Origin of the sequence: Rhodococcus maanshanensis NBRC 100610 (genome assembly GCF_001894865.1) — a bacterium.
Classification (GTDB): Bacteria; Actinomycetota; Actinomycetes; order Mycobacteriales; family Mycobacteriaceae; genus Rhodococcus_G; species Rhodococcus_G maanshanensis.
Genome location: NZ_BCXA01000040.1, coordinates 1 through 56331 on the forward strand (window position 1 = coordinate 1; position 56331 = coordinate 56331).

Annotated in this window: 54 protein-coding genes and 2 pseudogenes (1 of these 56 only partly in view); 36 read left to right on the forward strand and 20 right to left on the reverse strand. The window is 69.5% G+C overall.

Going from position 1 to position 56331, the window contains the following annotated elements:
• Window positions 1–355, forward strand: a pseudogene (locus RM1_RS19015) (PIG-L family deacetylase); the annotation flags it as partial.
• A gap of 64 nt (window positions 356–419) precedes the next feature.
• Here the strand turns inward: RM1_RS19015 and RM1_RS19020 are convergent.
• Both RM1_RS19020 and RM1_RS19025 read right to left on the reverse strand, forming a co-directional pair.
• Window positions 420–1304, reverse strand: a complete 885-nt coding sequence (locus RM1_RS19020; protein WP_072753291.1) for a diacylglycerol kinase — start codon at window positions 1302–1304, stop codon at window positions 420–422.
• The gene (locus tag RM1_RS19025; protein ID WP_245816476.1) at window positions 1301–2881 is read right to left on the reverse strand and encodes an FAD-binding oxidoreductase; all 1581 of its coding nucleotides are present in this window, start codon (window positions 2879–2881) and stop codon (window positions 1301–1303) included. The genes RM1_RS19020 and RM1_RS19025 overlap by 4 nt, the downstream gene beginning before the upstream one ends.
• An 86-nt stretch (window positions 2882–2967) precedes the next feature.
• Here RM1_RS19025 and RM1_RS19030 point away from each other — a divergent pair, with 86 nt between their 5' ends.
• The 5 genes from RM1_RS19030 to RM1_RS19045 all read left to right on the forward strand — a co-directional run bounded on the left by RM1_RS19030 (window position 2968) and on the right by RM1_RS19045 (window position 6878).
• Window positions 2968–3579 carry a TetR/AcrR family transcriptional regulator gene (locus RM1_RS19030; protein WP_072753293.1) on the forward strand — a complete coding sequence of 204 codons (612 nt, stop codon included), beginning with the start codon at window positions 2968–2970 and terminating at the stop codon, window positions 3577–3579.
• An 8-nt stretch (window positions 3580–3587) separates the two neighbouring features.
• Entirely contained in the window at window positions 3588–5093 is a 1506-nt protein-coding gene (locus RM1_RS19035; protein WP_072753294.1) for a glycerol-3-phosphate dehydrogenase/oxidase, read from the forward strand.
• Window positions 5094–5456: 363 nt separating this feature from the next.
• Window positions 5457–5927, forward strand: coding sequence for an Imm44 family immunity protein (locus RM1_RS19040; protein ID WP_072753295.1), 471 nt, complete (start codon window positions 5457–5459; stop codon window positions 5925–5927).
• 5 nt (window positions 5928–5932) lie between these two features.
• The gene (locus RM1_RS27080; RefSeq protein WP_281252185.1) at window positions 5933–6067 is read left to right on the forward strand and encodes a hypothetical protein; all 135 of its coding nucleotides are present in this window, start codon (window positions 5933–5935) and stop codon (window positions 6065–6067) included.
• A 256-nt stretch (window positions 6068–6323) separates the two neighbouring features.
• Window positions 6324–6878, forward strand: coding sequence for a DinB family protein (locus RM1_RS19045; protein WP_072753296.1), 555 nt, complete (start codon window positions 6324–6326; stop codon window positions 6876–6878).
• Here the strand turns inward: RM1_RS19045 and RM1_RS19050 are convergent.
• Window positions 6875–7495: a pyridoxamine 5'-phosphate oxidase family protein gene (locus tag RM1_RS19050; RefSeq protein ID WP_072753297.1), complete on the reverse strand. Its 621-nt coding sequence runs from the start codon at window positions 7493–7495 to the stop codon at window positions 6875–6877. The two genes, RM1_RS19045 and RM1_RS19050, sit on opposite strands and share 4 nt — an antisense overlap.
• 184 nt (window positions 7496–7679) lie before the next feature.
• Here RM1_RS19050 and RM1_RS19055 point away from each other — a divergent pair, with 184 nt between their 5' ends.
• The 6 genes from RM1_RS19055 to recX all read left to right on the forward strand — a co-directional run bounded on the left by RM1_RS19055 (window position 7680) and on the right by recX (window position 12314).
• Entirely contained in the window at window positions 7680–8663 is a 984-nt protein-coding gene (locus RM1_RS19055) for an LLM class F420-dependent oxidoreductase (RefSeq protein WP_174562974.1), read from the forward strand.
• 15 nt (window positions 8664–8678) lie between these two features.
• Window positions 8679–9077 (forward strand): low affinity iron permease family protein, encoded by a 399-nt coding sequence (locus tag RM1_RS19060; protein WP_072753299.1) that lies wholly within the window; start codon window positions 8679–8681, stop codon window positions 9075–9077.
• Window positions 9078–9114: 37 nt separating this feature from the next.
• Window positions 9115–10263: a glycosyltransferase gene (locus RM1_RS19065; protein WP_072753300.1), complete on the forward strand. Its 1149-nt coding sequence runs from the start codon at window positions 9115–9117 to the stop codon at window positions 10261–10263.
• 22 nt (window positions 10264–10285) lie between these two features.
• Entirely contained in the window at window positions 10286–10480 is a 195-nt protein-coding gene (locus RM1_RS19070) for a DUF3046 domain-containing protein (RefSeq protein WP_027499481.1), read from the forward strand.
• Window positions 10481–10714: 234 nt separating this feature from the next.
• Window positions 10715–11758: a recombinase RecA gene (recA, locus tag RM1_RS19075; RefSeq protein WP_027499482.1), complete on the forward strand. Its 1044-nt coding sequence runs from the start codon at window positions 10715–10717 to the stop codon at window positions 11756–11758.
• A gap of 7 nt (window positions 11759–11765) precedes the next feature.
• On the forward strand, window positions 11766–12314 hold the full coding sequence (recX, locus tag RM1_RS19080; protein ID WP_072753301.1) for a recombination regulator RecX: 549 nt from the start codon (window positions 11766–11768) through the stop codon (window positions 12312–12314).
• A gap of 266 nt (window positions 12315–12580) precedes the next feature.
• Here the strand turns inward: recX and RM1_RS19085 are convergent, their stop codons facing one another.
• Window positions 12581–13132 carry a helix-turn-helix domain-containing protein gene (locus tag RM1_RS19085; RefSeq protein ID WP_072753342.1) on the reverse strand — a complete coding sequence of 184 codons (552 nt, stop codon included), beginning with the start codon at window positions 13130–13132 and terminating at the stop codon, window positions 12581–12583.
• A gap of 59 nt (window positions 13133–13191) precedes the next feature.
• On the opposite strand from RM1_RS19085, the gene RM1_RS19090 reads away from it, so the two are divergent.
• From RM1_RS19090 to RM1_RS19105, 3 genes are all read left to right on the forward strand, one after another.
• A complete protein-coding gene (locus tag RM1_RS19090) occupies window positions 13192–14448 on the forward strand; it encodes an alpha/beta hydrolase family protein (protein WP_072753302.1) in 1257 nt (418 codons plus the stop codon).
• Window positions 14449–14609: 161 nt separating this feature from the next.
• Window positions 14610–15251, forward strand: a complete 642-nt coding sequence (locus RM1_RS19095) for a dihydrofolate reductase family protein (RefSeq protein ID WP_072753303.1) — start codon at window positions 14610–14612, stop codon at window positions 15249–15251.
• A gap of 1192 nt (window positions 15252–16443) precedes the next feature.
• Window positions 16444–17334 carry an alpha/beta fold hydrolase gene (locus RM1_RS19105; RefSeq protein WP_072753304.1) on the forward strand — a complete coding sequence of 297 codons (891 nt, stop codon included), beginning with the start codon at window positions 16444–16446 and terminating at the stop codon, window positions 17332–17334.
• A 9-nt stretch (window positions 17335–17343) separates the two neighbouring features.
• Here RM1_RS19105 and RM1_RS19110 read toward each other — a convergent pair whose 3' ends face one another.
• The 4 genes from RM1_RS19110 to RM1_RS19125 form a co-directional block, all read right to left on the reverse strand.
• On the reverse strand, window positions 17344–18234 hold the full coding sequence (locus tag RM1_RS19110; protein WP_072753305.1) for an amino acid ABC transporter permease: 891 nt from the start codon (window positions 18232–18234) through the stop codon (window positions 17344–17346).
• Window positions 18231–18911 carry an amino acid ABC transporter permease gene (locus RM1_RS19115; RefSeq protein ID WP_072753306.1) on the reverse strand — a complete coding sequence of 227 codons (681 nt, stop codon included), beginning with the start codon at window positions 18909–18911 and terminating at the stop codon, window positions 18231–18233. Before RM1_RS19115 ends, RM1_RS19110 begins: the two co-directional genes overlap by 4 nt.
• Before the next feature lie 82 nt (window positions 18912–18993).
• Window positions 18994–19827: a glutamate ABC transporter substrate-binding protein gene (locus tag RM1_RS19120; RefSeq protein WP_072753307.1), complete on the reverse strand. Its 834-nt coding sequence runs from the start codon at window positions 19825–19827 to the stop codon at window positions 18994–18996.
• 74 nt (window positions 19828–19901) lie between these two features.
• Window positions 19902–20630, reverse strand: coding sequence for an amino acid ABC transporter ATP-binding protein (locus RM1_RS19125; protein ID WP_092667709.1), 729 nt, complete (start codon window positions 20628–20630; stop codon window positions 19902–19904).
• Between the two features lie 166 nt (window positions 20631–20796).
• Here RM1_RS19125 and RM1_RS19130 point away from each other — a divergent pair, with 166 nt between their 5' ends.
• The 4 genes from RM1_RS19130 to RM1_RS19145 are packed head-to-tail and all read left to right on the forward strand — an operon-like array spanning window position 20797 to window position 24446.
• Window positions 20797–21228 carry a group III truncated hemoglobin gene (locus tag RM1_RS19130; RefSeq protein WP_072753309.1) on the forward strand — a complete coding sequence of 144 codons (432 nt, stop codon included), beginning with the start codon at window positions 20797–20799 and terminating at the stop codon, window positions 21226–21228.
• Window positions 21229–21285: 57 nt separating this feature from the next.
• A complete protein-coding gene (gene miaB, locus RM1_RS19135) occupies window positions 21286–22836 on the forward strand; it encodes a tRNA (N6-isopentenyl adenosine(37)-C2)-methylthiotransferase MiaB (RefSeq protein WP_072753310.1) in 1551 nt (516 codons plus the stop codon).
• Window positions 22833–23408 carry an Rv2732c family membrane protein gene (locus RM1_RS19140; RefSeq protein WP_092667699.1) on the forward strand — a complete coding sequence of 192 codons (576 nt, stop codon included), beginning with the start codon at window positions 22833–22835 and terminating at the stop codon, window positions 23406–23408. The genes miaB and RM1_RS19140 overlap by 4 nt, the downstream gene beginning before the upstream one ends.
• A gap of 54 nt (window positions 23409–23462) precedes the next feature.
• Entirely contained in the window at window positions 23463–24446 is a 984-nt protein-coding gene (locus RM1_RS19145) for a tellurite resistance/C4-dicarboxylate transporter family protein (RefSeq protein WP_072753312.1), read from the forward strand.
• Here the strand turns inward: RM1_RS19145 and RM1_RS19150 are convergent.
• The gene (locus tag RM1_RS19150; RefSeq protein WP_072753313.1) at window positions 24443–25798 is read right to left on the reverse strand and encodes a DUF349 domain-containing protein; all 1356 of its coding nucleotides are present in this window, start codon (window positions 25796–25798) and stop codon (window positions 24443–24445) included. The genes RM1_RS19145 and RM1_RS19150 overlap by 4 nt on opposite strands.
• Before the next feature lie 161 nt (window positions 25799–25959).
• Between RM1_RS19150 and RM1_RS19155 the strand changes: the two genes are divergently transcribed.
• The 8 genes from RM1_RS19155 to RM1_RS19190 all read left to right on the forward strand — a co-directional run bounded on the left by RM1_RS19155 (window position 25960) and on the right by RM1_RS19190 (window position 34238).
• Entirely contained in the window at window positions 25960–26673 is a 714-nt protein-coding gene (locus RM1_RS19155; RefSeq protein ID WP_072753314.1) for a class III extradiol ring-cleavage dioxygenase family protein, read from the forward strand.
• A gap of 2 nt (window positions 26674–26675) precedes the next feature.
• Window positions 26676–27587, forward strand: coding sequence for a tRNA (adenosine(37)-N6)-dimethylallyltransferase MiaA (gene miaA, locus RM1_RS19160; protein WP_037175383.1), 912 nt, complete (start codon window positions 26676–26678; stop codon window positions 27585–27587).
• The gene (locus RM1_RS19165; RefSeq protein ID WP_072753315.1) at window positions 27584–28429 is read left to right on the forward strand and encodes a TrmH family RNA methyltransferase; all 846 of its coding nucleotides are present in this window, start codon (window positions 27584–27586) and stop codon (window positions 28427–28429) included. Before miaA ends, RM1_RS19165 begins: the two co-directional genes overlap by 4 nt.
• A gap of 134 nt (window positions 28430–28563) precedes the next feature.
• Entirely contained in the window at window positions 28564–29433 is an 870-nt protein-coding gene (dapF, locus tag RM1_RS19170; RefSeq protein ID WP_072753344.1) for a diaminopimelate epimerase, read from the forward strand.
• 45 nt (window positions 29434–29478) lie between these two features.
• Entirely contained in the window at window positions 29479–30978 is a 1500-nt protein-coding gene (hflX, locus tag RM1_RS19175; RefSeq protein WP_083576842.1) for a GTPase HflX, read from the forward strand.
• A gap of 86 nt (window positions 30979–31064) precedes the next feature.
• Window positions 31065–32012 carry a hypothetical protein gene (locus RM1_RS19180; protein ID WP_245816474.1) on the forward strand — a complete coding sequence of 316 codons (948 nt, stop codon included), beginning with the start codon at window positions 31065–31067 and terminating at the stop codon, window positions 32010–32012.
• The gene (locus RM1_RS19185; protein ID WP_072753317.1) at window positions 32005–33060 is read left to right on the forward strand and encodes a hypothetical protein; all 1056 of its coding nucleotides are present in this window, start codon (window positions 32005–32007) and stop codon (window positions 33058–33060) included. Before RM1_RS19180 ends, RM1_RS19185 begins: the two co-directional genes overlap by 8 nt.
• 119 nt (window positions 33061–33179) lie before the next feature.
• The gene (locus tag RM1_RS19190; protein WP_072753318.1) at window positions 33180–34238 is read left to right on the forward strand and encodes a beta-ketoacyl-ACP synthase 3; all 1059 of its coding nucleotides are present in this window, start codon (window positions 33180–33182) and stop codon (window positions 34236–34238) included.
• Between the two features lie 32 nt (window positions 34239–34270).
• On the opposite strand, the gene RM1_RS19195 is transcribed toward RM1_RS19190, so the two are convergent.
• Genes RM1_RS19195 through RM1_RS19210 form a run of 4 tightly spaced genes read right to left on the reverse strand, consistent with a single transcriptional unit; the run spans window position 34271 to window position 38426 of the window.
• The gene (locus tag RM1_RS19195) at window positions 34271–34528 is read right to left on the reverse strand and encodes an HPr family phosphocarrier protein (protein WP_072753319.1); all 258 of its coding nucleotides are present in this window, start codon (window positions 34526–34528) and stop codon (window positions 34271–34273) included.
• Between the two features lie 35 nt (window positions 34529–34563).
• Window positions 34564–36603 (reverse strand): PTS fructose transporter subunit IIABC, encoded by a 2040-nt coding sequence (locus RM1_RS19200; RefSeq protein ID WP_072753320.1) that lies wholly within the window; start codon window positions 36601–36603, stop codon window positions 34564–34566.
• Window positions 36604–36612: 9 nt separating this feature from the next.
• The gene (locus tag RM1_RS19205) at window positions 36613–37668 is read right to left on the reverse strand and encodes a 1-phosphofructokinase family hexose kinase (RefSeq protein ID WP_083576838.1); all 1056 of its coding nucleotides are present in this window, start codon (window positions 37666–37668) and stop codon (window positions 36613–36615) included.
• Window positions 37665–38426 (reverse strand): DeoR/GlpR family DNA-binding transcription regulator, encoded by a 762-nt coding sequence (locus RM1_RS19210; RefSeq protein ID WP_072753321.1) that lies wholly within the window; start codon window positions 38424–38426, stop codon window positions 37665–37667. The genes RM1_RS19205 and RM1_RS19210 overlap by 4 nt, the downstream gene beginning before the upstream one ends.
• A gap of 207 nt (window positions 38427–38633) precedes the next feature.
• Between RM1_RS19210 and RM1_RS19215 the strand changes: the two genes are divergently transcribed.
• Together RM1_RS19215 and RM1_RS19220 are read left to right on the forward strand one after the other, a co-directional pair.
• Window positions 38634–40298 (forward strand): putative PEP-binding protein, encoded by a 1665-nt coding sequence (locus tag RM1_RS19215; RefSeq protein ID WP_072753322.1) that lies wholly within the window; start codon window positions 38634–38636, stop codon window positions 40296–40298.
• Between the two features lie 32 nt (window positions 40299–40330).
• Window positions 40331–41341, forward strand: coding sequence for a PHP domain-containing protein (locus RM1_RS19220; RefSeq protein WP_072753346.1), 1011 nt, complete (start codon window positions 40331–40333; stop codon window positions 41339–41341).
• 323 nt (window positions 41342–41664) lie between these two features.
• On the opposite strand, the pseudogene RM1_RS19225 reads toward RM1_RS19220, so the two are convergent.
• Window positions 41665–42264: pseudogene (locus RM1_RS19225) on the reverse strand (pyridoxamine 5'-phosphate oxidase family protein); the annotation flags it as partial.
• Between the two features lie 149 nt (window positions 42265–42413).
• Between RM1_RS19225 and RM1_RS19230 the strand changes: the two are divergent.
• Entirely contained in the window at window positions 42414–43691 is a 1278-nt protein-coding gene (locus RM1_RS19230; RefSeq protein WP_072753323.1) for a uracil-xanthine permease family protein, read from the forward strand.
• Window positions 43692–43813: 122 nt separating this feature from the next.
• Window positions 43814–44959 (forward strand): acyl-CoA dehydrogenase family protein, encoded by a 1146-nt coding sequence (locus tag RM1_RS19235; protein ID WP_072753324.1) that lies wholly within the window; start codon window positions 43814–43816, stop codon window positions 44957–44959.
• Window positions 44960–45037: 78 nt separating this feature from the next.
• Here the strand turns inward: RM1_RS19235 and lexA are convergent, their stop codons facing one another.
• The gene (lexA, locus tag RM1_RS19240; protein ID WP_027499504.1) at window positions 45038–45769 is read right to left on the reverse strand and encodes a transcriptional repressor LexA; all 732 of its coding nucleotides are present in this window, start codon (window positions 45767–45769) and stop codon (window positions 45038–45040) included.
• Between the two features lie 187 nt (window positions 45770–45956).
• Between lexA and RM1_RS19245 the strand changes: the two genes are divergently transcribed.
• Both RM1_RS19245 and nrdR read left to right on the forward strand, forming a co-directional pair.
• Entirely contained in the window at window positions 45957–46406 is a 450-nt protein-coding gene (locus RM1_RS19245) for a LysM peptidoglycan-binding domain-containing protein (RefSeq protein ID WP_072753325.1), read from the forward strand.
• A gap of 108 nt (window positions 46407–46514) precedes the next feature.
• On the forward strand, window positions 46515–46979 hold the full coding sequence (nrdR, locus tag RM1_RS19250; protein WP_027499505.1) for a transcriptional regulator NrdR: 465 nt from the start codon (window positions 46515–46517) through the stop codon (window positions 46977–46979).
• A 2-nt stretch (window positions 46980–46981) separates the two neighbouring features.
• Here the strand turns inward: nrdR and hrpA are convergent, their stop codons facing one another.
• Window positions 46982–50890 (reverse strand): ATP-dependent RNA helicase HrpA, encoded by a 3909-nt coding sequence (gene hrpA / locus RM1_RS19255; RefSeq protein WP_072753326.1) that lies wholly within the window; start codon window positions 50888–50890, stop codon window positions 46982–46984.
• Between the two features lie 73 nt (window positions 50891–50963).
• Here hrpA and RM1_RS19260 point away from each other — a divergent pair, with 73 nt between their 5' ends.
• Complete coding sequence (locus RM1_RS19260) at window positions 50964–51665, forward strand: Pr6Pr family membrane protein (RefSeq protein ID WP_072753327.1); 702 nt, start codon at window positions 50964–50966, stop codon at window positions 51663–51665.
• 35 nt (window positions 51666–51700) lie between these two features.
• Window positions 51701–52894: an aminotransferase family protein gene (locus RM1_RS19265; protein WP_083576845.1), complete on the forward strand. Its 1194-nt coding sequence runs from the start codon at window positions 51701–51703 to the stop codon at window positions 52892–52894.
• 25 nt (window positions 52895–52919) lie between these two features.
• Here RM1_RS19265 and RM1_RS19270 read toward each other — a convergent pair whose 3' ends face one another.
• From RM1_RS19270 to RM1_RS19280, 3 genes are all read right to left on the reverse strand, one after another.
• Window positions 52920–53897, reverse strand: a complete 978-nt coding sequence (locus RM1_RS19270; protein ID WP_072753329.1) for an Acg family FMN-binding oxidoreductase — start codon at window positions 53895–53897, stop codon at window positions 52920–52922.
• 137 nt (window positions 53898–54034) lie between these two features.
• The gene (locus RM1_RS19275) at window positions 54035–54997 is read right to left on the reverse strand and encodes a TauD/TfdA family dioxygenase (protein ID WP_072753330.1); all 963 of its coding nucleotides are present in this window, start codon (window positions 54995–54997) and stop codon (window positions 54035–54037) included.
• A 1-nt stretch (window position 54998) separates the two neighbouring features.
• Window positions 54999–55259, reverse strand: a complete 261-nt coding sequence (locus RM1_RS19280; RefSeq protein ID WP_425528666.1) for a hypothetical protein — start codon at window positions 55257–55259, stop codon at window positions 54999–55001.
• Window positions 55260–55282: 23 nt separating this feature from the next.
• On the opposite strand from RM1_RS19280, the gene RM1_RS19285 reads away from it, so the two are divergent.
• Window positions 55283–55981 carry a hypothetical protein gene (locus tag RM1_RS19285; protein WP_072753332.1) on the forward strand — a complete coding sequence of 233 codons (699 nt, stop codon included), beginning with the start codon at window positions 55283–55285 and terminating at the stop codon, window positions 55979–55981.
• A 22-nt stretch (window positions 55982–56003) separates the two neighbouring features.
• Here RM1_RS19285 and RM1_RS19290 read toward each other — a convergent pair whose 3' ends face one another.
• Window positions 56004–56331, reverse strand: the 3' portion of a protein-coding gene (locus RM1_RS19290; RefSeq protein ID WP_072753333.1) for a dihydrofolate reductase family protein. Its footprint extends 254 nt past the window's final position; 328 of the gene's 582 nt are visible here — the last part of the coding sequence; its start codon lies off the right edge, out of view; it ends in the stop codon at window positions 56004–56006.

Here is a 56331-nt window from a genome sequence, read left to right on the forward strand (position 1 = left end):
GACCTGGGGCCCGGGCTTCCTCAACAGCGCCGATCATCGGGCGCTCGGGCAGAGCGTGCTCGACGCGGTGTCCGACGCGGCCAACGAGTGGATCTTTCCCGAGCTCACCGAACCGCGGTGGACGGGCGTGCGATGGGTCGCGGTCAACGTCATGATCGGGGCAACCCATGCCGTCGACGTCACTGCCACGGTCGACACCGCGGTGGCCTCGCTCGCCGAACACAGCCGGTACCTACAGGCACTCAGCGACGTCCCGGTGCTGGACCAGGCGCGGGCGCAGATCGAGATGGCGACCGGTCCGAGGGACGGGTTCGCGGCCGATCGTGCCGTCGGTTTCGAGCTGTACCAGTTCTGACGTCCACGCGCCGAACGGGAGTGCATGGCGGCATGCGCCACGGCACTCCTGTTCGGCGCGCGGCTCAGCGCACGGGGGCGCCGACGATGACGGATCCCGCGCCGGGTACCGCCTCGATGTCGATCGGCAGCGGGTCGAACCGCTCGCCGTCGGCGTACGCGGTGATGCCCGCCGCTTCGAGCCGGACCCGGCGGGACCGGAAGGTCTGCACCTCGTCCAGGTCGACGTGGGTGCCCTTGTAGACCGTCGGGAACAGGCGCACCAGCCGCAGCCGGCTGCCGGCCACCACCACGGTGATGTCCAGCAGCCCGTCGGTGACCTCCGCGTTCGGGGTGATCAGCATCCCGCCGCCGTAGGAGGTGCCGTTGCCGACCGTGACCATCGCCGCGTCCAGTTCGATCGTCTGGTCGTCGAGCACGATCCGGTAGGGGATCGGACGCAGCTGCGCCAGCTCGACGAGCATCGCGACGTTGTAGCGCATCGGCCCGCGGGGCCACCGCAGCCGGTTCGCCCGGTCGGTGACCAGCGAGTCGAAGCCGCTGGACAGCACGGTGCCGAACCAGCGGTCGCCGACCTTGCCGAGATCGATCGTTTCGGTGGTGCCGCGGGCGATGACATCGGCTGCGGCGACCGGGTCGTCGACCGGGATGTGGAACAGCCGGGCGTGGTCGTTGCCGGTGCCGCCGGGGATGATGCCGAGCGGGATGCCGCTCTGGGCAAGGGCCTGCCAGGCGATGCTGATCAGCCCGTCGCCGCCTGCCGCGATCAGCGCGTCGGTGCCATCGGCCACCGCCTTCCGGGCCAGCTCGAGCGCCTCGGCCGCGGAATCCCCCTCGATCTCGGAGACCTCGACGCCGAGCTCACGGAGCCGGGCGATCGCGGCCGCTGCGGCCTCCGGGGCGTGGCCGTTGCCTGCGGCGGGGTTCGTCAGAACCGTGACTGATCTCATGGAATCAGCTTGCCAGGGTTGAGGATTCCGGTGGGGTCAACGGCGTCCTTGACCGCCTGCAGCACCCGTCCGCCCAGCTCGCCGACCTCGGCCGACATCCACGGGCGGTGATCGCGCCCGACGGCGTGGTGGTGGGTGATGGTGGCGCCGACGGAGACGATCGCGTCGCCCGCGGCCTTTTTCGCCGCGGCCCACTGGGTCAGCGGGTCGGCGGTCTGCGCGCAGACCACGGTGAAGTAGAGGGAGGCGCCGGTCGGGTAGGTGTGCGAGATGTGGCACATCACCAGCGCCGGGGTGCCCTGTGCCGTCAGCGATTCGGTGAGCGCGGTGGTGACGGCGGTGCGCAGGTTCGACAGGTTCGACCACGTGGTGGCCGTCTCCAGGGTCTCCACGATGGCGCCCGCGTTGAGCAGCGCATCGCGCAGGTACGGCGCGTCGTAGCGGCCGTGCTCCCATGACCTGGCGGGCTGCTCGCCCAGGTCGGTGCCGCCCGCGGCGGCGAGCAGCGCGCACGCCTCGGCATGCCGGGACTCCACGTGCGCCGCGGTGCCCTCGAAGGTGGTGATCGCCAGGCAGCCCGCCGTGGGGCTCTCGCCGCCGACGTCGCCGGCCAGTGCCAGGTTCAGGCCGGTCTCGGCCTCGTCGGACAGCCGCATCACGGTCGGGGTCGCGCCGGTCTGGATCACTGTGCGCAGGGCGGCCGCGCCGGTCTCGAAATCGGGGAACGACCAGGCCCGGTAGGCGGTGGTCTCGGGGATCGGGTGCACCCGGACGGCCACCTCGGTGATGATCCCGAATGCGCCCTCCGACCCGACGAACAGCTCGCGCAGGTCCGGTCCTGCGGCGGACGCGGGCGCCCTGCCGAGGTCGAGGTCTCCGGTGGGGGTCGCGACCCGGATCCGCTGGACCATGTCGTCGAAGCGGCCGTAGCCGGCGGAGGCCTGGCCGGAGGACCTGGTCGCGGCGAACCCGCCGATCGTGGCGAACTGGAAGCTCTGCGGGAAGTGGCCGAGCGAGAAGCCGTGCGTGCCGAGGAGCTGCTCGGCCTGCGGACCGGTGACGCCTGCCTGCAGGATCGCGATGCCGGAGACGGTGTCGAGGTCGAGCAGGGCGTCCAGGCGGCGCAGGTCGAGAGCGATCACCTCGTGGAAACCGCCCCGCGCGGGGTCGACGCCGCCGACGACGCTGGTGCCGCCGCCGAAGGGAACCACCGCGATCGCCTCGGCCGCGCAGTACCGCAGCAGGGCGAGCACCTCGTCGTGTGAGCCGGGCAGGACCACCGCGTCGGGGGCATCCTGCGGCTCGGTGTCCTTGCGGCGCAACAGGTCCGGCGTGCTCTTGCCGCCGGCATGGCGGAGCCGGGTCGCGTCGTCGGTGCGCACGTGCTCGGACCCGATCAGGTCGTCGAGTTCGGTCCGGTGGCCCTCGGTCAGGCCGGTCGGGCGCAGCACCGCGGCCGACTCCTCGGGCGGCGGCGACTGCTCGGCGCTGACGCCGAGTGCGGAACGGAGCAGGTTGAGCACCTGCGGCGAGAGTTGCTTGCGGAACTCGGCGACTCCCCAGGCGTCCCACTCCATGGTGGGTGCCGCGGTGTCGGGGAACTGCGGAGTGGGGGCTGATTGCGGAGCTGCGGTGTCGGACATGCGTTACAGTGTTACATACGATGTCTATCCGTAACGCAGATCCGCAGACTGCAGCCGCAGCGCCCACCGTCGACGACCTCATTCTCGACGCAACCCGAGCCTGCGTGCTCGAATTCGGCCTGAGGCGGACCACCCTTGCCGAGATCGCCCGCCGCGCGGGGGTGAGCCGACCCACCGTGTACCGCCGCTGGCCCGACACCAAGGCCGTCGTCGCTGACCTGCTGACCAGGGAGATCGAGCACGCGCTGCCGGTGATGTCCGGTTCGGGAACCGCGCGCGAGGAACTGGTGCGCGGCGTCGCGGAGACCGCCGAGACGGTGCGGGCCCACCCGCTGTTCGTCAAGATCCTGCGCTCGGACCCCGAACTGCTCATCACCTACATCGTCGACCGGCTCGGGGCGAGCCAGCGGGCGATCGTCGACACGCTCACCCCTGTCGTCCTGGTCGGGCAGCGCGATGGCTCGATCCGCGCGGGCGATGCCACCGGTATCGCCACCATGATCCTGCTGATGGCGCAGTCGGCCGTGCAGTCCGCAGGCATGGTCGCGGAGATCCTGCCCCCGAAGGCGCTGATCGCGGAGCTCGCGCTCGCCGTCGACGCCTACCTCAGTCCACGAGCACCCCTTACCTAGGAGCAACGGTGAACCAGCAATCGAACTCGGCGCTGAACGCGGACCGGCGCAGCCGGGAACTGTCCGCCCTCGGTGACGGGACCGCGGTGGACGTGCTCGTGATCGGCGGCGGCATCACCGGCGTCGGTACCGCCCTCGACGCCGCCTCGCGCGGCCTGAGGGTGGTGCTCGTCGACAAGCACGACCTGGCGTTCGGGACGAGCCGGTGGAGCTCCAAGCTCGCCCACGGCGGGTTGCGCTACCTGGCCTCGGGAAATGTCGGCATCGCGCGGGAGAGCGCCGTCGAGCGCGGGATCCTGATGACGAGCACCGCGCCGCATCTGGTCCGGGCGATGCCGCAGCTCGTGCCGCTGCTGCCGTCGGTCGGGGCCTTCGAGAAGACCCTGGTGCGTACGGGATTCCTGGCGGGCGACGTGCTGCGGGCCACGGCGAGGACGTCGACGAAGGTGTTGCCGCGCTCGCGCCGGGTGTCCGCCGACCGCGCCGCGGAGCTCGCGCCGGCGGTCCGGCGGGACGGCCTGCGCGGCGGGCTGCTCGCGTACGACGGCCAGCTGATCGACGATGCTCGGCTGGTGGTGGCCATCGCGCGCACCGCGGCGCAGCACGGAGCCACCGTGCTGACCCGCGTCGGCGCGTACGACGTGACCGGTTCCTCGGCGCGGCTGCGCGATGAGCAGACCGGTGAGGAACTGACGATCCGGGCGCGCGCAGTGGTGAACGCGGCGGGAGTGTGGGCCGGACAGGTCGATCCCGACATCCGCTTGAAGCCGAGCCGGGGCACCCACCTGGTGTTGCCCGCGCAGGCGCTGGGGAATCCCACCGCCGCGCTGACGGTGCCGATCCCGGGGGAGACCAATCGATTCGTGTTCGCGCTGCCCGCGCAGCTCGGACGGGTCTACCTCGGTCTGACCGACGAGGCGATCGAGGGCGAGATCCCCGACGTGCCGCAGGCCGCGGACTTCGAGATCGACTTCCTGCTCGACACGGTGAACACCGCGCTCGGTACGCCGCTGACCCGGGCGGACGTGCTCGCCACCTATTCGGGTCTGCGGCCGCTGCTCGACACCGGAGAGGGCGAGACCGCCGATCTCTCGCGCAACCACGCTGTGCTCCGCTCGTCGAACGGCGTCATCAGCGTGGTCGGCGGCAAGCTCACCACCTATCGCAAGATGGCCCAGGACGCGGTCGACGCGGCCGTCCGCGCCGGCGGTCTCACGGCGGGACCGTGTGTGACCACGAAGCTCCCCGTGGTCGGCGCGGGACCGGTCACGGGCGACCTGCCCGCCTCGCTCGTGGCCCGGTACGGCGGCGAGTCGGCCCAGGTGGCGGCGGCGGGCGAGCTCGCCCCGATCGCGGAGGGCATCGACGTCACGCACGCCGAGCTGGCCTTCGCGGTCAGCCACGAGGGCGCCCTCGACGTCGACGACCTGCTGGACCGCAGGACCCGGATCGGGCTGGTGCCCGCGGATCGCGAACGGGCGATGGCGGCCGCCGAGGCCGCGCTGGGCCGCTGACGGCAGGGATCCTCAGCTCTTTCTTCGGGGCTCCGTGTCGAGATGCAGCGAGGATTCGCAGGACACGCTGCTCCACTTTGACGGATTCCGGGCGTGTCGCGCTGTGTCGCTGATGTGGGTCGTGCGATGCCGTCCGGTGCAGTGTGGGACAGCGGCGTTTTCCTGTTGTGCTGTCGGCGCGAAGGACAGTGGCCGCCCACCTCGGTCGGGGTGAGCGGCCACTGCGCGTTGGGCGTCCGGTCTGTCGCGCGACACCCTAAGCGTCGTCGTGGATGCTGACGACGCGGTAGGGAAGTCAGACACGCTCGCACCGCGCAGGTGAACCGCAAAGAATAGTCGGCGACGAAGAAGGGCGATTTAATTATGGGAATCTTCTTGAAGATCACTTATGATTCACAAGGCGGGAAAACGGCAGAAAAGGCCACTATAAACCAGAACATCCTGGATGGCGTTCTCAACAGCCTGAATGACTACGCCTGGCAGGATCGAATTGCTCCCCAATTGCGGAACCTTGATTCCCAGTTCAGTCACATTGCACTCGGGCTGATCCTGCGGTTCTATCACAAGATCAATGTCGAGAAGGGCAACCTGAGGTCGCTTGCTCGGTATATCAAGAAGGACGACAAGCTTCTGGTCGATCAGATACTCGTCGTAGACGAGTATGAGGATCTATCGGAGAGGGGGACGAGGACACAGCTTTGCGACGATATCGTGAATCATCTCGAGCAAGCCCTCATGAGGTACAAAGACCGCTTCCAAGACTTTGATGCCGTTGCGTTCATTCCGTTGCTCAGAGAAAGATTTGAAGAAATCAAGCAGCAAGGGAATCGCTAGCCGCCGTGACCAACACCGCCCGTGGCGTGATGATCGAAGCCGCCGCCCGAGAAACGTACGAGGACGCCGCCGTCGACGCCTTGACCTGGCTCGACTGGGAAGGACTGGGGCAGGGCAGGAAGTGTGGCGCGAGGCTGTGATCACTGTCGTCGACGCGATCCTCGCCGCGCTCCCAATCGAGTGCCGGTGCATCCTGATAGTCGGCCATTGATCCCGAGTCTGGGCGCTGAACGGAGCGCAGCGTAGGACGTGGCCCCTTCGCGTCCTGCCTAGTTAATCCAGCGTCGCGTTTCGCTAATCTTCGCTGCATCTCGACACTCCGGCAATTGAGGACTGTTTCTGACCGCAATGGCTCGTAACGTCATCCCTACCAACAGACAAGGGAAGGCCGATCACATGAGCACCGTTCAGAACACCGCCGCACAGTCCACCGTCACCGGCGAGCACGCCGACATCCTGGCGATGCTGGCCGACCAGCGGCAGACGTTCCTCATCACGGTCCGCGGGCTCGACGACGCGCAGGCGCGAACGCGCTCCACGGCAAGCGAACTCACCCTGATGGCCCTCATCAAGCACGTCGCCGCCACGGAGCGACACTGGATCGAGACGATGATCGAGCCCGACGAGAACGCCGAGTTCGACATGGAGATCGCCACCGAGGCGTGGACCGTCGGCGAGGACGCCACGCTGGCCGCGCTGCTCGAGGACTACGCGGCCGTCGCACGCGCGACCGAGGCCGCGGTGGCGGGACTGCCGGACCTGGGCGCGCTGATCCCGATGCCGACCGCGCCGTGGGCCCCCGACCGCGAGTGGTGGACGGCCCGAAAGATCCTGCTGCACATCCTCCGGGAGACCGCGCAGCACTCGGGCCACGCGGACATCATCCGTGAGTCGCTCGACGGCGGGAACACCACCATGCAGATGGGGGCCGACGCGGGCATGGAGTTCTAACGGGGGAGGGTGCGCTCGGCGGCGACTCCGAAGTGGTCGCCGCCCTTGTGCTCCGGGTTGTGGGTGCCCCACGAGCGGACCCGGTCGACGGGCACCAATCGGGGGATGTGCTTGCGGCAGTGGATGTATGCCTCCTCGACGCGGACGAGGACCCAACGCTCCGCACGGCGGCCGCGTACCCGCTCGATCGGAAGGTCCGGGTACGTGTGCCGAATGTCGTCATCGGTGACGATCTGTGCCGCGCCGTTGACGTGCAGGCCGATCAGATCGGTGACGAAATCCGCCATGAACAGGCCGATGTGCGGATTCTCGATGATGTTGCCGAGGCTGGCCATCACCCCGTTGCCCTGGTACTCGGGATATCCGATGAGGTCAGGGGCGAAGACCTGGACGAATCCCGCTGGGCCCGCCCGCAGCGACACGTCGCACGATCCATCCGACGCGGACGTGCCGATGAACAGCAGGTCCATTCTTGCGATGAACTCGATCATCGCGGGGTTGAGGCGGGTGCGCATCTGGCGGGCGTAGAAGCGGTCGGCGCGGAACGAGGTCCCCAGCTCGTCCTGCATCACCCGCTCGCCGTCGGTGCCGTTGGTCGGGGGTTCGGCGCTGGACATCGTGGTTCTCCTGGAGCCGAGGCATGTGGTGCGAAGCCATCACCTTCATGCTCCGTCCGGCCCGTGCCCGCCACCAGCGACCCTCGGGTGAGAATCCGTCACCCTTGGTGTGGCCGGCCCCGGTCCGCCGAGGCGGCGTTCGATGCCGCGCGCGCCCGGCCCGCCGGGAGTAGCGTCGGGATTCGTGAGCATTCGACTCGGATATCAGATGCCCAACTTCAGCTACTCGCGGTCGGTACGGGAGCTGTTCCCCACCGTGATCGCGCAGGCCCGCGAGGCCGAGGCGGCCGGATTCGACACCGCCTTCGTGATGGACCACTTCTATCAGCTGCCCGGCATCGGGGAGCCCGACGAACCTATGCTCGAGGCCTATACGGCGCTGGCAGGCCTGGCAGCGTCGACCGAGAGCATTCAGCTCTCGGCGCTCGTCACCGGCAACACCTACCGGAACCCGGCTATGCTCGCGAAGACGGTGACCACCCTGGACGTGGTCAGCGGAGGTCGGGCCGTGCTCGGCATCGGCGCCGGCTGGTTCGAGCTCGAACACCAACAGTTCGGTTATGAATTCGGTACTTTCACCGATCGTTTCGAGCGGCTCGGTGAGGCGCTGGAGATCATCGTGCCGATGCTGCGTGGGCAGCGGCCGACCTTCGAGGGCAAGTGGTACCGGACCGAGGGCGCGATCAACGAGCCCCGCATCCGCGACGACCTGCCGGTGCTGCTCGGCGGCGGCGGTGAGAAGAAGACCTTCGGCTATGCGGCCCGCTATGCCGATCACCTGAACATCATCTGCAACGCAACCGAGTTGCCCCGCAAGCTGGATGCGCTCGCCGCGCGCTGCGCGGAGATCGGCCGCGACCGCGGCACGTTGGAGACGAGCTTCCTGGCGTTCGTGATCATCGACGAGGACGGCGATCGCGCCCGCAGGCTGCAACGTGACCTACTGCTCAGCCGGGGGCTCGACCTGGACGCACTCGGCGAGGATGAACGCGCCGCCGCCACGGACCGGCAGTTCGTCGGCGATCCCGACGACGTGGCCGAGCAGATCGCCTCGCGGGTCCTCGATCGCGGGATCGACGGCGTCGTCATCAATCTGGTCGCGAACGGCCACGAGCCGGGCATCGTCGAGCTGGCGGGCCGGACGCTCGGCGGGTTGGTGCGCAGCTAGGAGGAGGCGAGCGGGATGGAGCAAAGGAGTGATGCGGCGCAGACCAGGCGGCGCGGGGACCGGCGTTCCGTGTTCGAGCGGTTTGTCGAGCAGGCCCAGCTCCGGGCCAGCCAGGCACCCTTCTTCTTCGTGTGCGTCGGGGTGGTCGTGCTCTGGTTGGTCAGCATTCCGGTGTGGACCGATCTCAAGACGTGGCAGGTCGCCATCCATACCGTCGCAAGCGTCTTCACCCTGTTGCTGGTGGTGCTGCTGGAGAACGCGAGCCGCCGGGCCGACGAGGCCGCGCAGGAGAAGCTCAATGTCATCGCCGAGGCGTTGGCCGCGCTGATGGATTCGTCGGCGGTGCACGATCCGGCCCTTGGCGAGGCCGCGTCTCGGCTCCGCGACGCCGTCGGCCTCGAAGCGCGTCACTGACGTCGGGGAGCTCCGGCCGCTGTGGCACGCTGATCGGATGCGAGTCGCCGTCGTCGCCGGACCGGATCCGGGTCATGCCATTCCAGCCATCGCGCTCTGCCTGAGATTCATTGCGGCCGGCGACGATCCGGTTCTCTTCACCGGTGTCCGGTGGTTGGAGGCGGCGCGCGAGGCCGGCATCACGGCGCGCAAGCTCAAGGGCCTGGCGCCGCGGCCCGAGGACGACGACATGGACGCGGGCCAGCGGATCCACTCGCGGGCGGCGCACATCTCGACCGAGGTGCTGCCGGACCTGAGCGCCATGCTCCCGGACCTGGTCGTCTCCGACATCCTCACCGCGGGCGGCGGGATGGCGGCCGAACGCCTCGACGTGCCATGGGTGGAGTTGTCGCCGCACCCGCTGTACTCGGCCTCGAAGGGGTTGCCGCCCATCGGCAGCGGCCTCGCACCGGGGGAGGGCCTGCGTGGGAAGACCCGCGACGCGCTGATGCGGGCGGCGACCGGCCGGTCGATCAAGCAGGGCCTGCGACAGCGTTCCGAGGCAAGGGTCACGGTCGGGCTGCCCGCGACGGACCCCGGCCCGGTGGCCCGGCTGATCGCGACGCTGCCCGCGCTGGAGGTGCCGCGGCCGGACTGGCCGGAGAACGCGCACGTGGTCGGTCCGCTGCTGTGGGAGCCGACCGCGGACCTGCTGACGCCGCCGCCGGGCGACGAGCCGCTGGTGATGATCGCGCCCTCGACCGCGTTCACCGGTGCCGAGGGCATGCTGGAGACGGCGCTGCAGGCCCTCGACGGCGCGGGGGTTCGGGTGGTCGCCTCGATGCTCGACGAGCCGCCGACCGGGCTGCCGGACTGGGCTCGCGCGGGGCTGGGCAGGCAGGACGCGTTGCTCGCGCAGTCCGCCGCGGTCGTGTGCGGCGGCGGGCACGGGATGCTCGCCAAGACCCTGCTGGCCGGGGTCCCCGCTGTCACGGTGCCCGGGGGAGGAGACCAGTGGGAACTGGCGAACCGCGCGACCAGGCAGGGCAGCGCGGTGGTGGTGCGCCCACTCGGGGTGGACGCCCTGCGCGCTGCCGTCCTGAGAGTGCTCTCCGAACCCGGGTTCGGTGCGGCCGCGGCGAGCGCGGCGGCGGGCCTGACGGAGGTGACGGACCCGGTGGCGGTGTGCAGGGCGGCGGCCCGGTGACGATGCGCGCTACCGTTGCCGTGTGCGACTGACCGAGTTCAACGAGATGGTCCACGGCGAGTTCGGCCGGCTGTACGGCGACTCGCTGCTGGTGGACCACGTCCTGATCAGCCTCGGCGGCAAGACCGCGGCCGAGGCCATCGAGGCTGGTCGCGATCCCCGCGAGGTCTGGCGTGCGCTGTGTGCCGAGTTCGAGGTCCCGCGCGCCCGCTGGTGAACCGGGTCCGTCGATCGGACCGGCGCCACGCCGCCGCGGAGGTTGACTCGAACAGGTGTTCCCCTATGCTGGGGTTGTGTTCGGTGATCGAACGGATCGGCGACGTTGTTCCTGGACAAGTCGACTGATCACGAACTTGTCGGTACCCCGCTCTAACGTGACGGCATCGCTTGAAACAGATCGCTGATGAACCCCAGATCGCTGGACGAGTCGTTGACTTAAGGAGAACCGAAGATGGCACCACAGGCACACGATCGCGACAAGGCGCTCGAGCTCGCACTGGCGCAGATCGACAAGAACTTCGGCAAGGGTTCGGTGATGCGCCTCGGTGACGAGTCCCGTCAGCCCATCGCGGTGATCCCGACCGGGTCGATCGCGCTGGATGTCGCCCTCGGCATCGGCGGTCTGCCGCGTGGTCGCGTGATCGAGATCTACGGTCCGGAATCCTCGGGTAAGACCACGGTTGCCCTGCACGCGGTCGCCAACGCGCAGGCCAACGGCGGTATCGCGGCCTTCATCGACGCCGAGCACGCGCTCGATCCGGACTACGCCAAGAAGCTCGGCGTCGACACCGACGCGCTGCTGGTCTCCCAGCCGGACACCGGTGAGCAGGCGCTGGAGATCACGGACATGCTGATCCGCTCCGGCGCGCTCGACATCCTGGTCGTCGACTCGGTGGCGGCGCTGGTGCCCCGCGCCGAGATCGAGGGCGAGATGGGCGACAGCCACGTCGGTCTGCAGGCTCGCCTGATGAGCCAGGCGCTGCGCAAGATCACGGGCGCGATGAGCAATTCCGGCACCACCGTCATCTTCATCAACCAGCTGCGCGAGAAGATCGGCGTCATGTTCGGCTCGCCGGAGACCACCACCGGTGGTAAGGCGCTGAAGTTCTACGCGTCCGTCCGGATGGACATCCGGCGAATCGAGACGTTGAAGGACGGCTCCGATGCGGTCGGTAACCGCACCCGCATCAAGGTCGTCAAGAACAAGATGGCGCCGCCGTTCAAGCAGGCCGAGTTCGACATCCTCTACGGTCACGGAATCAGCAAGGAAGGCTCGCTGATCGACATGGGCGTCGAGCACGGCTTCATTCGGAAGTCGGGCTCCTGGTTCACCTATGAGGGCGACCAGTTGGGTCAGGGCAAGGAGAACGCCCGGAAGTTCCTGCTGGAGAACACCGACATCCGCGACGAGATCGAGAAGAAGATCAAGGAGAAGCTGGGCATCGGCGCCGACGTGACGGCGGACGAGGCGCCTGCTGCCCCCGTCGACTTCTAGGTCCACCGTGCGCTCCGGTGACGATGACACCCGGACGCCGGCCGCTCAGGAGGCGCAGGCAAAGGATCTGTGCCTGCGCCTCCTGACGGATCGGGCGCGTAGCCGGGCAGAACTGGCGAAGAAGCTCGCGGACAAGGGCTTCGACGAGGATGTCGCCGTGCGGGTGCTCGATCGACTCACCGTGGTCGGCCTGGTCGACGACGCGTCCTTCGCCGCCCAGTGGGTGCATTCGCGGCACACCTTCTCCGGCAAGGGCAAGCGCGCGCTGGCGATGGAACTGCGCACCAAGGGGGTCGCACCGGAGATCGCCGCGCAGGCGCTGGACCAGATCGACGGTGACGACGAGCGCGCCCGCGCCATCGAACTGGTGCAACGGAAACTGCGCACCATGTCCCTGGACTTCGAGGTGGACGGGCCGGGCGGGCGCAGCAGCGAACGCGACCGGGCCGTGCGCCGGCTGGTGTCCATGCTCGCCCGTCGCGGTTATCCGCAGTCGATGGCCTTCGACGTGGTGAAGAGTGAACTCGCGCAGGCGGGTTCGGAGCTCGACGGCTAGGGCGTCCGACTTACATAGCGGGTGCGGGGTCGCGTTCTAACCGACGGGCTTCGTAGTGTTCCGGAGGCGACCACAGGAGGGTCGGCGGCTTCCTGCCGACCGACCGGGGCGATCCCTGCCTCAGGGGCAAAGTGTCAGGTTTCCAGATTCCTCGCAGCCAGCAGGTCAGCGCCCCTGGGTGCGGGCCATTGCGGCGGCGGTCGCGACATCCACTTCCCCACGGTGGACGAGGGCCTGCGGGATCTGGACCGGGCCGACGGGAGCAGTTAGTTGGTGCCGGGGAGGCCAGCCGAGGGAGATTCCTCGGCGGGGAACAGGATGGGGCTGAGCAGGTAGCGATCGCGGTCGTCCGCGGGCAGGTTGTTCAGGCGCGGAATGAGGACGCGCTGGAGGTCGGCGATGAGTGCGACAAGCTCGTCCTCGCTCAGCCAGACGGCGTGCTGGCGGTAGCCGACGAGGTCGGCCGTCGGGTCGGGATCGCGGTCGAGGTAGGCGTTGAACTCGGCGAGGAGGGTGGCCATGGCGACGGCAAAGGTGCGCCGGTGGTCGTCGGCGGTGAGTGACGCGACGATGTCGGAGTCGATCACGACGGGGTCCTGGCGGAGCCGGTAATGGCGTTCCACAGCTCCTCTGACGCGTCGTTCGTCGGCCACCTCCAGGATCCCCGCGGCCGATAGGAGGTCGATGTGCCGATAGACCGTCGCTTTGGAGACGTCGGGGATGCGCTCGCACAGCTGGGCGGTCGTCAATGTCCGTCCGCGCATCACGTGGACGATGCGCAGCCGTACTGGATGTCCGAGGAGCTCAAGAGGGTCCACCACCAAACGGTCTCATGTCATGCTACCTTTCGCAAGAATCGAGAATGGTAGGAGATGCGATGGGGGACACGGATCCGAGTGCGGTGGTGCGCATGCTCTGCGAGGGGCGCTTCGGCGAGGTCGCTGATCTGTTCGCGGCGCCGCTGCGGTCACAGGTCTCCGCCACTGCGCTACGTGAGGCATGGGCAGGCCAGGTGGGACGAAGGGGAGTCGCCTCGGCCGTCGGCGAGGCTCTGGATGAGCCCAGCGAGGCGGAGTCCGGCAGTGTGCGCGTGCCCGTGGCGGGCGACCACGGCGAGTTCACGGTAATGCTGTCGCTGGACGGCGACGGGATGCTGACCGGCCTGCGGTTCGCGGTTGCGGACTGGGGGGCTCCGGCGTACGCCGACCCCGAACGGTTCGAGGAGCAGGAGGTCACGGTCGGTTCCGGGCCGCTGGCCGTGCCCGGGACGCTGAGCCTGCCGCGAGGCACCGGCCCGTGGCCCGGCGTCGTTCTGCTCAGCGGGGGAGGGCCATTCGACCGCGACGCCACCAGCGGCCCGAACAAACCACTCAAGGACCTGGCGTGGGGGCTGGCCTCCTCGGGGGTGGCGGTGCTGCGGTTCGACAAGATGACGTATGCGCACCCCGCCCGGGTGGCCGAACTCGAGAACTTCACGATGAGCGAGGAATACGTGCCGCACGCCGTCGCGGCGGTACGACTGCTCCAGGGCCGGCCGGAAGTTGACGTCGCCCGGGTCTTCGTGGCCGGGCACAGCATGGGGGGGAAGGTGGCGCCACGGGTCGTGGCGGCCGAGCCGTCGGTGGCCGGGATGGTGATCATGGCCGGGGATGCTGAGCCGATGCACCGAGCCGCCATACGCGTGGTCCGCCACCTCGCGGCGTTGACCGGTGACCCATCCATGGTGGACTTCCAGGAGACCATCACGCGCCAGGCCGCGCTTGTCGACAGCCCGGCCCTGTCCCTCGACACTCCTGCCGCGGACCTGCCTCTCGGTCAATGGCCGGGCTCCTACTGGCTGGACCTGCGCGGCTACGACCCCGTTGCCGCGTCGGCGGCGCTCGAGCGGCCGATGCTCATTCTCCAGGGTGGCCGCGACTATCAGGTGACCGTCGCGGACGATCTCGCACGGTGGCAGGCGGGGCTGGCGCACCGGCCGGATGTCATGATCCGCGTTTACGACGCCGACGACCATCTGTTCTTCGCCGGCACCGGCCCGTCGGTGCCCGCGGACTATGCGCGAGCCCAGCATGTCGACCCCGAGGTGGTCGAGGACGTCGCCAGGTGGCTGGCGGACCCGTCCGTCGAATACTGACCCGATGGCTCCTAGGGAATCCGGCCGTCCCCAAGCGACTGATACCGCTCGCGTGTCCATTTCGGCAGGTTGTGATGAGTCACCTTCCGGCGCGCGATGAGTTTCTCGGACGCGGGGAGTCTCAACTTAGGTATCCATCATCAAGAGTGTGGGAGAACTGAGTGAAACAGCTACTGAGAGTCCAGAATTTCAACGTCTCGAGTGACGGTATCGGTGCCGGTGAGCACCAAAGCCTGGAGTGTCCGTTCGGCCTCGACCCCGGTCGCATGTTCGCGTGGGCCGGCGCCACGGCCAGCTGGCCCATGCGCACCGACCCCGGCGGAAGCCGCGGGCTCGACGACTACTTCACTCGAGACTACGCACGCAACATCGGTGCCGAGATCATGGGCCGCAACAAATTCGGGCCCCACCGCGGGCCCTGGAGCGACCTCGAATGGCGTGGCTGGTGGGGGGACGAGCCTCCGTTCCGCACCCCAGTGTTCGTCATGACCCACCACGAGCGTCCCTCCTTCTCACTCTCCGACACCACGTTCCACTTCGTCGACAGTGACCCAGCCACCATCCTCGAGCAGGCGCGCGAGGCGGCTCAGGGCAAGGACGTCCGACTCGGCGGCGGGGTTGCCACCATCCGACAGTTCCTCGACGCAGACCTCGTCGACACCATGCACGTGGCGGTCTCACCGGTGAAACTCGGATCCGGACTACAACTCTGGGAGTCACCCGACGATCTACTCGACCGATTCCACCTCGAGGTCGTACCCAGCCCGAGCGGTGTGACCCACCACCTATTCTGGCGAAAGTGACCCTCCGGACTGCTCCGCACTCCGGAGCGGGCCCTCGATGCGAGGAGCTGGCGAATGCGTCGGCTCGTCCAAAGCGGACCGATCTCACTGCTCCACCGTGCTCTACCAACCACATGGGACCCACACCGGCGCGACCGGACGAAAGGCTCTGGCGATCCTTGAGATGGAGCGGGCCGACGCCCCCGTCGGCCCGCACCAAGTATCGTCCGTGTTCGAATGCCTAGGACCCTTGGGGAATACAGGGGATCCCTCCCGTGCCAGGCAGAGTTCCCGCTCTTCTGAGCTCGTCGAGCAGCGACGTGCGGGTCAGGTACGCGGCAATCAGCGGGATGGACCAGGTGGTGCTGGCGAGGCAATAGTGCTCTTCGTACCAACACTTCTCACAATCCGGGAATGCGGGGCAAACGCCTACAGGATGCGGAGCACGTAACGATGCTTAGGGCATGTCAATTTCATACAGAACTACCTCGGCCACAGTTACCGCGCTCATCGGCGCTGCGATGTTCGTTGCGGCGCCGGGCGTAGCCGGTGCCACCGACGTGGCCGATCCCTGCCAGCTCGGGTGGTCGAACGTCGGACCACGAACGTGCGCCCAGGCACCCGTCAACATGGCGCCGGTCTGGACGCTGGGAGATGGCATCTGTGCCGGCATGCTGACTGCCTCCGGGACCGCGTTCGACGGACCCCTGGGGAAGTACTCCGAGGTGCCGGGGGCCGTCCATTCGGTCGAACTGCGAATCACGCAGGGCTTCTCGCCGCTGGGCGAGTGGGGGTCGACCACCCTGGCCTGCAACGTAACTGCAGTCATCGATTGGCGGAACCTCGACACCGGTCAGAGTGGCACAGCGAGTCGGTACATACCCGCCTCCAAGACGAGTTCCTTCCCGACGGTCATGCAAGTCGGTACCGGCCCGGGACGGGTTCGGCTCACCATGCGGACCGATGGCCCGAGCATTCCCGTCTCGACTGACGTGGTCGTCCCCTGACGCGCGTCGCCGCGTAGCGCGACGGCCCGAACGGTTGTCGCCCGCGCGTCGATCCACGAACCGTCTCACGAATCGATGGCGGCGATATCCCTTTCAGCCGAGACAAGGTGTGGGTCATGCTTAGCATGGAGTCGATCGGAGTACCTGCAGTTTCGACGCCGGACCTACCCAGTTGTGGTGTCCGGCCCACACTGTGAGGAGTCCACGTGACAAGCGAGGGAAGTATCCGGGTCGGTGGCCGGACCATCACCTACCTCGAAGCCGGTGACCCGGGCGGTCCACTCGTGCTGCACAACCACGGGGGACCCTCGAGTCGGCTGGAGGCCGAGCTGTTCGATCGTGGTGCGAAGGCCAACGGGTTGAGGTTCGTGTGCCCGGATCGGCCGGGCATGGGCGGGTCAGATCCTCAGCCGGGCCGCACCTTCGAGGGCTGGACCGATGATCTCCTGCGGCTGGCCGACTCCATGGGCGCAGACCGATTCGCGGTGACCGGCTGGTCCGAGGGTGGGCCGTGGGCCCTCGCTGCCGCCGCTTACCTGGAGCCCGCGCGCCTCGCCCACGTCACGTGCATTGCCGGTGGCAACTACGGCACGTTCGGAGCGAACTGGGCAGCGAAGTACCTGAGCAGTGTGGACGCGCTGGGCGGTCGCCTTGCGCTTCACTTCCATCCCGGCTTCACGCTCATGTACGAGCTGCTCGGGATGAGCGCCACGCACTTCGAGGATCGCTACGCGAAGGCCATCACCAAGTCGGTCGGTGCCGCGGATCGAGAGGTGCTGGCGGGCGAGGAGGTCCTCGGGTTGTTCCTGGGAGCGAGTCGAGAGTGCTTCCGGCAGGGCGCAGGCGGACTAGTGGTCGACGCCACGATGCTCTACGTGGCATGGCCGTTCGACATGACCGACGTGGCGCGCCCGGTCCACTTCTGGCAGGGCAGCGCCGACACCCTCGTGCCCGAGGTGATCAACAAGACGGTGGCGGACAGGACGCCGGGAGCCATCTGGCACCCGATCAGCGGTGGTGGCCACTTCATCGCCCTCAGTCACGCGAACGACATCCTCGCACTGGTGGCGGACGATCTTGCGCCGGAGGCGAACTGAGCCCCCGGGTCAGTCGCCGGTGATGTCGATGCCCGGTGCGGCGGCGGCCGCACCGCCGACGGGAACCGCGCTCACCTTCCCACGCCTGCCCGTACGCAAACGCTTCTCGACCCGGGTGGCCAGCATCGTCAGCGCCGAGTTCAGCACGATCATGATCGCGGCCACCACCAGCAACGCCGGTAGGTAATTGCCGTAGAACGAGCCGAGTTGCTGCCCGGAACGGACCACCTCGATGTAGCCGATGAGGTAACCGAGCGCGGAGTCCTTCAGCGCGACCACCATCTGGGAGATGATCGCGGGCAACATCGCGGTCACCGCCTGCGGCAGAAGGATGGTCCGCATGATCATGCTCTTGCGCATGCCGAGCGCCTTCGCGGCCTCGGTCTGGCCCTTCGGGAGCGACCTGATGCCCGCGCGGACGATCTCGGCGATGACCGAGCCGTTGTAGAGCGTCAGTCCGGTGACAACCGCCGCGAGTGCCAGGTACTTCGCCTTGAAGACCTGGTAGTCGGCGAACAGCTGGTAGGCGAAGATCATCAGGATCAGCACCGGGATGGCGCGGAACAGTTCGACGATGAAGCCGGCCGTGCCCCGGATCACCCGATGATCGGACAGTCGGGCGATGCCGAGCACCGCGCCGAGGATCAGCGCGAGCACGATCGAGATGGCCGCGGCGATGAGCGTGCCCCGGATGCCGGGGAGCAGGTACGTCGTCCACGAGGTGGAGTCGGTGAAGGGGCTCCATTTCTCGGCGGTGAGCTGGCCCTTCGCGTCCAGTGCGCGGTAGACGAGGTATCCGACGACGCCGAGCGCCACCGCTACCGCCACCGACAGCAGTCGGTACAGATTGCGAGCCCTCGGGCCGGGGGCGTCGTAGAGGAGGGTCGGTTCGGCAGTCATCGGGCCACCTCCAGCCGCTTGCCCAGATAGCCGAACAGCAGGCCCATCGGCAGGGTCAGGATCACGAACCCGAGGGCGAAGATGCCGCCGACCACGAAGATCGCGGCCTCGCTCTCGATCATCGTCTTCATCAGCAGCGACGCTTCGGCGACTCCGATCACCGAGGCGATCGTCGAGTTCTTGGTCAGCGCGATCAGGACGCTGCCCAGGGGCGCGATCACGGACCGGAACGCCTGCGGCAGCACGATCAGTCGGAGGTTCTGCGCGAAGGTGAGGCCGAGGGAGCGTCCGGCCTCCGCCTGCCCGACGTGCACGGTGTTGATCCCGGCGCGCAGCGACTCGCAGACGAACGCGGCGGTGTACACGCTCAGGCCCAGGATCGCGAGCCGAATGTTGTTGTCCACCAGGAAGGTCGGTGAGTTCTCCGGGGCCAGGCTGACGCCCATCGTCTGGTACAGGCCGAACGAGCAGAAGATGATGATCAGCGTCAGGGGGGTGTTGCGGAAGATGGTCACGTAGGCGGTGCCGATCCACCGGGCCACCGGGATGGGGGAGACGCGCATGGCGGCCAGAATCGTGCCGAGGACGAGCGCGCCCACCGCGGACAGCGCGGTCAGCTTGATCGTCATCCAGAATGCGGAGATCAGTTGATCCCAATACTCACTGAGTATGTCCACGTGGCCTCTCCCCGGGGCAGATGGTGCGGTGACGGCCGCCGACGGGACCGGTCGGACCGGTCCCGTCGGCGGTGGTCGGCGACTAGTAGCGGTCGACGGTGGGCGGAGCCGGGATCGGGTAGCCGGACGGGCCGACGTTCTTCTCCAGCGAGGCCTTCCAGGAGCCGTCCGCGATCATCTCCTCGATCGCGTCGTTGATCTTGTTGCGGGTCTCGGTGTCGCCCTTGGCGAGACCGATGCCGTAGTTCTCGGTGGTGAACGGCTGCCCGACCACCTTGAGCTGGCCGGGGTACTGGGCGGCGTAGCCGGCCAGGATGACCGCGTCGGTCGTCACCGCGTCCACCGCCCCGTTGCGCAGCGCCTCGACGCAGGCCGAGTAGGTGTCGAACTCCTGCAGCTGGACTTCCTTGGCGTAGGTGTCCTTGACCTTCTGCGCGGGCGTCGACCCGGTCACCGAGCAGAGCTTCTTGCCGCCGTTGAGGGACTCGGGGCCGGTGATGTCGGTGTTGTCCGAGCGCACCAGCAGCGACTGGCCGGTGGTCAGGTAGGGGCCCGCGAAGTCGACCTTCTCCTTGCGGGCGTCGGTGATCGAGTACGTCGCGACGATGTAGTCGACCTCGCCGTTCTGGATCAGCGTCTCGCGCTGGGCGGAGGGAGATTCCTTGAACGTGATGCCGGAGGCGGGTACGCCCAGCTTGTCGGCCACGTAGGTGGCGACGTCGACGTCGAAGCCGCTGAACGTGCCGTCCGGATTGCGCAGGCCGAGGCCGGGCTGGTCGTACTTGATGCCGACGGTGAGCTTGCCGCTCTCGGCGCTCTCCGAGGCGCTCTTCTGCTCGTCGCCGCCGCACGCGGTGGCGACGACGGCGATCGCGACCATGCCGACGCCGAGTCGTAGTGCGCGATTGATCCTCATGGTGTTCCTCTCTGTGGTCAGAACAGTGGTGACGGGTGGTAGGTCAGGCCGTGAACCCGATGAGGGCCCCGGGCTCAGTGGCCCAGGATCTTGCCGAGGAAGTCCTTGGCGCGGTCGGTCGCCGGTGCGGTGAAGAAGGTCTCGGGATCGGTGTCCTCGACGATCAGGCCGTCGGCCATGAACAGGACGCGGTTGCCCGCGCGGCGCGCGAACCCCATCTCGTGGGTGACCACGAGCATCGTCATGCCCTCCTTGGCCAGCGAGATCATCACCTCGAGGACCTCACTGACCATCTCGGGATCCAGCGCGGAGGTGGGCTCGTCGAACAGCATCACCTTGGGGTTCATCGCGAGCGCTCGCGCGATGGCGACCCGCTGCTGCTGCCCGCCCGAGAGCTGCGCCGGATACTTGTCCGCCTGGTTGGCGATGCCGACCCGTTCGAGCAGTTCCGTCGCCCGCGCCTTGGCCTCGCCCTTGCTCTTCTTGCGCACCTTCATCGGCCCGAGCATCACATTCTCGAGAATCGTCTTGTGCGCGAACAGGTTGAAGGACTGGAACACCATCCCGACGTCGGCCCGGAGCGCGGCGAGCGCCCGGCCCTCGGCCGGCAACTCCTTGCCGTCGATCGCGATCGTTCCCGAGTCGATCGGCTCGAGCCGGTTGATCGTCCGGCACAGCGTGGACTTGCCGGACCCCGAGGGGCCGAGCACGATCACGACCTGGCCGGTGGGGACCTCGAGGTCGATGTCGCGAAGCACGTGCAGGTCACCGAAGTGTTTCTGGACCGACTTCATCGAGATCATGGTGGGGGAGTCGGCCACCGAGGTCGTAGCCCCCGATTCACCCGCGTTCGTCATAGCCCAAGACCCTAGGGGGTCGGGACGGCGCACCGCGACCTTTGCGCGCCGCGCCGCGCCGTGGCCCCGGTAGGTTGGCTGGGCCGAACGCGAGGGGAAGCAAGGAGAGCGCATGACCGGGGACCTGACCTGCCGGGCCGACGTGGAGGCCCTGCTCCGGCGTTTCTACGGCCGGGCCCTGGTCGACGAGCTGCTCGCGGAGCCGTTCACCGAGGTGCGCGAGCAGGGCCTCGAGTCCCACCTTCCGGTGATGTGCGACTTCTGGGAGACGGTGTTGTTCGGCACGGGCACCTACCGCGGCAGCGCGTTCCGGGTGCACCAGAGGGTCCGCTCGCAGCACCCCTTCGGGGCCGCGCACTTCGATCGCTGGCTCGAGCTGTGGCACCGGACCGTCGACGAGATGTATGCGGGTCCGCACGCGGACAGGGCGAAGGTCCAGGGCGCGGGGATCGCGACGTCGATGAACCGGCGGTTGTCGGGGCTGCCGAGCGTGGCGGCGGAGGCACTGCGGCTGGGTATACCTGGGCCTGCGCCGTCGGCGTGAGCCGGTCGGCAACGTGGGCGTGCGAGCGGCCCCTGACGGGGCCGTACCCTGGTTGACGTGGACACGATCGACCGAGAGACCTCCCCTGCGCACAGCGACATCGACAACGAGGCGACGCGTAGCTACGAGGTACGCACCTTCGGCTGCCAGATGAACGTGCACGACTCCGAGCGCCTGTCCGGCCTGCTCGAGGACGCCGGCTACACGAAGGCGGCGCCGGGGGCCGAGCCCGACCTGCTGGTGTTCAACACCTGCGCCGTCCGCGAGAACGCCGACAACAAGCTGTACGGCACCCTCGGCATGCTCCGGCCGACGAAGGCCTCGCATCCGGGCATGCAGATCGCGGTGGGCGGATGCCTGGCGCAGAAGGACCGCGAGACCGTGGTCAAGAAGGCGCCGTGGGTGGACGTGGTCTTCGGTACCCACAACATCGGCTCGCTGCCCACCCTGCTCGACCGTGCCCGCCACAACCAGCGGGCCGAGGTGGAGATCCTCGAGTCCCTCGAGGCCTTCCCGTCCACGTTGCCGGCCAAGCGTGAGTCTGCATACGCGGGCTGGGTGTCCATCTCGGTCGGCTGCAACAACACCTGCACGTTCTGCATCGTGCCCGCCCTGCGCGGCAAGGAGGTGGACCGGCGCCCCGGCGACATCCTCGCCGAGGTCCAGGCCCTGGTCGACGAGGGTGTCCTCGAGGTCACCCTGCTAGGGCAGAACGTCAACTCCTACGGCGTCTCCTTCGCCGACCCCGAGGTCCCCCGCGACCGGGGTGCCTTCGCCGCCCTGCTCAGCGCCTGCGGGAACATCGAGGGACTCGAGCGGGTCCGCTTCACCTCCCCGCATCCCGCCGAGTTCACCGATGACGTGATCGAGGCGATGGCCACCACCCCCAACGTGTGTCCGCAGCTGCACATGCCGCTGCAGTCGGGCTCCGACCGCGTGCTCAAGGCGATGCGCCGCTCGTACCGCAAGACCAAGTTCCTCGGCATCATCGAGAAGGTCCGCGCGGCCATGCCGCACGCGGCGATCACCACCGACATCATCGTCGGCTTCCCCGGGGAGACCGAGGAGGACTTCCAGGAGACCCTCGACGTGGTCCGGCAGGCCCGCTTCACCAGCGCCTTCACCTTCCAGTACTCCAAGCGGCCCGGTACCCCTGCCGCCGAGATGGAGGGCCAGCTGTCGAAGGCGGTCGTCCAGGAACGCTATGACCGGCTGATCGCGCTGCAGGAGCAGATCACCCTCGAGGAGAACCAGAAGCTGCTGGGTGCCGAGGTCGAGCTGCTCGTCGCCGCGGGCGAGGGCCGCAAGAACGAGGCGACCCAGAGGATGAGCGGCCGCGCCCGCGACGGCAGGCTCGTGCACTTCCGCCCGGAGGGCAGGCTCGACTGCGACGTCCGCCCCGGCGACGTGATCACCGCGACGATCACCGGCGCCGCCCCGCACCACCTGATCGCCGACGGCCCTGTGCTCAGCCACCGCCGCACCAGGGCGGGCGACTCGCACGAACGAGGCATCACCCCCGAGACGCCGCCCATCGGCGTGGGGCTTGGCCTACCGCAGATCGGCGCGCCCGCGCCGCTGCCAACCGCAACCGGATGTGGAGCATGAGCAAAGACGCGCACGAGGACCCCATCGAGCAGTACCGCAAGGACATCGACGCGGCCGAGCGGAAGGTGGCCGGGGAGATCGACCCCGGGATGCGCGCGGTCGTCGTCGCGGTGGCCGTGCTGGCGCTGCTGCTCTCGTTCATGCTGCCCCACGCCGGGTCCGCGAACGGGTGGGACGTGCTGGCGGGCGACGACACCGCCATCGCGGAGTCGATCGCGCTGCCTTCCCGCGTGTTCGTGTGGCTGGCCATGGTGTTCGGTGTCGGAGTGAGCGTGTTGGCGTTGGTCACCCGGCGCTGGGCGCTGGCCTGGGTCGCGTCGGCGGGCTGCGCGGTGGCCTTCGTGTTCGGCATGCTGGCCATCTGGTCGCGGCAGACGCTGCCCGCGACCGACCCGGGCGGCGGGCCGGGCATCGGCCTGATCCTCGGCTGGATCGCGGTGCTGGTCCTGACCTTCCACTGGCTGAAGGTGGTCTGGAGCCGCACCTCCCTGCAGCTCGCCGCGGAGCAGGAACGTAGGCAGCGCACGGCGGAGGCCGAGCAGCGGACGATCTGGGGCGACCAGAAGGACTGAGTGTCGCGACCGGATCGTCCGGCGCGGCGCCGTCCTTGCCGTCATGCTGGGTCCGTGCCCAGTCGCCATCAGGAGATAGTCGCCGCGGACCGCGCTCTGAGTGCGGTGCCGCCGGGCGCCGGTGCCGCCGCCATGGCCACCGGGATCGTCTCGGTCGCGCTCCATCTGGCGGGTATCGAGTGGTTCTCCAGGATCTGGCTGGTCATCGGGATCGGCATCTGGGCGGTGCTCGTCGGCATCTTCCTCTGGCGGCTCGTCGGCGATCGGGCCCGCTGGGAGTCGGAGGCCGACACCCCGGCCGCCCTCACCGCGGTCGCGGCGACCACGGTCCTCGGGACCAGGGTCGCCCTGCTCGGCTGGGAGGCAATCGCGGTGCTCGCGCTGTGCCTGGCCGTCCTGGTGTGGGTGTCGCTGATGCCCGCGGTGATCGGTCACTGGACCGGACCGACCGTCGGGGCGCACTTCCTGCTGTGCGTGGCGACGCAGGGACTGGTGGTCCTCGGCGCAACCCTCGCGGTCGCGCTGCACAAGCCTTCCCTGACCGCGGTCTCGGGGGCGGTGTTCGTCCTCGGGCTCATCGCCTACGCGGTGGTCTTCGCCCGCTTCTCGTTCGTGCAGTTCAGGGTCGGGGCGGGTGACCACTGGGTGTGCGCGGGCGGGCTGGCCATCAGCGCTCTCGCTGCGGGCAAGCTCGTCGTCGCGATGGACGCGGCAGGCTGGAACGGCTGGCCGCACACCGTCATCCGGGTCGGCGCCGTGGTGATCCTGGCCCTTGACCTCGCCGGGTACGTGGCGCTGGTGATCTGCGAGATGCGGTGGCCCCGGCTCGGATTCGACGTCCGGCGCTGGTCGACCGCGTTCCCGATGGGGATGACCGCCGCGGCAACGATCACGGTCGCCGCCGCGATCGGAGCGCCCTGGCTCCGATGGATCGGGCTGGTGCTGATCTGGCCTGCGGTGGCGGTGTGCGTGATCCTGCTGGTGGCCTCGGCCCGGCACCTGGTGTCCGCGGGAGCCGCGGACACCAGGGCAGGCTAGCGACCGTTGACCGCGCCCTCGGCGGCCTCGGCCCACTCGCGCCACTGCTGAGCCTGGGCCAGTGCCTTCTCCGCGTCCTTGGTCTTGCCCGCGGCGGTCGCCTTCGCGGCCTGGTCCTCGAACTGGGCGACCCGCTCGCGGAACTGGGCGGCCCTGGCCATCGCCTCGGGATCGGTCCGGCGCCACTGGGAATCGACGGCGTCGCGCACCTGCTTCTCGATCGCGCGCAGCTTGCCCTCGAGATCGTGCATGCGCTCGCGCGGCACCTTCCCGATGGCGTCCCACTTGTCCTGCAGCTCGCGCAGGGCGGTGCGTGCGGACTCGAGGTCCTTGTCGGGATCGATGTCCGCGTACTCGCGCAGCAACGCCTCCTTCGCGGTGGCGTTCTCGTCGAACTCGGCATCGCGCTCCGATGCGGCGGCGTTGCGGGCCGCGAAGAACACGTCCTGGGCGCCCTTGAACCGCTTCCACAGGGCGTCGTCGGCATCGCGTGGCGCCCGCCCAGCTGCCTTCCATTCGGTCAGCAGGTCGCGGAAGGCCCCCGCGGTCGGGCCCCAATCGGTGGAGTCCGACAGGGCCTCCGCACGGACGACGAGCTCCTCCTTGACGACCTTCGCGGAGGCGCGGTCGCGGTCGAGTTCCGCGAAATGCGCGCCACGACGCCGGTTGAACGCCTCCCTGGCCTTCGAGTACCGCTTCCAGAGCGCGTCGTCGACCTTGCGGTCCACCCCGCGGATCGTCTTCCACTCCTCGAGGATCTCGCGCAGCCGATCGCCCGCGGCCTTCCACTGGGTGGACTCGGCGCCGATCTGCTCGGCCTCGGCGGCGAGCTCCTCCTTGCGGTGGGTGTGCTCCTCCCGCTCGTGCTCGCGTTCGACCTTCGCGGCCGCGGCGGCCTGGTCGGACTCCGCGACGATCACGTCCAGCCTGCGCGCGAGTGCGTCGACGTCGCCGATGACCGCGGCCGTCGGCAGCGACTCCGCGAGCGCGACGGCGGCGGCCTTGGTCTTCTTCGCATCGCCTGCACCCGAGGCGAGCCGGGCCTCCAGCAAGGCGACCTCGGTGGCCAGGTCGTCGTAACGGCGACCGAAGTGGGCCAGGCCCTCGGCCGCGTCACCGGCCTGCCAGGAACCGATCTGGCGCTCGCCCTCGGCGGTCTTGACCCAGGCGGTGCCGTCCTCGTCCACCCGGCCGAAGAGGCTGGGGTCGCTCGGCGGTGCCAGGGTCGGCGGATGCGTCACGGCGGGGGCGGGTCCTGCGGCCGACGGCTTGATCGCGCCGGGCTTCGGTGCTCCGGGCTTGGGTGCTCCGGGCTTGGGGGCGCCTGGCTTGGGTGCGCTGCTGTCGGTCATGACTCCTCATCTCTGCCGCGCGTCACGGCTGCCGGTGCGTCGTAGGTCTCGGTGCCACTCGTACGTGTGGGTTCCATTCAACCCGCTGCAAGTGGCCAGGACTATTGAAACAGGTCAGACCCCGAAGTCGGGGATTCCGCCGTCGACTACCGTTGCCCAGTGTGTTCACCGCCGCGGCTCTCGTCCCCTCGCCACCCCTGCTGATACCCGAGTTGGCGGGCGGCGCGGCGGCGGAGACGGACGAGCTGCGGGTGGCTTCGAGGGGCGTGGCCGCCCGGCTCGGCGCGTTGGCGACGCGCTGGACCGCGATCGGCGTCGGACGCACGGAATGCGAGATCCCGGCGACCGCGGCGGGGACCTTCCGCGGCTACGGGGCGGACGTGCGGGTCGCGCTGTCGCCTGCCGCTTCGGGTCCGGACCCGGAGCTTCCGCTGGCCGCGCTGATCGCCGGCTGGCTGCGCGCCGCGGCCCCGACCGAGACCGTGGTGGACGCGATCATCGTGGCCGAGGACACCTCGCCTGTGTACTGCGCCGAGCTCGGCACCCGGCTGCGTGATCGCCTCGAGGCCGACCCGCAGCCCCACGGCGTGCTGGTGATCGCCGACGGTGCCAGGACGTTGACGGCCAAGGCGCCGGGCTCGTTCGACGAGCGGGCACCCGAGGCCCAGGCCGAACTGGACCGGGCACTGGATTCGGGAGACGCCGAGTACCTGGCGGAACTCGATCCGGTGGCCTGCCTCGACATCGGGATCGAGGGGCGTGCGGCCTGGCAGGTGCTCGCGGGGCTGTTCGGTGGCGAACCGAGCGAGTGCCGGACCTACTACCGTGGCGCGCCCTACGGCGTCGGCTACCACGTCGGCATGTGGTTGCCGTGACCGTGCGTACGCCCGTACCGATCGCGGTGGTCGGCCCGACCGCGACCGGCAAGTCGGACCTCGGGCTCGACCTCGCGGAGCGGCTCGGCGGCGAGATCGTCAACATCGACGCCATGCAGCAGTACCGCGGCATGGACATCGGCACCGCCAAGCTGCCACCGGACCAGCGCCGCGGCATCCCGCACCACCAGCTCGACGTGCTCGATGTCACCGAGACGGCCACCGTCGCGAACTATCAGAGTTCGGCCAGGGCGGACGTCGAGGCGATCGCAGGCCGCGGCGCGGTGCCGATCATCGTCGGCGGTTCGATGATGTACGTGCAGTCGTTGCTCGACGACTGGTCGTTCCCCGCAACCGATGCAACGGTTCGGGCGCGCTGGGAGGCGGTGCTCGCGGAGCGCGGTGTTGCGGGGGTGCACGCGGAACTCCTCAAGGCGGACCCCGAGGCGGCCGCCACGATCCTGCCGACCGACGGCAGGCGGATGGTGCGGGCCCTCGAGGTCGTCGAGCTCACCGGCAGGCCGTTCGCCGCATCCGCCCCCGCGATCGGCGAACCGCGTTGGGGGACCGTTATTCTCGGTGTGGATCGCGACACCGCGGAGCTCGATGAACGAATCGGGCTGCGCACCCGGTTGATGTTCGAGGGCGGGCTCGTCGAGGAGGTGCTCGGCCTGATCGAGGTGGGGCTGCGCGAGGGTGTGACGGCCCCGCGGGCCATCGGCTACGCCCAGGTGCTGGCCGCGCTCGACGGTGAGTACGACATGGAGCAGGCCAGGGAGCGGACCCTGATCGGGACCAGGCGATACGTCCGCAGGCAGCGTTCCTGGTTCCGTCGCGATCAGCGGGTGCACTGGCTAGACGGCGGCGACCGCGATGTGATCTCTAGAGCAATGACGATTGTGGGGAGCCAGTGAGCAAGAAGCCGGTGAGCAGACTCGCGGCCCGCGACGCGCGGGTCACGGTGCGCAATGCGCGCTTTCAGCAGTGGGAGTCGTACCTGAACACCCGCGCCAAGCGGACGAAGTCGGCGCGGTTCCTGATCCAGGGTGTGCGACCGCTGACGCTCGCGATCGAGCACGACTGGCCGTTGGAGGCGCTGCTCTACCGCATCGACGGACCTCAGCTCTCGTCATGGGCCCGCGGGGTGCTCGACGGTTGGCAGCACGAGAAGGTCGGCGTCAGTGGCGAACTCATGGCGGAGCTGGGGGAGAAGGACGCCTCGCCCGAGCTGATCGCGGTCGCGAAGCAGCGACACCGCGGGCTGGGTTCGCTCGCCCTCAGCGGTGCGTCGCCCCTGCTCGTGGTGTTCGACCGGCCGTCCTCGCCTGGCAACCTGGGCACCCTCATCCGGTCGGCCAACGCCTTCGGTGCTGACGCGGTGATCGTCGCAGGCCACGCGGCCGATCCCTACGACCCGCAGTGCGTGCGCGCCTCGACGGGTTCGCTGTTCGCGGTGCCCGTGCTGACGGTCGCCGATGCGGACGAGGTACTGGCCTACCGGGCGCGGGTCCGTGACGGCGGCACCGACCTGCGGATCGTCGGCACCGACGAGGCAGGCGACGTGGCGATCTTCGAGCACGACTTCACCGGGGGCACGATCCTGGTCATCGGGAACGAGACCCGCGGGATGAGCGCATCCTGGCGCACGGCATGCGATGTCACCGTGAACATTCCGATCGGCGGCGCGGCCAGCTCACTCGGTGCACCGAGCGCGGGCGCGGTCTGCCTCTACGAGATTGCGAGGCAGCGTCGATGAGCGACGAGTGGGATTCGGACTGGACGTCGCGTCCGGATGGGTCGGCGGCAGCCCTCGCGGGCCGGCTCGCCGCGCGGATGGCGCTGTTCGCCGGGGTCGGCGAACCGTACCCGCCGCTCGGTAGCATGATCGGCATGGAATTCAGCAAGGGCCACGGCACGGAGAACGACTTCGTGGTGCTGCCGGATCTCGACGCGCGGCTGGACCTGCGCGCCGATCGGGTGGCCGCGCTGTGCGACCGTCGTCGTGGACTCGGCGCCGACGGCGTCCTGCGGGTCGCCAGGGCGGGTGCCCTGCGCGCGGCAGGCGTCCTCGACGCGCTGCCCGAGGGCGTCGGAGACGACGACTGGTTCATGGACTACCGCAACGGCGACGGTTCGATCGCCGAGATGTGCGGCAACGGGGTCCGGGTGTTCGCGCACTATCTCCGGGCCACCGGCCTCGAGGGAGCGGCCGAGTTCGTGGTCGGCAGCCGCGCCGGCGCCAGGCCCGTCGTCGTGCACAGCTGCGACGGATGGACGGCCGACGTGAGCGTCGGGATGGGCACGGTCACCGAGCTCGGGACCTCCAGTGCAACCGTTGGCGGTCAGACGTTCACCGGGCTCGGCATCGACGTGGGCAATCCGCACCTGGCCTGCGTCGAGGACTCGCTCACCGCCGACAAGCTCGCCGCGCTCGACCTGACCGCGGCGCCTCAGTTTGCGGCGGACTTCTTCCCGCACGGGGTGAACATCGAGATCCTCACCCCGCTGGTCGACGGCGTCGTCGACATGCGCGTTTACGAGCGGGGGGTCGGCGAGACACGATCCTGCGGCACCGGCACCGTCGCGGCCGCCGCTGCGGCGCTGCGGGCCGACGGGCGCGAGGAGGGCGAGGTCCGGGTGCGGGTGCCGGGTGGCGAGGTCCTGGTCGCGGTGCGCGACGGCGCGGCCGAACTGCGGGGTCCGTCGGTACTGGTCGGTTCCGGGCGCATCGACGACGACTGGTGGAACGCGCTCGCCTAAATGCACGTGCACCAGGAGGGTCGGTCGTGGGACCATGGGTCCTGTATGACGAAATCACCGCGTATCACCAAGACACCGATCCTCGATCACCTCGACGCCGATCAGCACGGCGCCGATGACCACGACGCCGGCGACCACGACACGGGCTGGACGGGCCACGACCCGTCGGTCGGCGAGATGCAGTTGGACGAGCGCGCTGCGCTGCGCAGGGTCGCCGGACTGTCCACCGAGCTCACCGACATCACCGAGGTCGAGTACCGACAGCTCCGCCTCGAAAGGGTGGTGCTGGTCGGCGTCTGGACCCAGGGCACCGTCGCTCAGGCCGAGGCCAGCATGGCCGAGCTGGCAGCGCTCGCCGAGACCGCGGGTTCGGAGGTGCTGGAGGGGCTCGTGCAGCGGCGCGACAAGCCCGACGCGGCCACCTACATCGGCTCGGGCAAGGCCAACGAGCTGCGCGAGGTGGTGCTCGCAACGGGAGCCGACACGGTCATCGCCGACGGTGAGCTGACCCCGGCCCAGCTCACCGCGCTGGAGAAGGTCGTCAAGGTCAAGGTCATCGACCGGACCGCGCTGATCCTCGACATCTTCGCCCAGCACGCCACCTCCAGCGAGGGCAAGGCGCAGGTCGCGCTCGCGCAGATGCAGTACATGCTGCCGCGGCTGCGCGGCTGGGGTGAGTCGATGTCCCGGCAGGCAGGCGGCCGTGCGGGCAAGGACGGCGGTGTGGGAACGCGAGGACCCGGCGAGACCAAGATCGAGACCGACCGTCGCCGGATCCGCGAGCGGATGGCGAAGCTGCGTCGCGAGATCAAGGAGATGAAGGGCGCCCGTGACACCAAGCGCACCAGGCGGCTGCGCAACGAGGTGCCCTCGGTCGCGATCATCGGATACACCAACGCAGGCAAGTCCAGCCTGCTCAATTCGCTCACCGGCGCCGGCGTGCTGGTGCAGAACGCACTCTTCGCCACCCTCGATCCGACCACCCGCAAGGCCGAGTTCGAGGACGGTCGCCAGTACGTGCTGACCGACACCGTCGGGTTCGTGCGGCACCTGCCGACGCAGCTGGTCGAGGCCTTCCGGTCGACGCTGGAGGAGGTCGCCGACGCCGACCTGCTGCTGCACGTCGTCGACGGATCCGATCCGTTGCCGACCGACCAGATCAAGGCGGTTCGCGAGGTGGTCACCGAGGTGCTCCGCGAGACCGACTCGCCCGCGCCGCCGGAATTGTTGGTGGTCAACAAGATCGATGCCGCAGACCCGGTGACGCTCACCCAGTTGCGGGGGCTCCTGCCCGGGGCGGTGTTCGTCTCCGCGCGGACCGGCGAGGGGATCGCCGAGCTGCGGGAGCGGCTCGCGGAGATCGTGAAGGCGCCGGAGGTGGAGGTCACCGTGCTGGTGCCGTACACCCGCGGCGACCTGGTGGCCCGCATCCACGCGGATGGACGAATTCTCGGGTCCTCGCACGAGGCGGAAGGCACACTGGTGCGCGCGAAGGTGCCGGAGGCGCTGGCCTCCGCACTCCGGGAGTACCGACACAGCGCCTGACCGGACGGGAATGGACATGATGGAACGGGGCGCTGCTGCCTGTCTCGATGTCGCGGGCACCGCGGCCGGATCTGCCGGGCGCGCCCGTGCGTAGCCGGCTGGCGGGCCTCGCGCTGGCTGTGGTCGGGTCGGCGGTTGTCGCCGCGGCCCCTGCTGGGGCCGCGCCGGGGCCGAGCGGGCCCACCGGCTCCGCAGGGTCCTCATCGGGTTCCGTCGCGTCGGACGCGCGCTTCGAGACGCTCTGCACCCCAATCGATCCCGGGCTCGCGGAGATCTCCGGACTGGTCTCCACCGGCGACAAGATCTACGCGATCGGGGACAGCGGCACCGACGACGAGGTGTGGGTGCTCGACGACGACTGCCGGGTGACCGGCACGGTGGCCGTGCCGCCGACCCCGGTCGATGTCGAGGACATGGCGATGGCGGGCGGCCGGCTCTGGCTCTCGGACACCGGCGACAACAACAGGGTCCGCCAGCAGGTGTCGCTGACCGATCTGGATCCCGTCACCGGGGCCGGCTCGATGCACCGGCTCACCTACCCGGACGGCCCGCACGATGCGGAGACGCTGCTGGTCGGCAGCGACGGGCGGCCGGTGATCGTCACCAAGGAGATCCTCGCGGCCAGCGGCATCTACCGCCCGGCAGGCGGCGCGACCCTCGACCAGCTCGGCCCGGGCCCGGCGCCGATGGAGCGCATCGGGCAGATCGCCTACGCGCCCAGCGACACCCCCGGCAGCCCCATGCCCGTCGCGGGGTCGATCCTGGTGACCGGCGGCGCGGTCAGTGCCGACGGCCGGGTCGTCGCGGTGCGCACCTACACGGACGTCTACCTCTACCCGGCGCCCGACGGCGACATCGCCGCTGCGCTGACCCGCACGCCGGTGCGGGTCCCGATGCCGAACCAGCCGCAGGGGGAGGCCATCGCCTTCACCCCGGACGGCGACCTGCTCAGCGCGTCCGAGGCGAACGGCGGTCCGCTGGCGCCGATCCAGGTGCTCCGCGGCGCCACCGCACTGGTCGACCTCGGTGCGTAGCCGCCTCGCGGCGGTGGCCGTCACCGTCCTGGCTTCTGCCGCCCTCACCGCGGCGCCCGCGTCGGCCCAGCCGAGCTCGGCCCCCGGTTCGATCGAGGTGGTCGAAGCCGAGTTCGAGAACCTCTGCACTCCAACGGATTCTGCGCTGGAGGAGTTGTCCGGTCTGGCGGCAACCGATGACGGGATCTACGCGGCCGCCGACAGCGGGACGGACGATTCGGTCCGGGTTCTCGACGATCAGTGTCGGGTGATCGGCACGTTGCCCCTGCCCGTCGACCCCTTCGACGTGGAGGACCTCGCGCAGGCCGACGGGCGGCTGTGGCTCTCGGACACCGGCGACAACGCCGGTGCGCGGACCACCGTCGCGCTGACCGACATGGACACCGTCACCGGCGCGGGCACGTTGCGCCGGCTCACCTACCCGGACGGCGCCCACGACGCCGAGGCGATCCTCCTGGGCAGGGACGGGGTCCCGGTGCTGGTGACGAAGGAGCTGTTCGGAGCGAGCGGCATCTATCGGCCAGCAGGCGCACTGCGCGCCGAGCAGTTGCCGAGCCCGGGACCGACCGCGTTGGAGCGGTTGGGGCAGATCGCATTCGAGCCAACCGAGACGCCGGGCGGCCCGGTCCCGTTCGCGGGTTCGACCATGATCACCGGCGGCGCGGTCAGCGAGGACGGCACGGTGGTGGCGCTGCGCACCTACACCGACGTGTACTTGTACCCGGCGCCGGACGGCGACATCGTGGCGGCGCTGACCGGCGCCGAACCGATCCGGGTGCCGATGCCGGACCAGCCACAGGGCGAGGCCATCGCCTTCACCCCGGCAGGGGACCTGCTCAGTGCGTCCGAGGCGAACGGCGGACCGCTGCCACCGATACGGGTCCTGTACGGGGCGACGGGTCTGGTCACCCCAACGGACGGGGAGGTCGGGATCGCACTGCAGGTGGACCAAGGGGCGTTGATCGCTGCGGGCGTCGGCGCGGGGCTCGTGGTCGGTGTCGGCGGCGCGCTGTGGTGGTGGGCCCGCTCGCGGCGTCGGCGGAACTGAACAGCTGTCGGGTTCTCATCGGTAGGCTCCATGCGGTTCACGTACCCGCCGGAGGGCGGGCAGTTTCTCACGCCCGCCGAAGGTGGGCACATGTCACAGCGGCGAAGGGCAAGCACCAGATGTTCAACATTGCGGTCAAGAAGGGGCACGAGAACGTGTCACTGCTCGGGATCGGCGCCTACCGGCCCGAGCGGATCGTCAGCAACGCCGAGGTGTGCGAGGTCCTCGATTCGTCGGACGAGTGGATCTACGAGCGCAGCGGCATCCGCAACCGCCGTTGGATCAGCGGGGACGAGACCGCGAAGTCGATGGCCGTGGCCGCGGCGGAGCGCGCGATCAAGAACAGCGGCATCGACAAGGAGCAGATCGGCGCGCTGATCCTCGCCACCGGGAGCTGGAAGACGAAGATCCCGCACGGTGCCCCGCAGGTGGCACACGAGCTGGGGATCAACGGCATCGCGGCATTCGACCTGGCCTCCGGCTGCGGCGGCTTCGGCTACGGGCTCGGCGTGGCCACCGACATGATCCGGTCCGGGTCCGCCGAGTACGTCCTGGTCATCGGTGTCGAGACCATGTCCGTGGTGATGGAACCGACCGACCGCAACACCGCCTTCATCTTCGGTGACGGCGCTGGCGCGGTTGTGGTCGGCCCAAGCGAGCGGAACGGCATCTCGCCGACGGTGTGGGGTAGCGACGGCGAGAACTCCGCCGCCATCAGCCAGAACTACGACATCCCCGCGTACATGGACCGTGCGCAGTCCCTGCAGGCGGAGGGCCCGGACGGCGAGCAGGTCGGCCGCATGGTGGTGTCGATGGAGGGGCCGCGCGTGTTCCGGTGGGCGGCGATCACCCTGCCCAAGGCGCTCGGCAGCATCCTGTCGGAGTCCGGTGTCGCGATCGAGGACATCGAGGTCTTCGTCCCGCACCAGGCCAATGCCCGGATCAACGACCTGATGAAGAAGAACCTGGGCCTCGGGGACGACGTGCCGGTCGCCAACGACATCGAGAACACCGGCAACACCTCCGCCGCGTCGATTCCGCTCGCGATGGAGGAGATGCTGGTGGCGGGCAAGGCGAAGGGCGGCCAGCTCGCACTGCTGCTCGGCTTCGGCGCCGGACTGAGCTACGCGGGCCAGGTCGTCACGTTGCCGCCCGTGCCCGTCGAAACGAGCTTCTGACTCACACGGACGCGCTGAACCGGTGACGACGCTCAGGCGTCGAGGTCTGCGGCGACCAGCTTCGCGACGATCGCAACGGAATCGGCGTCGTCACTGGTCACGATCACCTCGACGCCTTGCGTTGCGCCGAGCGTCATGATCATCAGGGCGGATCCGGCATCGACCGGTTCACCACCCGCCACCGCGAGCGTGACGGGGATTCCCCCGGAACTGACCGCGTCGGCGATCACGGCGGCGGGGCGGGCGTGCAGTCCGATCGACGATCCGACGGCGACGGTGGTGCTGGGCATGGTGTGTCCTTTCGGTGGATGTGAGTGTGATGGCGTCACGCTGGTGCGGTGACGAGCTCGGGTTCGGCTGGGGCGGCCGTACGCGGACGGATGAACTGTTTTGCCAGGACCACGGCGGTGGCGGCGACGACCGTGCCCGCGGCGATCGAGATCAGGAACCAGGCGATGTTGCCGATCGCGAACAGCACGAACAGTCCGCCGTGTGGTGCGCCGAGGGTGACATCGGTGGCCATCACCAGGGCCCCGGTCGCCGCGCCCCCGGCCATCATGGACGGGATCACCCGTAGCGGGTCCGCGGCGGCGAACGGGATGGCGCCCTCGGAGATGAATGCGGCGCCGAGGAACCAGGCGGCTTTGCCGTTCTCCCGCTCGGCCTCGCTGAACAGGCCGGGACGCACGGTGGATGCCAGTGCCATCGCCAGTGGCGGCACCATGCCTGCGGCCATCACCGCGGCCATGATCCGCAGGGTGGCCGGGTCGGTGACGCTGAGCCCGGCGACCGCGAACGCGTAGGCCGCCTTGTTGACCGGGCCACCGAGGTCGAAGCACATCATCAGGCCGAGGATGATGCCCAGCGCCACGGCGGAGCTGCCGGAGAGACCGTTCAGCCAGTTGGTCAGGCCGCTCGTGATCGCGGCCAACGGCCGGCCGAGCACCATGAACATCAACGCGCCGACGGCCAGGGTGGCGAACAGCGGGATGACAACCACCGGCATCAGGCCGCGCAGCACCTGCGGTGCCCGGAGCCGGCCGATCCACAGTGCCGCGAAGCCTGCGATCAGGCCGCCGACCAGGCCGCCGATGAAGCCGGCGCCGACGAACACCGCGACCGCGCCCGCGGTGAAGCCCGGTGCGAGGCCGGGCCGGTCGGCGATGGCGAAGGCGATGTACCCGGCAAGAGCCGGGACGAGGAAGTTGAAGGCCAGCGACCCGAGCTGGAACAGGACGGCGCCGAGATATGTGCCGAGCCCACCGTCGGGCAGGTCCCACAGCGAGTTGCCGAGGACGATGTCCTTCGCGCTGTCGGAGATCTCGTACCCGCCGAACAGGAAGCCGAGCGCGATCAGCAGGCCGCCCGCGGCGACGAACGGGATCATGTAGCTCACGCCGGTCAGCAGGATCTGCCGCAGCCGGGTGCCCCAGCCGACGTCCGCTGACGCCCCGGCGGTGTCCGTGCCAACGGCGCTGCCGGCGACCCGGGCCGCGGACGGGTCATCGGCGGCTCGGATCGCCTCGGCGAGCATGGCGTCGGGCTCGTTGATGGCGCGCTTGACGCCGGACGCGACGACGGGTTTGCCCGCGAAACGTTCGCGGCCCTTGACCCCGACGTCGGTCGCGAAGATCACGGCGGAGGCGCCGGCGATCACCTCGGGGTTCAGCGACGTGCCGCCGCTCGAGCCCTGTGTCTCCACCTGCACCGGTACCGACGCCCGCTCGCCCGCCGCGACCAGGGAGTCGGCGGCCATGTATGTGTGCGCGATGCCGGTCGGGCAGGCGGTGACCGCGACCACGTAGCGCTCGGCGGCCGTCGACTCGGAGTCGGCAGCGGAAGCCGGTGCGGCAGGGGCGGAGTCGGCGGTCGGAGCGTCCTGCCCCGGCACTTCGAGGCCGAGCGCCTCGTGCACCAGCGTCACGACGGCGCCGGCGTCCGGGGCCGAGCGCAGTGACGCGACGAACTCGGGCCGCACCAGCGCGCGGGCCAGGCCGGATAGTAGTTTCATGTGCTCGGCGCCCGCGCCCTCGGGAGCGGCGATGAGGAAGACCAGGTCGGCGGGACCGTCCGGCGCGCCGAAGTCGACCTTTGGGTCCAGGCGTGCGAACCCGAGGGAGGCGGTGGTGACGGCCGCGGATCGGCAGTGCGGGATGGCGATGCCGCCGGGCAGCCCGGTCGCGGACTGCGCTTCGCGGGCCAGTGCCGCATCACGCAGGGCGGCGGCCCCGGTGGCGCGGCCTGCGTCGGCGAGCAGGGTCGCGAGCGATTCGATGACGGCCCCGGTGTCGGCGCCCAGGTCGGCGTCGAGCGCGATCAGCTCGGTGGTGATGATCGCCGGGGAATCGGTGGTGGGAGTGGACATGTCGGGTCCTCAGTACTCGGCGGCCGGGACGGCGACCGTGGTGGATGGCGAGGCGGTGTCGGGACGGGGGTTGTCGGTGTCCGGGTGCCGCGGACTGGGGTTCGAGACATCCAGCGCGGTGACGGTGACGGCGTCGCGGTCGATCTGGTCGGGCCGGGGGAGCGCGGTGCCGGGCAGGCCGGCGGCCGCGGTGCCGTAGGCCACCGCGAGCTGCAGGGCCCGTGCCGGGTCGTCACCGGCGACGGTTGCGAGCAGGTAGCCGGCGAGCGAGGCGTCGCCCGCGCCGACGGTGCTGCGGGGCGTGATGCGCGGGGCCCGGGCGAACCACGCGCCCGCGGTGGTCACCAGGACCGCACCCCCGGATCCGAGGGTGGCCAGCACCGCGCCGACCCCCAGGTCCAGCAGGGTCAGTGCGGCCCGGACGGTCGGGCTCGGGTCCCCGGCTGCTGCGGCGGCCTCGAGCGCGGCGGCGTCGCAGCCGGTCAGCTGGGCCAGCTCCTCGGCATTCGGCTTCACCAGGTCGGGAGCGGTGTCGGGGAAACCCGCGGCGAGGGCGCGCAACGGAACGTCGGAGGTGTCCACGGCGATCGCACAGGGCATCGACCGCAGCGACCGCACCAGCTGGCCGTACCAGTCGTCCGGGGCGCCGGGTGGGAGCGAGCCGCACAGTGCGATCCACCGGGCGTGATCGGCGTGCTCGGTGAGCAGTCGCGTGAGCGCACCGAGCATGGCGGCGTCGAGTGGATGGCCCGGCTCGTTGAGCTTGGTTGTGGTGCCGTCCGGCTCCGTGATCGTCAGGTTGCCGCGGACCGGGCCGGCGGTGGGCACCACGCAGTTCGCGATGCCCTGGTCGGCGAGCGCAGCGACCAGCGGGTCGTCGACACGGGCGGGCAGGATCGCGACGGTCGGGGAGTGCGCCGCGGCGACCACCCGGGCGACGTTGACGCCTTTACCGCCAGGGTCTGTGCTGGTGGCCGTGGCGCGGTGTACCGCGCCACGCTCGAGGCGGGTGGCCAGCTCGACGGTGCTGTCGAGGCTGGGGTTGGCCGTCAGGGTGACAATCATGCGAGTACCACCTCGATGCCGTGAGCCTCGAGTTCGGTGCGGGCGCTCGGGTCGAGGTCGGTGTCCGTGACCAGCACGTCGACGGCGTCGACGGGGGCGAACCTCACCAGGTCCTCCCGACCGATCTTGCTCGAGTCGGCGACCACCACCACGAGGTTGGCGCAGCGCACCAGGGCCCGCTTGACGGCGGCCTCGTCCAGGTCCGGCGTCGACAACCCGTGGTCCACGGTCAGGGCGTTCGTCCCGACGAAGGCGACGTCGACGCGCAGGTCGGTGAGGGTGGCGACGGCCTGGTCCCCGACCACCGCCTGGGTGATCCCGCGGACCCGGCCGCCGAGCACCTGCAGGCTCTGCTGCCCCGCACACCGAGTGGCGACGGGAATCGAGTTGGTGACCACCGTCAGCTCGCGCTCGGCAGGGAGCAGCGGTGCGATCCGGGCCGTAGTGGTGCCCGCGTCCAGGACGACGCTGCCACCCTGAGGCGGCAGGTAGGCCAGGGCGGCGGCGGCGATCCGGTTCTTCGCCTGCGCGTGGCTGTGCTCGCGCTCGGTCAGGCCGGTCTCGCCGAGAGTGATGGCGGAGGCGGACACGGCGCCGCCGTGCACCCGGCGGATCAGGCCGAGCCGGTCGAGTGCCGCGAGGTCGCGGCGGACGGTCTCCGTGGTCACCTCGTAGGCGTCAGCGAGGTCGGCGACCGAGACCCGACCGCGTTGGCCGATGAGCCCCGCGATCGCCTGCTGTCGCTCTTCCGCGTACATGTGGCCTCCTGCCCGAAACAATGTTTGTTTATGTTGTTTTACGCCTGTATGTGTTGACATGTCAATGCTCTGGAGTAATCCTCATCACAGTGCTTGTGTCGAGGGGCACGAGCGTCATAAACGAATTCGAGCCGAGGAGTGAACATGAGCGGGACCGGGGTAGGAAGCGTCCCGTCGCAGGTGGGCGGCGGCGTAGATGCGCCGGGTATGCCGGCGGCGGCCCTGGTCGGGACGCCGGTGGTGCCGGGTGTCGGCTACGGCCCGGTGATCAGGCCCGGCGCCCGGCCCGCGATTCCGGTCCGCGGCGCCGACCTGCCCGAAGCCGACCGGCTGGCCGAGAAGCAGCGGTTCCTCAGGGCTGTCGAGGTGGTGTCGGCGCGGCTGCTGGCCCGGGCCGACGCCGCAGCGGGCGCGGGCGCGGAGGTGTTGCGGGCGACGGCCACGCTGGCGACCGACCGCGGCTGGCTCGGCGCCGCCGGGACGCTCGTCGACGCAGGCGCGGGCGCCGAGGCCGCCGCGGCCGCCGCCACCGAGCAGTTCGCTGCCGTCTTCACCAAGCTGGGCGGGCTGATGGCCGAACGGGTGACCGACCTGCTCGACGTGCGGGACCGGGTGGTCGCCGAACTGCTCGGCGCCCCCGAACCTGGCATTCCGACTCCGGCGGTGCCGTCGATCTTGCTGGCCCGGGACCTGGCCCCGGCGGACACCGCCATCCTCGATCCGACCCTGGTCCTGGGAATCGCGACCACTCTCGGCGGCCCTACCAGCCACACCGCGATCATCGCCCGGCAGCTCGGTATCGCCTGCGTCGTCGGGGTGGCAGCGCTCGACGAGGTGGGTGTCGGAACCCCGGTCCTGGTGGACGGTGGCAACGGGAGGGTGACGATCGAGCCTGCGCCCGACCAGGCCGCGGCCGAGGTCGCCCGCGCCGCAGAGGTCCGGCGCCGCACCGAGTCGTGGACGGGTCCCGGGCGCACCCGTGACGGCCACCCGGTGGCGGTGCTGGCGAACGTGCAGGACGGCGCCGGTGCCCGGTCCGCCGCGGCGTCGGCGGCCGAGGGCGTCGGCCTGTTCCGCACGGAACTCGCGTTCCTGGACCGCGACACCGAGCCCGCCGTGGAGGACCAGGCAGCGATCTACCGCGAGGTGCTCGACGCGTTCGCCGGCTGCAAGGTCGTGATCCGCACCCTCGACGCCGGTTCCGACAAGCCACTGAAATTCGCCGGTCCGACGGATGAACCCAACCCGGCGCTCGGCGTACGCGGTTACCGGATCGCCGCGGAGAATCCCGGGATCCTGGACCGGCAACTGGATGCGATTGCCGTGGCGGCGCGGCAGTGCACGGCGTCGGTGCTGGTGATGGCCCCGATGATCGCGACCGTCGCCGAGGCTGCGGAGTTCGCTGCGGCCGTCCGGGACCGCGACCTGGTGCCCGGGGTGATGGTCGAGGTGCCCGCGGCGGCGCTGCTCGCCGACCGGATGCTCGAGCACGTCGACTTCCTCTCGCTCGGCACCAACGACCTGACCCAGTACACGATGGCCGCGGACCGGCTGTCCGCGCCGTTGGCCGCGCTGAGCGACCCTTGGCAGCCCGCGGTGCTGGCTCTGGTGGCCCGGACCGCCGCCGACGGCGCGAGGGTCGGCAAGCCGGTCGGGGTGTGCGGTGAGGCGGCCGCCGACCCATTGCTCGCCTGCGTGTTGGCCGGATTCGGCATCACCTCGCTGTCGATGGCGGCGTCGGCGGTCGCGGCGACGGGGTCCGCGCTGTCCGAGGTGGACCTCGCGCGGTGCCGTGACGCGGCGGAGGCGGCGCTCGGTGCGACCGACCCGCAGTCCGCACGGGCGCGGGCGACGGAGATCCTGAGGGGGTAGCCGAGGAGGGGGAGATGGCCCAGGATGAGGTGATGGACCCGGTCGAGGCATTGCGTGAGATCGCATACTGGCTCGAGCGTTCCCGGGCCGAGACGCACCGCGTCAAGGCGTATCGCCGGGCCGCCGACATCGTCGAGGCGCTGACACCGGAGCAGCGAGACCGGTTGGGCCGCACCGGCACCTGGGCCGCGCTGAGCGGGATCGGGCCGAAGACGTCCGCGGTGATCTCGGAGGCGTACGCAGGTGGAGTGCCCGCCTACCTGGTGGAGGTGAGGTCGAAGGCGGTCCAGATCGGGGAGGGTGGGCGGGCGCTGCTCGCGGCGCTACGCGGCGACCTGCACACGCACTCGGACTGGTCCGACGGCGGCAGCCCCATCGGGGAGATGATGCGCCGCGCCGCCATGGTCGGGCACGAGTACTGCGCGCTGACCGACCATTCGCCGCGGCTGACGGTGGCGAACGGACTCTCCGCGGACCGGTTGCGCCGTCAGCTCGAGGTGATCGCGGAGCTGAACTCGGAACTCGCGCCGTTCCGAATCCTGGCCGGGATCGAGGTGGACATCCTCGAGGACGGTTCCCTTGACCAGGAGGAGGAGCTGCTCGCCGAGCTCGACATCGTGGTCGCGAGCGTGCACTCGAAGCTCGCGATGGAGCCCGATGCGATGACCAGGCGGATGGTGCGGGCCGTCGCGAGCCCGCACGTGGACGTGCTCGGGCACTGCACCGGCAGGCTGGTCGAGGGCGCCCGGGGGACCAGGCCGGAGTCGAAGTTCAACGCGGAGGTCGTGTTCGAGGCCTGCCGCCAGTTCGGCACGGCGGTCGAGATCAACAGCAGGCCCGAGCGTCGTGATCCGCCCGCGCGCCTGATCGAGCTGGCGCTCGAACGAGACTGCCTGTTCGCGATCGACACCGACGCGCACGCGCCCGGCCAGCTCGATTTCCAGGGTTACGGCTGCGAGCGCGCTCAGGCGGCCGGGGTCGAGGCCGACCGGGTGATAAACACCTGGACCGCCGACGACCTGATCGCCTGGACCCGACAGTAGTTCCTCGGTCACTCCTCGACGGTCGGCTCCGAAGCGGCGGCCCGTTTGGCCGGAGTGCGTGCGGCAGTGGTCTTCTGGGCGACGCTCTTCTTCACCGGGGTCCGTGAGGTGGCCGATGTCGCGGCGACCGCCTTGCGCGGAGCGGCCTTTCGTGCGGCGGCCTTCTTGGCTGGTGTCTTGGCCGCCGGCGTCTTCTTGGCCGGAGACTTGGTGGCCGGGGTCTTGGTGGCCGCCGCCTTCTTCGCTGTCCGCTTCCGCGCGGGCGCCTTCGCCGGCTCGACCGGGATTTCCGCGGCGGGTGCGACCGGCTCCGGTAGTTCGTGCGGGGTGTCCTTCGCGTCGAAGTAGTCGCCGCCCTTGCGGCGAACATCGTCGGTGCCCCAGGAGCGATCCCGGTCGACGGGCTCCATCCGTGGAATGTGCTTGCGGCAGTGGATGTATGCCTCTTCGACGTCCACGACCACCCAGCGCTCGGGGGTGCGGCCCTTGGCGTGCGCATCGGGCAGGTCGGCCAGCTGGGCGCGCAAGTCGACATCCTCGACGATGCGAGCCGAGCCGTTGACATGGAGACCGATCAGATCTCGGACGAAATCCATCATCAGGATCCCGACATGTGGGTTCTCCCTGATGTTGCCGAGGCTGGCCATCACCCCATTTCCGCGATACTCCGGATACGCGATGGTCCGCGGGTCGATGACGTGGATGAAACCCGGTTCACCCGCCCTGAATGTGGAATCGCATTCTCCGTGTGAATCGGCGGTCGCGACGAACGCCATTTCCTGCCGGGCCACGAACTCGATCATTGTCGGGTTCAGGTGATTGAGCATCTGATCGGAATAGAACCGCTCGGCACGTTCTGTGGTGCCGAATTCGTTCTGCAGTTCATGTTCGCCAACACTCCCCAAAGTGGGACGAATAGACATGGAACTCCTCGGGAACGGAAGTCACGGACCAGCTGGCCCGTTCATGCGCGGTAACGCTAGCCGAGGGGCCGATCGATCGCACCGTTTCGTCCCCGTGGGCGCGAATGCGGTGTCGCGACCTAGAATTGGCCCCCGTGGCTGAACAGGAGATGACGACGGGCGCCGGTGGATCTCGATTCGGCTGGCAGATGCACGGCGACGGCAAGAGGATCGCGGACGGTGCCGTCGTTGCACCCGACGAGCGGCTGTCGTGGCCCCGCACGGTCGGGATCGGCATGCAGCACGTGATCGCGATGTTCGGCGCGACATTGCTCGTGCCGACGATCACCGGATTCCCGGTGACGACCACGCTCTTGTTCTCGGGCATCGGCACGGTGTTGTTCCTCGTCATCACCAGGGGTCGGATTCCGAGCTACCTGGGTTCGTCGTTCGCCTTCATCGCTCCGCTCACCGCCTCCGCGGCCGACGGACCTGCGGCGCAGCTCGGCGCGGTGCTGGCCGTCGGTGTCGTGCTGATGTTGGTGGGAATCGTGGTCAAGCTCGCGGGCGCCAGGGTGCTCGACGCCGTGATGCCGCCGGTGGTGACCGGTGCCGTTGTCATGCTGATCGGATTGAACCTCGCGCCTGCAGCGGTCGGCTCCTTCCAGGCCCAGCCGCTGATCGCGGCCGTCACCCTCGTCGCGATCCTGGTCGTCACCGCGGCCGGACCGGGCCTGCTCGGCCGGCTGGGAATCCTCGTCGGCGTCGTGATCGGGTGGGTGTTCGCCGCGGCGACCGGTGGCCTGTCGACCGAGCGGGTGGACGCGCTGCGTGAGGCGGCCTGGGTCGGCTTGCCGCACCTGCGCGGGCCGAGTTTCCAATGGTCGGCGATCGCGCTGGCGCTCCCGGTGGTGATCGTGCTGATCGCGGAGAACGTCGGTCACGTCAAGGCGGTCGCGGCGATGACCGGCCGGTCGCTCGACGACGTCGCGGGCGACGCGCTCTTCGCGGACGGGCTTGCCACCACCCTCGCAGGCGCGGGCGGCGGGTCGGGCACCACCACGTATGCGGAGAACATCGGCGTGATGGCGGCGACCAGGGTGTACTCCACGGCCGCCTACTGGGTGGCGGCGGCGACAGCGATCGTGCTCGCGTTCTCGCCGAAGTTCGGTGCCCTCGTGTTCACCGTGCCCGACGGTGTGATCGGCGGTGCAACCCTGGTGCTGTACGGGCTCATCGGGATCCTCGGCGTGCGGATCTGGATGGAGGCCAAGGTCGACTTCACGGATCCGGTGAATCTCACGGTGGTCGCCGCGGCGCTGGTGGCGGGCATCGGAAACCTCACCCTCATGGTCGGCTCGGTCGAGCTCGGCGGCATCGCGTGGGGCTCGGTCGGAATCCTCGTCGGATACCCGCTGATGCGGGCGTTGGCGCGGCTGCGGCGGTGACCTGCTCGCCGCCGCCGGCCTGGTTCGCTGTTGGTCACAGAATGCGCTCGCTAGGGTCATCGACCGCCGAGTCGGCCGACGCCTAGCCTGGCAGGCAGCTACGTCGACACACAGGAGCCTTGATGGAACGCACGCTTTTCGAGCCCGAGCACCTTCTCTTCCGGGAGTCCTACCAGAAGTTTCTCGAGCAGGAGGTCGCTCCCAACCACGACAAGTGGGAAGAGCAGAACATCGTCGATCGCGAGGTCTGGAAGAAGGCGGGCGAGCAGGGCTTCCTCGGCATGGACGTGCCCGAGGAGTACGGCGGCGGTGGCGTCGAGGACTTCCGCTACAACGCCATCATCACCGAGGAGACCACCCGCGGTGGTTTCAGCGGCGTCGGCTTCATGCTGCACAACGACGTGGTGGCGCCGTACCTGCTCAAGCTGGCCAACGAGGAGCAGAAGAAGCGCTGGCTGCCCGGCTTCTGTTCCGGTGAGATCATCACCGCGATCGCGATGACCGAGCCCGGCACCGGCAGCGACCTGCAGAACATCAAGACCCGCGCCGTCCGCGACGGTGACCACTGGGTCCTCAACGGCTCGAAGACCTTCATCACCAACGGGATCAACGCCGACCTGGTGGTCGTTGTCGCGTGCACGGACCCGGACAAGGGCGCCCAGGGCTTCTCGCTCCTCGTCGTCGAGCGCGGCATGGAGGGCTTCGAGCGCGGTCGCAACCTGGACAAGATCGGGCTCAAGGCGCAGGACACCGCCGAGCTCAGCTTCACCGACGTGCGGGTCCCCGCGGCCAACCTCCTCGGCGAGGAGGGCATGGGCTTCATCTACCTGATGCAGAACCTCCCGCAGGAGCGCATGTCGATCGCCGTCGTCGCCGCCGCCGCGATGGAATCCTGCCTCGAGATGACGATGCAGTACGTCCGTGACCGCAAGGCATTCGGCAAGCCGATCGGCAGCTTCCAGAACACCCGCTTCGTGCTGGCCGAGCTCGCCACCGAGACCACCGCCGTGCGGATCCTCGTGGACAAGTTCATCGAGCAGCTCAACGACGGCAAGCTCACCGTCCAGGAGGCCGCGATGGCCAAGTGGTGGACCACCGAGGCGCAGGTCAAGCTGATCGATCGCTGCCTGCAGCTGCACGGCGGCTACGGCTACATGCGCGAGTACCCGATCGCCAAGGCGTACATGGACTCTCGCGTGCAGACCATCTACGGCGGCACCACCGAGATCATGAAGGAGATCATCGGCAGGGGACTGAACCTGTCCTGATCGGATGGAGACGACAAAGGCCGCGGCACTTCGGTGCCGCGGCCTTTCTCGTGCGCGCTCGGGTTCAGCCGCGTCGGATCAGATCTTGCGCATCACGGTCACGACCTTGCCGAGAATGGCCGCGTCGTTGCCGGGGATCGGTTCGAACAGCGGGTTGTGGGGCATCAGCCACACCTCGCCCTTGGTCCGCTTGAACGTCTTGACCGTGGCCTCGCCGTCGATCATCGCAGCCACGATGTCGCCGTTGTCGGCCACGCTCTGCTGCCGGACGACCACCCAGTCGCCGTCGCAGATCGCCGCCTCGATCATCGACTCGCCGACCACCTTGAGCAGGAACAACGATCCCTGGCCGACGAGCTCGCGGGGGAGGGGGAACACGTCCTCGACGGCCTCCTCGGCGAGGATCGGGCCACCGGCGGCGATTCGTCCGAGCACGGGGACGAAAGTCGGCTTCGGCAGCTGGGTCTCGGTGCCCTCGCCCGTCGGCTGCGCCGCGTTCTCGAAGCCGGCCTCGGTGTCGGAGGCCGCCACACCGTCGTCCAGCCCACGGACGTCGACGGCACGCGGGCGGTTGGGATCGCGGCGCAGGAAGCCCTTGCGTTCGAGGGTGCGCAGCTGGTGCGCGACCGAGGAGGTCGAGGTGAGGCCGACCGCATCGCCGATCTCGCGGATGCTCGGCGGGTAGCCGCGTTCGCTGACCGAGGCGCGGATCACCTCCAGGACCCGGCGCTGTCGATCCGTGAGCCCCGCCGCGAGGTCGGATCCGCCTGGGGTGGCGGCCGAGCCGTCGTTGGAGCTGTCGTCCTTCATGGAGGGCCTCCCGTGTCGATGTGGGTTCTGACACGAATCTAGACCGGAATCCAGCATGTTTCAAACATCTGTTCGAGATGTGTCGCGTCAAATCGGGACTTTGTCGGACCGCCGTGGTAGAAATCGAACATGCGTTCACTCGAACGTGTGAACGAATGCAGCGATCCGATCACTGGCGGAGGTTCCGATGAGCATGGCAGTCCCCATGAACAAGGCGGTCCCGAAGAACACGGTCCCGAATGGCGCGAGGTCGCGACAGGTCGTCGGGCGCCGACCCCGGGTGGACGGCTTCGTCGAGTACGGCCGGGCGCCGATGGCTGTGTCCATGGCGGTCCACGGCAAGCGTGGGCGGGAGGGCGGGATCGGCGCGCTGCTCGTCGGGATGCTGCTGTCGGCGGTCGCCGTTGCCGGCCTGCTCGGGATCGCCCAGGCCCGGTCGAACCCGCAGTTCGCCCTCGGTGAGACCGCGGTGGTGCAGGTGCAGGGCGGGGAGACGCTCAGCGACGTCGCGACCCGCGTCGCGCCGGGGAGTCGTGTCGAGCAGGTCGTGGCGCGGATTCTCGACCTGAACGCCATGTCAGGAGCCTCGGTGCAGGCGGGTCAATCGCTGGTGGTGCCCGTCGGACCGGCGGACTGAACCCCGATGCGCGCCCTCGGGCGCCCCGCGGCGGTATCCTCGAACCCTGTCAGCCCCACCACATCCAGTGGTAGTACCGGGCTCCTCGGTTCCGACGAAGGATTCGCCATGCATTGCCCGTTCTGTAGGCATCCCGACTCGCGCGTGGTCGACTCTCGTGAAGCCGACGAGGGCAACGCCATTCGCAGGCGGCGGTCGTGCCCGGAATGCGGTCGGCGGTTCACCACTGTCGAGACCGCGGTGCTCTCGGTGGTCAAGCGCAGCGGCGTCACCGAGCCGTTCAGTCGCGAGAAGGTGGTCCGCGGCGTTCGGCGGGCCTGCCAGGGCCGGGCGGTCGACGAGGACGCGCTCTACAAGCTCGCCCAGAAGGTCGAGGAGGCCGTGCGCGCGGCCGGATCGGCCGAGATCCCCAGCAACGAGGTCGGGTTGGCGATCCTCGGGCCGCTACGGGACCTCGACGAGGTGGCGTACCTGAGATTCGCCTCGGTGTACCGCTCGTTCAGCTCCGCCGAGGACTTCGAACGCGAGATCAAGGACCTGCGGGTGCATCGCGAGGAATCCGCGAGCGACTGACCTCAGCGGGTGATCGCGGCGATCGCCTTTCGGATCCGCTTCTCGGACACGGGGTACGGGGTCCCGAGCGACTGCGCGAACAGGCCGACCCTCAGTTCCTCGATCATCCAGCGGACCGCATCCACGTCCGGGTCGTGATGTCGGCGTTCGTCCAGGCGCGCGAGCAGGCGGCCGTAGTCCTCATACACCGCGTCCAGCACCACCAAACCCTGACTGTCGCGCCCCGCGCTCGCCGGGAGCGCCTCGAGGCGCCGAACGGCGCCCTCCAGGTACCGGGGCAGCTCGCGCAGCCGCTCGGTGCCGGTGTCGGTGACGAATCCCGGGTACATCAGCGTTTCGAGCTGCTCGCGCACATCGTCGGCGGCCTCTCCCGTGGCGCGATCGAGGATCACGCGCAGCTCCTGGGCGCGGGTCAGTGTGGGGACCACCAGCCGGACCAGTACCGCCACCCGATTGGCGAGCTGGGCGCGCACGGCGGCCTGCAACTTCTCGAAGGCCTCCGGGGTCCGGGTCGGTCCGCCGTTCGCGTCCATCAGTTCGTTCACCGCGCAGGCCCGGCAATCCTCGACCAGCGCCTCCACGCTGCCGTGCGGGTTCTGACTCAGCGCCAGTCGATCCCTGGTGCCGAGGCCGGAGATCGCGGTCTTGGTAGGGGTGACGATGGCGCTGAGCAGCAGGGCCCTCGTGCCCTCCCGCATGGCCTGGCGTTGCGCGAGTGGGGTGCTCAGGACCCGGACCGCGACACCCTCCTTCTCGGGGACGAGCGCCGGGTAGCCGACGACCTTCTGGCCCGCGACGGTGCGGGTCACGCTGTCGGGCAGGGTGCCGAGAGTCTCCGACGTCCAGACCGCGGCGGCCGGACGCTCGGTACTCGAGGCGGCCTTGGCCACCTCGACGTCGACGCGGGGTGAGAGCGACGCGGAGAGCCCGGTCAGGCTCTTGCTCCTGCCGAGCACCTTCCCGGAACCGTCGACCGCCGCGAAGGTCATCCGGAGGTGGTCCGGGACCGCGCTCGGGTCGAAGTCGCGGGGCGAGATCGGGGTGCCCGCCATCCGGGACAGCTCGCGGGCGATCGCCACGGTCAACGTCTCGGATCGCGGTTTGACGGCCGACAGTGCCGCCCTGGCGTAGTCGGGTGCGGGGACCACGGTGCGGCGCAACTGTTTCGGCAATGTCTTGATGAGCGCGGTGACCAGGTCCTCGCGCATGCCGGGAACCAGCCAGTCGAAGCCGACCGGACGGACCTGGGCGAGCAGCGCGACGGGGATGCGGGCGGTGACGCCGTCGTCCTCGGTGCCGGGTTCGAACTGGTAGGTCAGCGGGAACGAGATCTCGCCCTGGCGCCAGGTGTTCGGATAGTCGCCGCCGAGCACTCCGGCCGCATCGGCGTTCACCACGGTCGATGCCGTGAAGTTCAGCAGGTCCGGAGTGCTGCGACGGGCGCGCTTCCACCAGGTGTCGAAATGCCTGGCGGACACGGCTTCCTGGCCGACGCGCTGATCGTAGAACTCGTAGAGGGCCTCGTCGTCGACCAGGATGTCGCGCCTGCGCGCCCTGGTCTCCATCTCCTCGACGTCCTCGAGCAGGGCCCGGTTCTGATGGAAGAACTTGTGCTGGGTCTGCCATTCTCCCTGCACCAGCGCGTGCCGGATGAACAGCTCCCGCGACGCCTCGGGGTCGATCGAGCTGTAGGTGACCGCCCGCTTGGCGACCAGCGGGATGCCGTACAGCGTCACCCGCTCGTACGCCATCGCGCAGGCGCGCTTGGTCGACCAGTGCGGCTCGGAGTAGGTGCGCTTGATCAGGTGCGGCGCCAGCTTCTCCGCCCACTCGGGCTCGATGCCGGCCGCCATCCTGCCCCAGAGCCTGGAGGTCTCGACCAGTTCGGCTGCCATCACCCAGCGCGGTGGCTTCTTGAACAGCGAGGACCCGGGGAACACCGCGAACCGGGCGCCACGGGCGCCGAGGAAGTCACGCTTGTCGCCCTCGCGCAGGCCGACGTGGGAGAGCAACCCGGACAGCAGCGCCTGGTGCACCGAGGCCTCGCTCGCCGGCTGGTCGTTGCCGGTCCAGCCGAGCCCACGGGTGATCTGCGCGAGCTGGCCGTGCAGGTCCTGCCACTCCCTGATCCGCAGCCAGTGCAGGAACTCGTTCTTGCACATCTTCCGGAACTGGTTGGAGGACAGTTCCTTCCGCTGCTCGCCCAGGTACTCCCACAACTTGAGGTAGGCGAGGAAGTCGGAGCCGGCCACGGTGAACCTGGCGTGCTTCTCGTCGGCCGCCTGCTGGTGTTCGGCCGGCCGTTCGCGCACGTCCTGGATCGACAGCGCCGCGACGATGATCAGCGTCTCGCGCAGGCACCCGGTGTTGTGGGCATGAGCGAGCATCCGCGCCATCCGGGGGTCCACCGGCAACTGGGCGAGCTCGCGCCCGACCGGGGTCAGCTCGGTGACGCCGCCCTTGGCCCCCGGCTTGATCGCCCCGAGTTCCTCGAGCAGCGCGACGCCGTCACGGATGGCGCGCGGATCCGGCGCCTCCACGAAAGGGAAGGCGGCGATGTCGCCGAGGCCGAGGGCGGTCATCTGCAGCACCACCGACGCCAGGTTGGTGCGCAGGATCTCGGGTTCGGTGAAGGCGGGGCGCGCCTCGAAGTCGTCCTCGGAGTAGAGCCGGATGCAGATGCCGTCCGCGACACGACCGCAGCGCCCCGCGCGCTGGCGGGCCGAGGCCTGCGAGATCTCCTCGATCGGCAGCCGCTGCACCTTGGTGCGCACGGAGTACCGGGAGATGCGGGCGGTACCGGGATCGACCACGTACCGGATGCCGGGGACCGTCAGCGAGGTCTCCGCGACGTTGGTCGAGAGCACCACCCGGCGGCCGGTGTGCCGCTCGAAGACCCGGTGCTGCTCGGCCGCGGACAGCCGGGCGTACAGGGGCAGGATCTCCGTGCCGCGCAGCTTGCGGTCCCGCAGCGCGTCGGCGGTGTCGCGGATCTCGCGTTCGCCGGAGAGGAACACCAGGATGTCACCGTCGCCCTCCCCGAGCAGTTCCTCGACGGCCTCGCCGACGGCGTCGACGGGGTCGCGATCGATGGTCTGCTCGCCGATGTCGACACTCAGCGGCCGGTACCGGATCTCGACAGGGAAGGTGCGGCCCGAGACCTCCACGATCGGCGCGGGCACACCGTTCACGGCGAAGTGCTTGGCGAAGCGCTCCGGGTCGATCGTGGCCGAGGTGATGATCACCTTCAGGTCGGGCCGCCTCGGCAACAGTTCCCGCAGGTACCCGAGGATGAAGTCGATGTTGAGGCTGCGCTCGTGCGCCTCGTCGATGATGAGGGTGTCGTACCGGCGCAGCATCCGGTCCCGCTGGATCTCGGCGAGCAGGATGCCGTCGGTCATCAGCTTGATCAGCGTGCCGTCCGATACCTGGTCCGTGAAGCGGACCGTGTAGCCAACGGCCTCCCCGAGTGGGCTGTCCAGCTCCTCGGCGATGCGCTCGGCGACGGTGCGGGCCGCGATCCGGCGCGGCTGGGTGTGCCCGATCAGGCCGCGCACGCCGCGCCCGAGGTCCAGGCAGATCTTCGGGATCTGGGTGGTCTTGCCGGACCCGGTCTCGCCCGCGACGATGACGACCTGGTTCGCCGCGATCGCGGCGGCGATGTCGTCGCGGCGCAGGCTGACCGGAAGGTTGTCCGGGTAGCTGGTCTTCGGGGCGTTCGCGCGGCGCGAGGCGATCCTGGCCTCCGCCTGCGACACCTCGCGGAGGACGCCGGTGAGGGCCTCGGCGTTCGCGGCGCGGTCGAGGCGCCGTCGGAGCCGGTGCTCGTCTCGGAGGGTGAGGGTGGCCAGGCGGCGCTTGAGCTCGCGGCGGTCGAGGTCGGGCAGCTCGGGCGAAGGTGTGGTCGACATGCTCGGACCAGCCTATCGAAAGGCCGCCAGTCAAATACCGCTGCCTGCTGTCGCCCTGTGCGAACATCGGCGGGTGACCCTCACCTCGGAGGCATCGGTCCTCCCACACACCAACCCGGTCTTCCGTGCGCTGCGCCTCGTCTTCGGCATTCTCGGCACCGTCGCGCTGGCCTGGATTCCGCTGCGCAACATCGATGTGGCCGAGTTCTCGACCTCGAACTACTTCAGCTACTTCACCGTGTTGAGCAACGTGTTGGGCGTGATCGTGCTGCTGGTCGGCGCGATCGCGGATCCGCAGTCGCTGCGGTGGCAGCTGGTCCGGGGTGCGGGCACGCTGTACCTGGTCATCACCGGCATCATCTACGCGGTTCTGCTCGCGAACATCGACGTGACGCTCAACGACAAGTGGATCAACGACGTCATGCACCGCTACCTGCCGCTGGTGATCCTGCTGGACTGGGTGATCAACCCGCCGCGGATGCGGATCACCGATCGTCAGTCGCTGAGCTGGCTCGCCTTTCCCGCCGTCTACGGCGTCTACACGCTGATCCGGGGTCCGTTCGTCGACTGGTATCCGTACCCGTTCATCGACCCGAGGACGCAGGGCTACCTGCAGATGTCCATCGGCCTGGTGGTGCTGGCGCTGGCCATGGTGCTGATGTCGCTCGCGGTCAACGCCGCGGGCAGGCTCGCCCAGCGCTGGCGATACGGTGGAACCGAGCGCCGGACGGCGGCGGAGGAGATCGCCACCGGCGAGAGCGAGGAGATGGCGTGACGAACACCCAGGCACTGTGGCACGGATTCGCGGACATGGGCGCGGTGAGCGAGGGCGGTCCGTTCGTCGTCAGCCGCGGAGAGGGCGCGTACATCTGGGACGACAAGGGCAATCGCTACCTCGACGCCACCGCGGGCCTCTGGTTCACCAACGTCGGGCACGGCCGCGCCGAGATCGCGGACGCGGTCGCCGAGCAGCTCAAGTCGATCGCGCACTTCTCCAACTTCGGCGACTTCGCACCCGAGACCACCTTCGCGCTCGCCGAGCGCCTGTCCGCGATCGCGCCGGTGGCCGGTAGCAAGATCTTCTTCACCTCGGGCGGCTCGGATTCGGTCGACACCGCGGCCAAGCTGGCCCGCCGCTACTGGCACGAGATGGGCAAGCCGAACAAGCGGATCGTGGTCGGGCGGCAGAAGGCCTACCACGGCATGCACGTGGCGGGCACCGCGCTGGCAGGCATCCCGGTGAACCGGGAGGGCTACGGCGAGCTGATGCCGGATGCCAGGACCGTGGAGTGGGACAACGGCAAGAGCCTGCTCGAACTCATCGAGCGTGAGGGCGCGGACACCATCGCGGCCTTCTTCGTCGAGCCGATCATCGGCGCGGGCGGGATCTACCTGCCGCCGGAGGGCTACCTCGCCGAGGTCCGGCAGATCTGCCGCGAGCACGACATCCTGTTCGTGGTCGACGAGGTGGTGACGGGCTTCGGCCGGATCGGCGGGTCGTGGTTCGCCTCAACGCGTTTCGACCTGCAGCCGGACATGGTGACCACGGCGAAGGGGCTCACCTCCGGATACGTTCCCATGGGCGCGGTGTTCATCGCGCCCCGGGTCGCCGAGCCCTTCTTCTCGGGCGGCGTGTGGTGGCGGCACGGGTACACCTACGGCGGGCACGCGGGCGCGGCGGCCGCGGCGCTGGCGAACCTCGACATCCTCGAGCGGGAGAACCTGCTCGAGGAGTCCGCTCGGCTCGAGCGCTCGCTGCACGAGCACCTGTCGCCGCTGGCCGAGCACCCGCGGGTCGCGGAGGTGCGCAGCGGACTGGGCGCGGTCGCGGCGGTGCAGCTCGCGGATCCGGCGGAGGCCTTGCCGTTCGTCAAGACCCTTCGCGAGCACGGCATCTCGGGTCGCGCGGCCGGTGTCGGCGCCATGCAGTTCTCGCCGTCGTTCGTGATGACCGACGACGAGGTGGCCGAGATGGCGGCGGGGGTTCTCAAGGCGCTCGGCTGAGCGTTCGCGCCCGCCGGTCGACGGCTCAGTGCAGGGTGAGCACGTCCGCGGTCGACCGGCGGGGCGTGTGGCCCGCAGGCGGCGGGGAGGTGACCGAGCCGACTCGCAGCAGGACCTGGGGGAATCCGCCGTGCGGAGCCAGTCCCGCGATCATGTCCCGGCTCCGTTCGACGTCGGTGAGGTGCGTCAGCGGGCAGGTCGCGATCCCTCTCGACGTCGCCTCGAGCAGGACCGCGGACAACGCCTGCCCGCATCGCGTCCAGGCCGCCGCCGTGTCGGAATCGGTGCTCAGCATCAGCACGGTGGACTGGTCGACGCCCGGCCGTGGCGTGGACTCCTCCCGGCCCGGGCGCGGGAACGCTCGTCCGATCGAGACGCGCGCGCTCTCGTCGGTGGTCGCCAGCGAATCGGGCGGTATCCCCTCGGTGGGGAGCGAGTGCCCCGCCCACCAGTGCAGCTCGGCCTGATAGTCGGCGTCGTAGCGCCTGGCTGCGGCGCTCGCGTCGGTCGCCGCGGCCAGCGTCGTCCTCGCCTCGGGCGCGAGGACCGTCAGCGCGACGCCGAACCTGCCCACGGGGTCACCGAGGCGCTCGACCGGCCCAGCCGCAGCCGAGACCGGGTCGAAGGGCCTGCGATCGGTGCGGCGATGGCGGATGGCGGAGACCAGGTCGAAGTCGTGTGAGCGTGGGGTCGCGTCGCGGTGGCATCGGATGGAGGCGACGAGCCGGGGAAGGCTGGGCTCCGGTAGGAGATCGATGTCCGATCGCCAGCGCAGCGAGGTGAGGGCGACCTCCACGTGGTGGAGCGCCGCGCCGCAGCTGATGTGCAGTTGGCGCCCGGAGGGATCGGTGGAGGGCAGGAGCCGGGTGCGGTCGCTGAACAGGTCGAGCCGACCTGCGGAGTATCGCCACCGCCATGGCTGGCTGTTGTGCACCGAGGGTGCGCGGCACGCCAGATCGACCGCGCTCTGGATGACGCCGGTGTCCGGCCCCGCGGTGTCCATGACCGCCTCCTCACCGTTGACCGGCGCCCGGGAATCCCGTCTGGGAGCCTCCTCGGTACCGGACAGTCAATTATCTGCCAGGAGGATCCGCTTCGGCTAGGGCCTTACGACCCCACCCTGTGGTCGGCTCCGCCGGTTCACCGCTGCGGGATTCCCGATCGCAGCGGTTCGGCGACGCTGGGGACGCTCGCGGCCGTCAGCCACAATCGCAGCAGGTGCCTGCGCCTGTCGAGGTCGGGGTCGTCCCGGTAGGCGTTGCGGGCGTGCAGGATGCGGCCGTTGTTCAGGATCTGGACGTCGCCGGGTTCGAAGACCATCTCGACGTGGAAGTTGGCCTCGTTGGCGATGGTCTCGACGAGTTCGAGGGCCTCGTGTTGCTCCGCCGTCAGGCGGGGGGCCCGCGGGTGCCGTTGCGAGTCGCGGATGTACCAGCTGATGAAGAACAGGCGGGGCGCCCCGCCGATGTCGTTCAGCGGAGCGAGTTCGAAGTACGGCGGGTCGCCCGCGGCCTCCTCACCGTTGCGGTCCCACGGCATGGGGGAGTAGAGGACCTCGAGGAGGTCCGGTCGGCGCCGCAGCACCTCGTTGTAGATCGCCGCCGAGCTGGCGATCCAACTCTCGCCTCCGGCAGCCGCCTTCTGCAGGCACAGCAGCGCGACCAGGTCGGAACCGTCGGTGTGGAAGTCCTGGCGTTCCCGCGTCCGGTAGAGCCGGACGGTGGGATCGGTCCTCGCTATCCGTTCGTCCCGGATGTGGGTGAGCACCGCGCCGTCGCGGTCCTGACTCACCGGCTCCCCGAGCATGGATCCCAGCGCGAGGTAGGCCCGCTCGACCTCGGCGGCGTCGAGTTCGTCCACGGGGAACCCGCGCAGCAGAACGAAACCGCATCCCGAGTTCAGCGTCTGCGCCCACTGACCACAGCGGGAGCGGAGGGTCGGGAACAGACGGGACGCGTCGGCGGCATCGGCTCTGGCCGCTTCGACGATCTCCGCTCGCTCGGCCCCGGTGAGGACCACGGTCCACGTCGAACTGTCGGGGAAGTCCGATCGGTCCCAGACCGCGTCCGAAACCTGAGGTGATCGGAGCACATGATCGGGCATGTCACTTCCCTCCTCGTCGGGGACCCCGCCGGAAGAGGCTCGACACACGCTCGCGCAGAGTCGGTTTCACCTCGATCAGATCCACTCGCGGGAGGTCGGCCGCGGCGGTGGCCTGCGCGAAGCGGGCGTGCAGCTGGGACCGGACCTCGTCGGGGGTGTATGCGTGGCGCTTGCGTTCGGCGCGCGCGGCGAGTGCCCCCGTGGCCGCGACGCCGACGACGCCCGCGAGTCCGACGAGCTTCCACACGTGTCTGCCGTCCATGCGCATCGCTCTAGGCTAGGTGCATGAGTCGCCGGATGCACGAATCGCAGGTGAGCCTCGACGAGGCCGTTGATGCCACCCGAACCGGGGACATCTGGATCTTCCGCGGTCACTCGGGCGCCGATCGGGCGATCCAGACGCTGACCAACAGTCCGGTGAACCATGTCGGGATGTCGGTGGTCCTCGACGACATGCCGCCGCTGATGTGGCACGCGGAACTCGGACATTCATTGCAGGACATGTGGACCGGGCGGTTCCAGCGCGGGGTGCAACTGCACGACCTGCGGCAGGCCGTCCAGGTGTGGGGTGCGAAGTACGGGCAGCGCGGCTGGTTGCGGCAGCTCGAGGAGCCGGTCACCCGCGAGCAGGAGGATGCGCTCATGCGCACGATCGCGCGGCTCGACGGCACGCCGTTCCCGTCCACGGCGAAACTGGTCACGCGCTGGTTCGGTGGCCGGCTACCGTCGCTGCGGCGCCGTTCGACCCAGGATTCCGCGGAGGCATCGGCCGGCCTCGAGAGCGCGTACTGCGCCGAAGTGGTCGCCCAGACCTACGAGTCGATGGGATTGCTGACCGAGCGCCGCAAGACGAATTGGTATGACCCGGGCCGATTCTGGAGCGGCGACCGGCTACCGCTCTCGCCCGGGGTGACGCTGGGCGGCGAGATCGAGGTGCTGCTCAGTGCGGCCGATCTGGCGGCGGGCCGGTCGCCGCAGAGCTGACGGCGCCCGGCCCCGCGTCAGGTCAGGCCGCCGGGGTCCGGGACAACCAGGTGACCGAGGCGCCGTTGTCGAAGGACTCGGTGCGGGTCGGGGTGAACTGTGTCGGCAGGAACGGCCCGTCGAACGCCGGGATACCGGTCCCCGCGACCACGGGATAGCGCTTGATGATCAGCTCGTCGATCTCGGGTAGGAGCGTGCCCGCCAGCTTTCCGCCGCCCGTGAGCCAGATGTCCATCCCCTCCTGGGCTTTGAGTTCGCGGACCAGGTCGAGCGGGTCGCCGGCGACCAGGTCGACCGCCGGGTCGGCGATCTCGCCGAGGGTGGTGGAGACGACGTACTGCCGCAGGTGG

Bases quoted from the DNA above. Each gene is read 5' to 3' on its own strand.
- RM1_RS19020 (WP_072753291.1), bottom strand. From the start codon at position 1,304: ATGAGATCAGTCACGGTTCTGACGAACCCCGCCGCAGGCAACGGCCAC.
- RM1_RS19025 (WP_245816476.1), bottom strand. From the start codon at position 2,881: ATGGAGTGGGACGCCTGGGGAGTCGCCGAGTTCCGCAAGCAACTCTCG.
- RM1_RS19030 (WP_072753293.1), top strand. From the start codon at position 2,968: ATGTCTATCCGTAACGCAGATCCGCAGACTGCAGCCGCAGCGCCCACC.
- RM1_RS19040 (WP_072753295.1), top strand. From the start codon at position 5,457: ATGGGAATCTTCTTGAAGATCACTTATGATTCACAAGGCGGGAAAACG.
- RM1_RS19045 (WP_072753296.1), top strand. From the start codon at position 6,324: ATGAGCACCGTTCAGAACACCGCCGCACAGTCCACCGTCACCGGCGAG.
- RM1_RS19050 (WP_072753297.1), bottom strand. From the start codon at position 7,495: ATGTCCAGCGCCGAACCCCCGACCAACGGCACCGACGGCGAGCGGGTG.
- RM1_RS19060 (WP_072753299.1), top strand. From the start codon at position 8,679: ATGGAGCAAAGGAGTGATGCGGCGCAGACCAGGCGGCGCGGGGACCGG.
- RM1_RS19065 (WP_072753300.1), top strand. From the start codon at position 9,115: ATGCGAGTCGCCGTCGTCGCCGGACCGGATCCGGGTCATGCCATTCCA.
- recA (WP_027499482.1), top strand. From the start codon at position 10,715: ATGGCACCACAGGCACACGATCGCGACAAGGCGCTCGAGCTCGCACTG.
- RM1_RS19090 (WP_072753302.1), top strand. From the start codon at position 13,192: ATGGGGGACACGGATCCGAGTGCGGTGGTGCGCATGCTCTGCGAGGGG.
- RM1_RS19110 (WP_072753305.1), bottom strand. From the start codon at position 18,234: ATGACTGCCGAACCGACCCTCCTCTACGACGCCCCCGGCCCGAGGGCT.
- RM1_RS19120 (WP_072753307.1), bottom strand. From the start codon at position 19,827: ATGAGGATCAATCGCGCACTACGACTCGGCGTCGGCATGGTCGCGATC.
- RM1_RS19125 (WP_092667709.1), bottom strand. From the start codon at position 20,630: ATGATCTCGATGAAGTCGGTCCAGAAACACTTCGGTGACCTGCACGTG.
- RM1_RS19130 (WP_072753309.1), top strand. From the start codon at position 20,797: ATGACCGGGGACCTGACCTGCCGGGCCGACGTGGAGGCCCTGCTCCGG.
- RM1_RS19140 (WP_092667699.1), top strand. From the start codon at position 22,833: ATGAGCAAAGACGCGCACGAGGACCCCATCGAGCAGTACCGCAAGGAC.
- RM1_RS19150 (WP_072753313.1), bottom strand. From the start codon at position 25,798: ATGACCGACAGCAGCGCACCCAAGCCAGGCGCCCCCAAGCCCGGAGCA.
- dapF (WP_072753344.1), top strand. From the start codon at position 28,564: ATGGAATTCAGCAAGGGCCACGGCACGGAGAACGACTTCGTGGTGCTG.
- hflX (WP_083576842.1), top strand. From the start codon at position 29,479: ATGACGAAATCACCGCGTATCACCAAGACACCGATCCTCGATCACCTC.
- RM1_RS19190 (WP_072753318.1), top strand. From the start codon at position 33,180: ATGTTCAACATTGCGGTCAAGAAGGGGCACGAGAACGTGTCACTGCTC.
- RM1_RS19195 (WP_072753319.1), bottom strand. From the start codon at position 34,528: ATGCCCAGCACCACCGTCGCCGTCGGATCGTCGATCGGACTGCACGCC.
- RM1_RS19200 (WP_072753320.1), bottom strand. From the start codon at position 36,603: ATGTCCACTCCCACCACCGATTCCCCGGCGATCATCACCACCGAGCTG.
- RM1_RS19205 (WP_083576838.1), bottom strand. From the start codon at position 37,668: ATGATTGTCACCCTGACGGCCAACCCCAGCCTCGACAGCACCGTCGAG.
- RM1_RS19210 (WP_072753321.1), bottom strand. From the start codon at position 38,426: ATGTACGCGGAAGAGCGACAGCAGGCGATCGCGGGGCTCATCGGCCAA.
- RM1_RS19215 (WP_072753322.1), top strand. From the start codon at position 38,634: ATGCCGGCGGCGGCCCTGGTCGGGACGCCGGTGGTGCCGGGTGTCGGC.
- RM1_RS19220 (WP_072753346.1), top strand. From the start codon at position 40,331: ATGGACCCGGTCGAGGCATTGCGTGAGATCGCATACTGGCTCGAGCGT.
- RM1_RS19230 (WP_072753323.1), top strand. From the start codon at position 42,414: ATGACGACGGGCGCCGGTGGATCTCGATTCGGCTGGCAGATGCACGGC.
- RM1_RS19235 (WP_072753324.1), top strand. From the start codon at position 43,814: ATGGAACGCACGCTTTTCGAGCCCGAGCACCTTCTCTTCCGGGAGTCC.
- lexA (WP_027499504.1), bottom strand. From the start codon at position 45,769: ATGAAGGACGACAGCTCCAACGACGGCTCGGCCGCCACCCCAGGCGGA.
- RM1_RS19245 (WP_072753325.1), top strand. From the start codon at position 45,957: ATGAGCATGGCAGTCCCCATGAACAAGGCGGTCCCGAAGAACACGGTC.
- nrdR (WP_027499505.1), top strand. From the start codon at position 46,515: ATGCATTGCCCGTTCTGTAGGCATCCCGACTCGCGCGTGGTCGACTCT.
- hrpA (WP_072753326.1), bottom strand. From the start codon at position 50,890: ATGTCGACCACACCTTCGCCCGAGCTGCCCGACCTCGACCGCCGCGAG.
- RM1_RS19265 (WP_083576845.1), top strand. From the start codon at position 51,701: ATGGGCGCGGTGAGCGAGGGCGGTCCGTTCGTCGTCAGCCGCGGAGAG.
- RM1_RS19270 (WP_072753329.1), bottom strand. From the start codon at position 53,897: ATGGACACCGCGGGGCCGGACACCGGCGTCATCCAGAGCGCGGTCGAT.
- RM1_RS19275 (WP_072753330.1), bottom strand. From the start codon at position 54,997: ATGCCCGATCATGTGCTCCGATCACCTCAGGTTTCGGACGCGGTCTGG.
- RM1_RS19280 (WP_425528666.1), bottom strand. From the start codon at position 55,259: ATGGACGGCAGACACGTGTGGAAGCTCGTCGGACTCGCGGGCGTCGTC.
- RM1_RS19285 (WP_072753332.1), top strand. From the start codon at position 55,283: ATGAGTCGCCGGATGCACGAATCGCAGGTGAGCCTCGACGAGGCCGTT.